We start from the raw sequence: 57,454 nt of genomic DNA on the forward strand, positions 1-57,454 counted from the left end.
CGCCGATCGTGAGGGCCGTGGCGGCCGTGCCGAGAGCGGTGACGAGGCCGAGGAGGGTGCGCATGTGCGGCATCGGAGTGGTCCTTTCCGGTGTTGGTTTCCGCACTCTGTGTAATACGAACCACTTGAAAGGGGGCGACGGCGGATTGCGACCCACTTGCCGGACGCTTTCCGCCGCCCCCGCTTGATCAGTGCAGACTCCCGGACGCCGTGCCCGCCAGCGGAGTGTCGTCGGTGTATCTGACCTCGTAGACGCGCTCCGCGAACCTCCAGCCGTCCGAGGTCCGCTGGTAACGGTCGTGGTAGATGGAGTAGTTCTGGTGCGAGCTTCCGTCGCGGAAGCGGCCGAATTCCGCGACGTACGCGCGGCCGATAGCAGTGTCGCCGTCAACCTGGATCGTGCCGGGGTGCGTGTTCTGCACGAAGTACTCCCAGAGGCTCTGCAGTCGCTCGATGCCGGCGCGGATCTCCTCCCGGCTGCCGAAGTCGACGCTGGCGTCGGGGATTCGCCACACTCCGTCCCTGGTGAACAGCGCCGCGAATCGGTCGTAGTCGCGCATCATCCCGGCGTCGGTGAACTCGCCGCGCAGCGCCTCGATCTCAACGCGATCAGCGATGTCCTGAAAATTGCTCATCACTTCTCCCTTGTCCCATCGAACATCTGGTCAGCCGGCCGGCGTTCGTCGCAGCAGTACGACGACGCAGCCCCTCGAAAGGTGAGGCCACGCGTCAGCGATTTCCCCATGGCGACGCGCCTCAGGGCCGGTAAGGTCGTGACCTTCGGCTGGCGTCGGCTGCCGGAGTTTCGCAAGGCGGACACTCATGAGTACCCCCGCACTGGACACCGCCCTGGCGGACCTGATCGCCACCTTCCGCGGGATGACCGCCCACCCCGATGAGCACTACTGCGAGTGCCGCTGGAGCAAGGGCGAAGGCCTGGCCCTCCTGAGGACCCCGGACACCTGGCTGCAACCTCGCCTACTGTGGCGCATGTGGTGGAGTCCCGACTGGGACGACCACGCGGCAGTGCTGCGCCGGATCTTGCCTCAGCTTGCGTACTCCCTGGTCAAGGGCTGGGTGGAGCCGATTGGCGACATGAGCGAGGTGGGTCGCTCGCTCGCTTTCGGTGATTGGCAGCAGTGGCCTGCCGAGCAGGCCGCCGCCGTTCGGGGGTTTCTGCACTCATGGTGGGAGCACAGCCTCACCACGCCCGATATCGCCGTGCCCGCGTACGAAGTGCTCACGCTGTGCGTCGAGGCGTCCGGCACGTTCACGCCCTGGCTCGACGCCTGGGAGCCGCTGAGCGACCCGGTGGCCGACCGGCGGCTGGCCGAGATCGTCGCTCGCTGGGGGCCCGACCTGCTGGAGAACCAGTTTCCCTGGCACACCCGGAATGACGAGCAAGCCCAGCACGCGGAGCTGACCACCTGGCTGGTACGCCACGCTCCCGCCCGCTTGCGTGCCGCCGACACGCCGGACCAACTGCTCCAATGGGTACGGCTACTGGGCCTCCCCGAGCCCGCCCGCTGGGACGACCCGTACTGGGACGACCACAGCTGATGGTCGCCGAGCGGCAAGGAAATGGACCCGTCGCACATCGACGAGGTGGTTCCCGCCGGGACCGTCGAGAGCAGAATGCACGGACAACGGCACACCGGCGGCGACGAGCCGGCGCCTCTTGCCAGCGCGGGCTACATCGTGATAGCCGATCCGGAGGGAAACGAGCTCTGCTTGGACTGAACGACGGGGAACTTCACCCCGGTGAGGTCTTCGGAGACGGCCCACAGCCGCTGCTGGACGGCTATCTCGTACGACTCCGGGCTGGAGGTGACCAGCCGGGGGTGGCCCATGACCTCGTTGCGTCCGCCGGGACCGTAGTACTGGCCGCCGAGCGCGGCGGGGTCGGTGGCGGCGCGCAGGGTCGGCAGCGCGCCCATCGCCGGCGTCTGGGTGATCAGCGGCGCGAGCCAGGTGAGCGGAAGCCGGAGGGCCGCGGGGGTGTTGCGGGCGAGCTCGGTGCTGGACATGCCGGGGTGCGCGGCCACCGCGACGGTGGTGCCGTGCGTGGCGAGCCGGCGCTGCAGCTCGTACGTGAACATCAGGTTGGCCAGCTTGGACTGACCATAGGCGGCGACCCGGCTGTACGACCGCTCCCACTGCAGGTCGTCGAAGTGGATCGCGGCCCGGATGCGGTGGCCGGTGCTGCTGACCGTCACCACGCGCGAGCCGGGCACCGGCAGCATCAGGTCCAGCAGCAGCCCGGTGAGCGCGAAGTGGCCGAGGTGGTTGGTGCCGAACTGCATCTCGAAGCCGTCCCGGGTGGTCTGCTTCGGGGTGTACATCACGCCGGCGTTGTTGATCAGCAGGTCGATCCGGTCGAGCCGGGACCGCAGCGCCGCCGCCGCGGTCCGGACGGAGTCGAGCGAGGTCAGGTCCAGCGCCTGCACGGTCACGTCGCCGGTCATGCGGGCCGCGGCCTGCTCGCCCTTCTCGACGTTGCGCACGGCGAGTACCACGGACGCCCCGCGCTCGGCGAGCGCCTTGGCGGTCTCGTACCCCAGTCCGGTGTTGGCCCCGGTCACCACGGCCACCCGCCCGCGCTGGTCCGGGATGTTCGCCGTCGTCCACTTCTCGCTCATGTCAGGCTCCCCACTAGCTAACGTACCGAAGGTATCTTGTGCTGACGACGTTAAAGTACTTCCGGTACGTTGTCAACGTACCGCAGGTACTTAAGTTAGGCTGGCGATCGTGACGTTCCAGCGGGCGCGAACCGAAGAGCAGCGGGAGATCCGCCGACGGGCGATCCTCGACATGGCGTCGGCGATGCTCGACGAGATGCCTGTGGCCGCGGTCACCCTGAACGAGCTCAGCCGCCGGGTAGGCCTGGCGAAGCCGAACGTGCTGCGCTACTTCGAGTCTCGCGAGGCGGTGCTGCTCGAACTGCTGGACCACTTCCTGCAGGAGTGGCTGACGGAACTGGCAGGCGAGTTGGCCGCCGGCATCGACGAGAATCTCCCCATGGCCGAGCGAGCGGCAGCGGTGGCCGAGATCCTCAGCCGCTCACTCTCCGGCCGAGTGGTGCTGTGCGACCTCTTCGGCGCCCAGGGCAGCGTCCTGGAGCACAACGTCTCCGTCGAGGTCGTAGCACGCTACAAGCGCGCCTCCCTGGACCGTCTGACAACCATGACCGCCCTGATCCAGAAGTACCTGCCGGAGCTGGGCGAGAACGCAACACTGTTCAGCCTGCAAACCATGGTCATGGCCGGCGCGCTGTCGGCGTACAGCACACCCCCACCCAGCCTGCAGGCGGCCTACCAGGCCGAGCCCGACCTGGCCCGCTTCCACTTGGAGCTGAAGGACTCCTTGGAGCAGGCCCTGACCGCAACCCTCCTGGGCGTGCTACCCCGCCGCTGACCTGCGTTGCACTGGACAGGCCCGAACCTCTGTACTTCTCGCGCCCGGACGGTGGACCATGGGACTCCACAAGCCTCACTTGACGGGATACTCGTCCACCGCGCCGGTGTGAATCTGTCAGAGGCCGAATCGATACAGGAACGGTCCATATCCAGCGCGGCAATATGGTCCATTCTCATCATGCCTTCCACTCCTGGAGTTACTCCGCGTGTTCGATCTCTCCTGACAGCCGCCGTGCTGGCCGCCGGCGTGGTCGTCGCCGTCTCCCCGCCGGCCCACGCGGCAGCCCCCGCCGTCCAGATCACCAAGATCTACTACGACTCCCCCGGCTCGCCCGACAGCGGGCAGAACAGCAGCCTGAACGGCGAGTACGTCCAGCTCAAGAACATGACCAAGAAGGCCGTCAGCCTCAGGGGCTGGACCATGCGCGACAAGACGAGCCGATCTGATCACGTCTACATGTTCGGCGCGTTCACCCTCAAGGCCGGGAAGACGGTCACCTTACGGACCGGCAGGGGCAAGAACACCACCACCGTTCGCTACTGGGGCAGGAGTGGCGGCGGGACCTTCGCCTACATCTGGAACCAGAGCTCGGACACCGCGTACCTGCGGAACGTGTCCGGCAAGCTGGTGGACTCCTGCTCGTACAACTCGTCGCGGGACGACTACAAGATCTGCTGACCTCGGCCCCACGCACATCCGGCCCCCGGTGCTCGCCGAGGGCCGGACGGACAGCGGCTGGCCGGCTGCGCATGCACCCCGGCCCTCGCGGCTGCTTGACCCGGGCCGGTACCGATCGACTTCGCACGCTCACCCCATCTTCTCGGCCAACTCTCCGATACGCATGTACCCGCCCTTCCAGTGACCCTGCTCACAGGCCTTGCCTCTCACATCAATGTCAGGATTTAGCGTTGCGGCAGGGCCTACCAGGGAGAAAACATGAAGATTTCCGGTTCTGTCGCACTCGTCACCGGCGCCAACCGCGGCATCGGGCGGCACTTCGCCCGGCTGCTGCTGGAGCAGGGCGCGAGCAAGGTGTACGCGACCGCGCGTACCCCCGAGTCCATCGACATCCCCGGCGTCGAGACACTGCGGCTCGACATCACCGACCCGGCGTCGATCGCCGCCGCGGCGGCGATCGCGACCGACGTCGACCTGCTGGTCAACAACGCCGGTATCTCGACCTTCACCAACCTCGTCACCGGCGACCTGGACAAGATCCGGCTGGAGATGGACACCCACTTCTACGGCACCCTCGGCATGATCCGGGCCTTCGCCCCGGTGCTCGGCGCCAACGGCGGCGGCGCGATCGTCAACATACTCTCCGCGCTGTCGTGGTTCTCCTACGACGGCGCCAACTCCTACGGCACCGCCAAGGCCGCCGAGTGGAGCCTCACCAACGGCGTGCGGCTCGAACTCGCCAAGCAGAAGACGCTGGTGACCGGTGTGCACCTGGGCCTGGCCGACACCGACATGGCGGCCGGCGCCGACGGCCCCAAGGCCGACCCGGCCGACGTGGTCCGCGCGACGCTCGACGCTGTCGAGGCCGGCAAGCTGGAGGTCGTCATCGACGACTGGAGCGCCCACGTCAAGGCGTCCCTGTCCCGCGATCCGCTCGAGTTCTACGGCCAGTCCCTGGCGAGCTGACGACGGGATGCCGGTGGGGAGGACGCAGACCCTCCCCACCGGATGTCTGACTCGATCCCGAGGCCGGCTTCGGCATCGCCGGCTTGGCCTGCGGCGGATAGTCGGATCGTCCAGTCAGTCCACCGGTTCCACCATTCTCACCGCCTCCGGGCTGGGCTCATAGTTACTTCACCTGAGCGGATCCCCCCTCGTGAAGTCCAGCCCTCGTTCTCACCGGAGGCGCAATGCCGCATCGAACCGGTCCCTTGGCCGCCGTGCTGACCCTGTCCGCGTTACTCCTCAGCCTTCTCACCGCTCCCCCCGCGCTGGCGCTGACGACCCGCGCCGTGAGCTCGCCGAACGGGCAGCTCGCCGTCACCGTCACCGAGCAGCCCCAGGGAGCGCTGACCTTCGCGGTGACGGCGGGAAGCACCTCGATCTTCGGGGATTCGCCCCTGGGCATCGCCACCTCGGCAGTCGACCTGCGCTCCGGGCTGGACTTCGTGACGGAGTCCCGCAGGGAGATCGACACGACGTACGAACTGCCCGCCGGCACCAAGCCGTCCTACCGCGACCACGCGCACGAGCTGGTGCTGACGTACGCCAAAGCAGGACAACAGCTGGAGCTGGTGATCCGGGCCTACGACGACGGCGTCGCCTACCGCTACCGCCTGCCGGGCAGCGGCGCGGTGTCGATCACGGACGAGGTCGGCGGGTGGCGCCTACCGGCGACCACCGGCGGCTGGGCCGCCCCCTGGAACGGGAACTACGAGCAGGACTACACCTACCGCGACGCCGCCCAGCTGAACTCCGCCACCGACCTCACCATGCCGCTGCTGGCGTCGATCGACGACAACGCCTACTTCACCGTGCTCACCGAGGCCGAGGTGGTGAACGCGAACGCCTCCTACGTGCCGTCCCTGCTGGCGGGCAGCGGCGCCGGCGACGGGCTGCTGAGCCTCAGGCGGACGCCGGACCAGGCGTTCCCGGTCTCGGCGACGTACCCGTTCCAGACGCCGTGGCGGGTGGCGATCATCGCGAAGGGCGTGGACCCGCTCTACAACTCGGACCTGGTGCAACACCTGAACCCGCCCGCGACGACCGACGCCTCCTGGGTGCGCCCGGGGCGGGCCGCGTGGTCGTGGTACGCCGACGGGGACAGCGCCGCCGACCTCGACAAGCAGAAGGAGTACGTGGACTTCGCCGAGTCGATGGGCTTCGAGTACGTGACCATGGACTGCTGCTACGACCGGACGAAGGACCTGCCGGCCATCGCGGAGTACGCGAAACGGCACGGGGTGGACATGTTCGCCTGGGTGAACGCCGAGCCGTTCGCCGATCCGGCCGTCGCGGACGCGCTGATGGCCGAGCACAAGGGGTACGGCATCAAGGGTCTCAAGGTGGACTTCTTCCTCAAGGACTCGCTGGAGGCGATGGGCTGGTACCAGTCGATCGGCAAGGCCGCGGGTGACCACGAGATGATGATCACCTTCCATGGCAACACCAAGCCGGGCGGGGAGAACCGTACCTGGCCGTGGCTGGTGACCACGGAGGCGGTGGCCGGGACCGAGCACTACCTGTACCCGCCGCCCACGACCGCGCGCCAGGACGTCACCTACCCGTTCATCCGGAACATGCTCGGCGGCATGGACTACACGCCGGCGATGATCTCGGAGAACGCGTCGATCCTCACGCAGGGGCACACGCTGGCGCAGGCCGTCGTGTACACCTCCGCGATGGTCAACTACGCGGACTCGGCGGCGGCGTACGAGCAGTGGGACGGCCGTCACCTGATGCGCGCGCTGCCGACGACGTGGGACGAGACGAAGGTCGTCGAAGGGTTCCCGGGAGATCACATCACGGTCGCCCGGCGCTCCGGCGGTGACTGGTTCGTCGGCGCGATGACGTCGCCGGCCAGGACCGCGACGGTTCCGCTGACGTTCCTCGACGCGGGCACGTACACCGCGACGATCTTCGCCGACGACGGCTCGGGACGGCTGACCACCTCCACCCAGAGCGTCACGAAGGCGACCACGCTCTCGCTGCCGATGATCGCCACCGGTGGGGTCTCAGTGCACCTGTCGAAGACCCCGCTGCCGGCGATCGGGTCCGGGGACACGCGGTACGAGGCGGAGAGCGCGTCCAACACGTTCAGCGGATCGGCGGTGATCCACGACTGCAAGGGATGCTCCGGCGGGAAGAAGGCCGGCGGGCTCGGGTTCAGCGGTTCGGTACGGTTCAACGACGTGCTGGCCGCGACCGCGGGCGAGCACCGGCTGACCTTCACCTACACCTCGGGCGACCCGCGGTCGTTCGAGATACGGGTCAACGGCGCCACCGTCTCGACGGAGAACCCAAAGGACTCCGGCGGCTGGGAGCACGTCGGCAAGTGGTCGCTCGACGTGCCGCTCAACGCGGGCGCGAACACCATCACCTTCCTGAACGAAGATGACTACGCCCCCGACGTCGACGCGCTGACGATCGCGCGCACGGTGCAGGCCGAGGGGCCGGCCAGCACCCGCCGGGGCGGCGCCCACGTGGAGCGGTGCTCGGGGTGCGAAGGCGGCGCCGGGGTGTCCGGGGGATCGCTCAAGGTGCCCGTCGACGCCGTCTCGGCCGGCAACAAGACGGTGCGGATCAACTACGCGTCCGCGACCGCCGGCTCGATCAAGGTGGCGGTGAACGGCGGATCGGCCGTCACCGTCCCGCTGCACGCGACGGGCGGCGCCGACACACCCGCGACCGTGACCGTCGGGCTGCCGCTGAAGTCCGGCGCGAACACGATCGTCCTCGAAAAGACCTCCGACGTAACCGTCGATTCGGTCGACCTGGTGCTGTGATCCGAGCGGTGTGGGCGGCGGGACGCGGTGCCGCCCACACCGTCGGATCGTCCATCCCCTCCCTGTGAAAGCCCATGTCAAAGAGGATTAACCGGCCGATAGCGTCATCGATGTGGAGAACGTGGTGACCGACAGAGAAATCGACGCCCAGGTCGAGAACACCGGCACGGGAGTGCGGCTGACCGTCACCCGGCAGGGTGCGGACGTCCTGGTGGTCCCGCTCGGGCTGGAGCTCGACGGCCGGCGACTGGGGACGGGCGCGGAGCTCGTACGCGTGTCGGAGCGGACGATCCGGGACCGGTTCCGCGCCCGCTCGGGCAAGGCGGTCGGCGAGCACGACTACGAGCATCGCGAGATCGTGTACGACTTCCGCGAGGCCGGCGTCGCCTGGCAGGTGATCCTCCGGGTGGCGCGGGACGGCGTGGCGATCCGCTACGCGCTGCCCGCGCTGGACGGGACCGCCCGCGTCACCGGCGACCGGACCGCCGTCGCGCTGCCCGCCGGGGCGCGGAGCTGGGTGCTCGACTACCAGACCTGGTACGAGACGCCCCGCTTCGGGGCCGTCAGCGGCGAGCTGCCGAGCGGCGCGTACGGGCTGCCGTACCTGGCCCGGCTGGACGCGACCACGCACCTGCTGATCACCGAATCGGGGATCGACGGCCGGTTCGCCGGGGCACACGTCGAGACGGGCGAACCCGACGCGGACGGCACGGACGGCGGGCTGACGTTGCGGTTCGTCCTCGCCGACGACAGCGTGGAGGTCACTCGCGGTGTCGTCACCCCATGGCGGGTCCTCCTCGTCGGGACATTGGCGGAGCTGGTGTCGTCGCTGCTCGTGGACGAGCTCGCGCCCGCCGCCTCCCCGGAGCTGGAGGAGGCGGACTGGGTCCGGCCCGGGCGGGGCGCCTGGTCCTGGTGGTCGGACTTCTACTCGGGCGCGCAGCTCGCCAAGCAGCGGCACTTCGTCGACGTGGCCGCCGACCTGGGGTGGGAGCACCTGCTCATCGACTGCGGGTGGGAGGAGACCTGGGTGCCGGAGATCGTCTCCTACGCCAGCAGCCGTGGCATCCAGGTACATCTGTGGACGATCTGGCGCGACCTGAACAGCCCGGAAGCCCTCCGCAAGCTGGCGCTCTGGCGGTCCTGGGGCGTCGCCGGGATCAAGGTCGACTTTATGGAGTCGGAGTCGAAGGACCGGTACCGCTGGTACGACACGATCCTCATGGAGACGGCCCGGCTCCGGCTCATGGTCAACTTCCACGGCTCGGTCATCCCGCGCGGGTGGGGGCGGACGTTCCCGCAGGTGATCGGGTACGAAGCGATCCGGGGCGCCGAGTACTACGTGTTCTTCGAGGACCAGGCGCTCACCGCCGCGCACAACGTCATCCAGCCGTTCACCCGCAACATCGTCGGGGGCATGGACGCCACCCCGGTCGCGTTCGGCGCCCCGAACCGTACGACCAGCGACGGGCACGAGCTGGGGCTGTCGGTGGCGTTCGAATGCGGGATCACCCACTTCGCCGACCACGTGGACGCGTACGTGAGCCGCCCGCTCGCGGCCCGGTTCCTGGCGGAGCTGGCACCGAGCTGGGAGGAGACGGTCCTGCTGACGGGCGACCCCGACAGCCACGCGGTCCTGGCTCGCCGCGCCGGCGACCGCTGGTTCGTGGGCGGCATCGCCACCGGTGCCCGCCGCACGATCCACGTACCACTCGACGCCCTTGGACTGTCACCGGACGCCCAGGTGTGGATCGTCGGCGACCAGCCGGAATCCGCGGCGACCGACGAGTTCCCCGCGACCCACGTCGCGCAGACGACCACGACGGGCGAGACAGCCGCGACCGGACTCGCGGAGACCGCCACGACCGCCGGGGAGGCGATCGACGTCGAGGTTGCGCGCGACGGCGGTTTCGTCGCCATCGTGGCGCCGGCCGGCACCGACCTGTTCCGGGCCACGCCCCGGCCGCGTCATACCGCGCCGACCGTACACCCGGCCGTCGCCGAGGTCGGCGCTGACGGTACCGCGACGATCACGACCGACGCCGATGCCCAGCTGCGCCTTCCCCCCGGCTGGTCAGCCGACCGCATCGACCCAACCGACCGCGCGGCCGAGACCGACCGTCCAGGCGCACCCGACCGCGCGGGCGAGACCGACCGTCCAGGCGCACCCGGCCGCGCGGGCGAAACCGACCGCTCGGGCGAGGTCCGCTGGGCCGTACGGCCCGCCCCCTCGCTGGGGACCGGGCGGCTGGGGGTGGTGACGGTCGAGCGGGACGGCGATGGGCGGGTGCCCGTCGTGGCGCATGCGCGCGTCGTGCGACCGTTGGAGCCCGGCCGCCACGCCCTGTCGGACCTGCCGATGGTCGCCTTCGTCAACGAGGACGGCCCCGTCGAGCGCGACCAGTCGAACGGCGCGGGCAACCCCAGCGACGGCCGCCCCATGCGGGTGGCGGGCCAGGGCTACGACCGCGGCCTCGGTACGGCGCCGTACTCGGAAGCACACTTCCACCTCGGCGGGCACGCGGAGACGTTCACCGGCGCGGTGGGTGTGGACGACGAGTCGACCGGCAGCGCCAGGGTCGGCGTCGTCTGCGACGGCCGCGAGCTGTTCACCGCCGTCGTCGAGGCGGGCAAGCCCGTCACGGACTTCACGGTGAACGTCCGGGATGTCCAGACCCTGTGCCTGCGCAGCGAGGCGGCCACCCCGGACGACCACGGCGTGCACGTCGACTGGGTCGGCCCGGCCCTACACGTCACATCCACCAGCCGATGACAACGCACAGCACGACCAGAGGAACACCATGAAAAGCACGTGGAAGGCGGCCGTGGCGATGGCCACGGCGGCGACGCTGCTCACGGCCTGCGCCGGCGAGACAGGGTCCGGCCCGAACGAGAAGGTCACGCTCACCTACGCCAACTGGAGCGAGGACCAGACTCCCGCGATGGAGCAGATCGCGGCGGAGTTCCAGAAGGCGAACCCGAACATCACCGTCAAGGTCCAGACGCTGCCCTGGACGGAGTACTGGTCGACGCTGCAGGTCGGCGCTGCGGGCGGCACCGCGCCGGACGCGTTCTGGATGCTCGCCGACCACTTCCGCGAGTACGCCAAGGGCGGCCAGCTGCTGGACCTGTCGGACACCGGCCTGGACATGAGCGTCTACCCCAAGGCCGTCACCGACGCCTACACCTACGAGGGCAAGACCTTCGCCCTGCCGAAGGACTTCGACACCAACGGCATCTGGTACAACAAGGCGCTGTTCGACGCCGCGAAGGTCCCCTACCCGGACGACACCTGGACCTGGCAGGACGCGCAGGACGCCGCCGAGAAGCTGACCGACAAGGCCAAGGGCGTGTGGGGCATCGCCGCGCCGATCGACCCGCAGGGCGGCTACTACAACACGATCCTGCAGGCCGGCGGCCAGATCATCAAAGCCGACGGCACCGCCTCGGACTTCGCGAGCCCGGCGAGCGTCGCAGGCCTGAAGTTCTGGACCGACCTGCAGGCGGCCGGCTCGTCGCCGACGCTGAAGCAGCTGTCGGACACCGAGGCCGTCTCGATGTTCGAGAACCAGAAGGTCGCCATGTACTTCTCCGGCGCGTACTGGGCCTTCCGCTTCCACAACAGCCCCGCGCTGAAGGGCAAGGTCGACGTCGCGCCGCTGCCGCAGGGCGTCAAGCGCGCGACCGTCACCAGCGGCATCGGCAACGCCGGGTACGCGGGCACCAAGCATCCCGAGGAGCTGAAGAAGTTCCTGGCCTTCCTGGGCGGGACCAAGGCCGCCGAGATCCAGGCCGCCACCGGCACGGTGCTGCCCGCGTACCAGGGGACGCAGCAGCCGTGGCTGGACGCGATGCCCGAGTTCAAGCTGCAGGTGTTCATCGACGCCATCGAGTACGGCGTGCCGCTGCCGATCGCCGGGAACACGGCGGAGTGGCAGGGCCTGGCCGCCGAGCACCTGGCTCCCGCCTGGGACGGCAAGAAGCCCGTACAGGAGGCGGCCCAGGAGTATCAGGCGGCCGTCGACAAGGTTCTCGCGAAGCAATGACGGTCACGACCACGAAGCCCGTGCGGGCGCGGCGGCCGGCCGGCCGCCGCGCCGGTGTCAGCGAGCCGGGCGGCTGGTGGGCGGCCGCGTTCATCGCCCCCGCGCTGATCGGGCTGGCGGCCCTCTACCTGTGGCCGTTCCTGTCCACCATGATCAAGAGCTTCCAGGACGTGCCGGCGTTCGGCCCCGCCACCTTCGTGGGCCTGGACAACTACGCGACCCTGATCGGTGATGCGGACGTCTGGAAGGCGTTCGGCAACTCCGCCCTCTACACGGCGATCATCCTGCTCGGCATCCCCCTGTCCATCATGCTGGCGGCGCTGATCGAGCAGGTCGGCCGGGGGCGCACGGTCTACCGGGTGCTGTTCTTCCTGCCGGTGGTCACCTTGCCGGTGGCCATCGGCATGGTCTGGCGGTTCATCTACAACGGCGACTTCGGGCTGCTGAACACGGTGCTGTCATGGTTCGGCGTCTCCGGCCAGTATTGGGTGGCCGACGCCCGCTTCACGATCTACGCCTTCGGCGTGGCCGGCATCTGGATGGGCCTCGGCATCAACCTGATCATCCTCGGCGCCGGCCTCCAGGCCATCCCGAAGGAGCTGTACGAGGCCTCCGCCCTCGACGGCGCGGGCCGCGTACGGCAGTTCTGGCACATCACCGTGCCGCTGCTCAGCCCGAGCATCTTCTTCGTGACGATCCTGAACGTGATCGCCGCCCTGCAGATGTTCGACCTGATCTTCGTCATGCTGCGCGGGGTGAACAACACGGCCCTCGCCGACTCCAAGACGATCGTGTACCTGTTCTACGAGAAGGCGTTCGTGCAGTTCGACCAGGGTTACGGGGCCGCGATCGCGATCGTGCTGCTCATGGTGATCATGGTCGCCACGGCTCTGCAGTTCCGCCTTCAGAAATCGTGGGTGTTCTATGGCTGAGACCGCCGCCCGTCCCCGCCCGCGCCGTGGGCGGCGTGGGCGTACGACCTGGCCGATCCACGTCATTCTCATCGTCGCGGTCGTCATCATGGTGGTGCCGTTCGTCTGGCAGATCCTCACCCTGTTCAAGTCGACGGCCGAGGCGACCAGGGTTCCGCCGACGTTCCTTCCGGAGGGCTTCGACCTGAGCTCGTTCACCACGTTCTTCACGACCGTGCCGTTCTGGTCGATGTTCGGGGTGTCGGTCGGCGCGCTGGTGCTGCGGGTCGGGGGCCAGCTCGCGGTGGCGGCGCTCGCCGGATACGCCTTCGCCCGTATTCGGTTCCGGGGGCGTGACGCGCTGTTCGGGGTGTTCATCGTCATGCTGATGGTGCCGAGTCAGCTGTTCCTGATCGGGCAGTACGGGCTGATCCGCGACCTGGGGCTGCTCGACACCCTGCCGGCGCTCGCCATCCCCGGCCTGTTCTCGGCGTTCGGCACCTTCCTGATGCGTCAGGCCTTCATGACCATGCCGAAGGGGTACGAGGAGGCCGCGCGGCTCGACGGCGCCAACACCTTCCAGGTGTTCTGGTACGTCATGCTGCCGATGGCCAGGCCGATGCTCGCCGCGCTCGCCGTGCTGACCGGCCTCTACTCGTGGAACGACCTGCTCTGGCCGCTGATCGTCTCGCCTTCAGGGGAGAACCGGCCGCTGCCGGTCGGCCTCGCGGGGCTGCAGGGACAATTCGGTACGGACTACCCGACGTTGATGGCAGGGGCGTTCGTCTGCTCCATCCCGCTGGTGATCGTCTTTCTGCTGCTGCAGCGGCAGTTCTTCGCGGGCATCGCCAACAGCGGGCTCAAGGGATGAGGGGAAGACAGTGACGGACAAAATCGACGAAGCGGTGGAACTGCGTACACCGGTTCATCTGCGCGCGGGAGGCACCAGCGTCGTCGTGGCCGTCGACGGCGGCCGGCTCCCGCGCATCCTGCACTGGGGCGCGGACCTCGGCCCGCTGGGGGATGACGCCCTGGCGGACCTGCACCGGGCCGCGCTCCCCGCCATCGGCGACAGCACGGTCACCTACCCGCAGCCCGTCCCCGTCCTCCCGCAGCTGGCCGAGGGCTGGCTCGGGCGGCCCGGACTGGTCGGCGACAGCGACGGCCGCCGCTGGGCGCCGAAATTCCGGCACGCGACGTACCGGCTCGACGACGGGCCCGCTCTGCGCTGTACGGCGCGCGACCCGGAGTACGGCCTGACCGCCGACATCGAGATCCAGGTCCTCGCCGCCGGCGGGCTGGTACGCCAGCGGGCCCGGATCACCAACGACGGCGCTTCGCCGTACCGGGTCGGCGGTCTTGAACTGGCCCTGCCGGTGCCGCAGGAGGCGTCGGAGATCCTCGACCTGACCGGGCGGTGGGCGCTCGAACGGGTGCCGCAGCGGCGGCCGTTCCACGTCGGGGAGTGGGTACGGGCCTCGCGCGGCGGCAAGCCGGGCCTGGAGCACACGCTGCTGCTGGTGGCCGGTGAGGAAGGGTTCGGGTTCCGGGAGGGGGCGGTGTGGGCCACCCATCTGGCCTGGAGCGGGAACCAGGTGCTCGCCGCCGAGCGGACCCCCGCCGGGACCAGGCATCTGGCGGCGGGAGAGGTGTTACTCGCGGACGAGGTGGTGCTGGGGCAGGGCGAGTCGTACCAGAGCCCGTGGCAGTACGGGTCCTGGGGAGTGGGGCTGGACGAGCTCGCCGCGCGGTTCCACCGGTGGCTTCGGTCGAGGCCCTCGCATCCTCGCTCGCCCCGGCCCGTCGTGCTGAACACCTGGGAGGCCGTCTACTTCCGGCACGACCTGGCGACTCTGGTCGCGCTCGCCGAGCGGGGGGCGGAGGCCGGGGCGGAGCGGTTCGTGCTGGACGACGGGTGGTTCCTGGGGCGGCGGGATGACACCAGCTCGCTGGGTGACTGGAGCGTTGACCCGGCTGTGTGGCCGGACGGGCTTGAGCCGCTGGTCGCTCGGGTGCGGGAGCTCGGGATGGAGTTCGGGCTGTGGTTCGAGCCGGAGATGGTGAACCTGGACTCCGAGCTGGCTCGCGTACACCCTGAGTGGGTTTTCGACGCCGGGCACGGGCCTGGGCCGTCCTCCCGCTACCAGCATGTGCTCGACCTCGGGCATCCCGGTGCTTATCGCTATCTGCTGGAACGGATGAGCGGGCTGGTCGGTTCGCTGGGGATCGACTACATCAAGTGGGATCACAACCGGTACCTGACCGACGCCGGGCATGGGGCCGAGGGGCGGGCGGGGGTGCGTCGGCAGGTTCTGCAGGTGTACCGGCTGATGGCGGAGCTCAAGGCGGCGCATCCGGGGCTGGAGATCGAGTCGTGTGCCAGTGGTGGCGGGCGGATCGACCTGGGGGTGCTGGAGTACGCCGACCGGGTGTGGCCGAGTGACTGCAACGATCCGCATGAGCGGCTGGAGATCCAGCGGTGGACCGGGCTGCTGGTGCCGCCCGAGATGCAGGGCACGCACATCGGAGCCGAGGAGACGCACACCACCCATCGGACACATCCGCTCGACTACCACGCGGAGAAGGCGTTGTGGGGACACCTCGGCGTCGAGGTGAACCTGCTGACCATGGATGACGAGGCCCGGGGCGCGGTCGCGCGGTGGATCGCGTTCCACAAGGAGCATCGGGCGTTGCTGCACTCGGGTGCGGTGGTGCACGCCGACCTCGCCGACGCCGGGCTGCGGCTTGAGGGGGTCGTGGCGGATGATCGGAGCGAGGCGCTGTACGCGTTCAGCGTCGTGGAGCGGTCGGCGACCTGGCCGCCGGGGCGGATTCGGCTGCCTGGGCTGGACGACGACCTGGTGTACACCGTTTCAGCTGTGTATCCGGGGTCGCCGCTCGGCATGGTGCTGCCGCCGTGGCAGCGCGACGGCGTCACCCTGCCTGGGCGGGTGCTGCGACTCGTCGGGGTTGAGGCACCGTCGCTGGACGTCGACCGGTCGGTGCTGATCCGCGTCGTCAGCCCACCCGCTTCGTGACCGACCTCAACCCTTGGCGCGGTTGCGGTACTCGGTGGGGCTGGCCTCGTGCATGCGCTTGAAGTGGCGGGAGAAGTAGAACGGGTCGGGGTAGCCGACCTCGCGGGCGATGGTGGCGACGGTCGCGTCCGTCGTGTCGAGCAGGTGACGGGCCTGGGCCATCCGCAGCGCCGTGTGGTGCGCGAGCACCCCTCCCCCGGTCGCGCGGCGGAACATCGCGCTCAGATGGGACGGGGAGACGCCGACCAGCGCCGCCAGATCGGCGACCCGGACCGTGCTGTCCAGGCGCTTGGCGAGGTAGGCCATCGCCCGCTGCAACGGGTCGCCGGGGGCCGGCATGGCGCGGTCGACGACGATCTGCGTGAGCAGCTTCCAGGCTGCGCCGGCCGCCCCCATCAGGCTGGCGGGTGAGTGGTCGCGTTCGAGGATGGCGACGATCTCGTCCAGCAGCGCGACCGCCCGGTCCAGACGCCGGATGGGGATCACTGGCCTGGACGCGCTCGCGCCGATCTCCTCGACCAGCTCGGCCAGGTCGCTGCCGCGTAGGTGGCACCACCAGATCGTCCAGGGGGTGTCGGCGGACGCGCCATAGGAGTGTGGGTGGCCGCGCGGGATCACCAGGGCCGAGTTGGACCCTACGCGGTGCTGGACGCCGCCGATGCTCGCCCAGCCGGTGCCGGCCGCGCAGAGGATGAGAATGGTCTCCTCGGTGCCGTTCGGCCTTGTCATCAGATGGTCCGCCGCATTCGGATAGTAGCCGCAGTCGGTGACCATGAGGCGTCTGGTCACCGGACGGGCGTGCGCCTCGGCGACGACCCGGCGTGGCACGACGGTCAGGCGCTGGTTGCGGAAGCCTTCCTGGATCGGCATCGGGTCATTATGGCAGATGCCGTCGGATCGTCCAGGTGGTGCCGCGCAATGGACATTCCTCGTGGCCGGTCCTCGCCTGTTGACTGTGAACGACGACTTAGCGGCATTTTGGGGGATGTAGATCATGGGACGGGGATTGCTGGCCGGGAAGGTGGCCGTGGTGACCGGCACCGCCTCCGGCATCGGCGCCGCGGTGGTGGACCGGTTTCTCGCTGAGGGCGCACGGGTGATCGCGGTCGATCTGGCCGAGCAGGTGGCCGAGCGGCCCGGGATGCTGGCGATCACCGGGGATGTGGCCGACGCCCGGACCTGGCGGCGGATCGCGGAGGTGGCGCAGGCCGAGTTCGGGCGGCTGGACGTGCTGCACAGCAACGCCAGCGTGGTGACCCGGGCTCCCGCGCACGAGCTGGCCGAGGCCGACTGGGACCGGCAGCTCGCGGTCAACCTCACGGCGACGTACCTGGCTGTTCATGCCTGTGTCGGGCTGCTGCGGGACAGCTCGGGGGCCATCGTGCTCAGCTCCTCCGTGCACGCCCTGGCCGGACTGCCCGCGCATCCCGCGTATGCCGCGGCCAAGGGTGGGCTGGTGTCGCTCGGGCGGCAGCTCGCCGTGGAGTACGGGCCCGAGGTGCGGGTGAACACCGTGCTGCCTGGGCCGATTCTCACGCCGGCCTGGGACGGCATCGGGGAGGAGGACCGGCGGCGCAGTGTGGCCGGCACTGCCGCCGCGCGGTTCGGGCGGCCTGAGGAGGTGGCGGCCGCGGTGACCTTTCTCGCCTGCGCGGAGAGCTCGTACGTCACCGGGGCCTGTCTGGTTGTTGATGGTGGGTGGAGTGCTGTGAAGGATTCGGCATGAGGATCGCCAGGATTGAGACGTTTCTGGTGGCTCCGCGGTGGTTGTTCTGCCGGGTGGAGACCGATGACGGGGTCGTCGGGTGGGGCGAGCCGGTCGTGGAGGGGCGGGCGGAGGTCGTACGGACTGCTGTGCAGGTTCTCGGTGAGTACCTCATCGGGCGGGATCCGCTGCGCATCGAGGATCACTGGCAGGTGATGGCCAAGGGTGGGTTCTACCGTGGCGGGCCGGTGCTCTCCAGCGCGCTCGCGGGGCTGGATCAGGCGCTTTGGGACATCGCGGGCAAGGTGTACGGGGCTCCGGTGCATGTGCTGCTCGGGGGGCCGGTGCGGGATCGGGCTCGGATGTATGCGTGGGTCGGCGGGGACGAGCCTGGGGAGCTTGGGGAGCAGATCAGGGCTCGGGTCGAGGCCGGGTTCACGGCCGTCAAGATGAACGCCGGGGGGCGGATGGCGGCTCTTGGCAGTGCTGCCGATGTGGCTCAGGTTGTTGAGCGGGTGGCGTTGGCCAGGGAGTTGCTCGGGGCGGGACGGGATGTGGCCGTCGACTTTCATGGGCGGGTCACGGCTGCTGGGGCTCGGCGGATTCTGCCGCTCATCGCCGAGTTTCAGCCGATGTTCGCGGAGGAGCCTGTGCTGCCTGATCGGCCGCAGGTGTTGCGGGACGTGGTGACCTGTAGCAGCGTGCCGGTCGCCACTGGGGAGCGGTTGTACTCGCGGTGGGACTTTCGGCCGGTGCTGGAGGCGGGGGTCGCGGTGGTGCAGCCCGATCTGTCGCATGCGGGTGGAATTTCGGAGACTCGGCGGATCGCGGCGCTGGCCGAGGTGTGGGATGCGCAGCTCGCGCCGCACTGTCCGCTCGGGCCTATCGCGCTCGCGGCCAGCCTGCAGGTGGCTTTCGCTACGCCGAACTTTTTGATTCAGGAGCATTCGATCGGCATTCATTACCACCAGGGGGACGATCTGCTCGACTATCTGATCGATCCTGAGGTGTTCCGGTTCACCGATGGGCACGCCGCTCGGCCGCTTGGCGCGGGGCTCGGGGTGGAAGTCGATGAGGCGGCTGTGCGGCGGGCGGACCAGGCCGGGCATGCCTGGCGGAACCCGGTGTGGCGGCATGCCGACGGGGGGTTCGCCGAATGGTGACGGTTCCGCTGCGTGCCCGTTTCGACCTGGAGTGCGGCGGTAGGTGGACCTCGCTGGCCGGCGGCGGGCGGGAGTGGCTGTGGTCGCGGCCCGATCCTGCGCGGGCTGCCGTGGTGCCCGGCGTGGAGTTCGTTGACGTGGGTGGAGTGGAGGAGTGCCTGCCCACGGTGCGTGGCCTGCCGGACCACGGCGACGTATGGAGTCGCCCCTGGAAGGGCTCGGCGGGCGAGAGCTTCGTACAGGGCGAGGACTTCTCGCTGCGGCGCAGGATCACTGAGGAGGGCGGGGCGGTGGTGGGCGAGTACCGCCTTTCCGCCGATCCTGGGTATTCGTTCGTGTGGGCCGCGCATGCGTTGCTCGACCTTGGCGACGATGCCCGGCTCATCGCTCCCCCGGCGACTCCGACGAGGGTGTTTCCCGAGGCCGCAGGGCTGCTCGGCTACCCCTGGCCGACCGGTGCCCGCTATCTGGAGGGGCGCTGGCCCGACCCGCTGGGCCTGCCGCTCGACCGGTTCGGCCCGTGCGACGGCAGTGCGGTCGGGGCCGTGCTCCGGTGTGGTGCAGTCCAGGTGGTGGACGGTCCCGACGTCCTGCGGTTGCGGGTGGAGGCGCCCGAGGGAGTGCCGGTGTCCACCGCCCTGTGGCGCAACCTCGGCGGTTTCCCGGCGGAGGCGCCGTACCGCAGTATCGGGGTGGAGCCTATGCTGGGCGCGGTATTCGACCTGGTAGAGGCGGGGTCGGGAGACGCGGCGGTGGTCCCGGCCTCTGGTGAGTTGATGTGGCGGCTGGTAGTGGCCGCGGAACGGATGAGCGATGACTGAACACCCCTTGGACGAAGCGCGAACCGTCCATTCCGCCGAAGCGCAAGACACGCGCGCTGCGCGAGATGCCCGTTTCGTGGAGATGCTGGCCGAGCGGCGCGTCGTCGCCATCGTGCGTGGCCAGGACGCGGACGCCGCCCTCCGTACGGTGATCACTCTGTTCGAGGAGGGCATCGACCTGGTGGAAGTGTCACTGGTCACCGCGAACGCGCTGGACGTCATACGGCAGGCCCGCGCGGCCCTCGGCGACTCGGCGGAGCTCGGCGCGGGGACCGTACTCACCACCGACGACGCCACCGCAGCGGAGGAGGCGGGGGCCTCCTACCTGGTCACCCCCGCCGTCACCGAGGCCGTGTCGTACGGCCGGCTGCCCGTACTCGCGGGCGCCTTCACCCCCACCGAGGTCGTCGCCGCGCTCAACGCGGGAGCCACGGCCATCAAGCTGTTCCCCGCCTTCCAGGGCGGAGAGAAGTACCTGCGCGCGCTCCGCGACCCCTTCCCCAACGTGCCGTTCGTCCCGGTCGGCGGAGTCAGCACCGACGCGGCGGTCGAGTACCTGCGAGCCGGGGCGGTCGCGGTCGGCGTGGGCTCGCCGCTGGTGGGCGACGCCGCCGACGGCGGCAGCCTCGCCGCGCTCAAGGAGCGCATCCGAGCCTTCAAGGGCCTGCTGTGACCTCCCCGATGATCGACGTCGCCACCTTCGGGGAGACGATGGCGGCCCTGCGAGCGGACGGCCCGGTCAGGCTCGGCGGGGCGATGCGGCTCTCGGCCGCCGGCGCCGAGTCCACCGTCGCGATCGGCCTGGCCCGGCTGGGTCACCGGTCCCGCTGGACCGGGCTCGTCGGCGACGACGAGACCGGGGAGCTCGTGCTGCGTACCCTTCGCGCCGAAGGCATCGACGTGGCCCACGCCCGTACCGACTCTCGTGGGCCCACCGGGCTGATGCTCCTCGAACAGCGGATCGGTGACCTGACCAGGGTGATCTACCACCGGGCCGGGTCGGCCGCCTCCTTCCTCGGGCCTGACGACGTGCTGCCTGCGCTCGACCCGCCGCCGAAGATTCTGCACGTCACCGGCATCACGCCCGCTCTTGGACCCGGTCCCGCGAAGGCCGTACGGGCGGCGGTGGAGTGTGGGGCGCAGGTCTGCCTCGACGTCAACTACCGTTCGCGGCTCTGGGGGCGGGAGCAGGCGGCGCAGACGCTCCGGGCGCTGGTGCCGTACGTCACGGTGGCCGTCGCGTCCGACGACGAGCTCGACCTTCTCGCGCCGGCCTCGGCCACGACTGAGGAGGACAGAGTGGCGGCGCTGCTCGCGGCGGGGGTGGCGGAGGTCGTGGTCAAGCGCGGCTCGGCCGGGGCCAGCGCGTACACCGCTGAGGAAACGGCGCACCGCCCCGCACGGTCGGTACGTGTCGCGGACGTCGTCGGAGCCGGGGACGCCTTCGTCGCCGGCTATCTGTCTGGGCTGCTCGACGACCTCGACCTCACCGGCCGCCTCGACCGGGCCACCGCCACCGGGGCCTTCGCCGTCGCCTCGTCCGGGGACTGGGAAGGGCTTCCCACGCGGCGGGAGCTGGCACTTCTCGACTCCCTGCCGGGCTCCACCCTGCGCTGACCGGGGTTCACCGGGCTTGACCGCTCAGGATCCGCCACCACAGGTCTTCGGCGGCGCGGACAGGCAGCCAACTGCTCTCGTCGGTGACGACGGGGGATTCGCCGGTGCTGCGGCGGACGAATCCCAGGCCGCCTGCCGCGCACAGCTCGTAGATCGGGCTTGCGCAGACGCAGGTGTGCGCTCGGACTCGCACTCTGTCTGTACGGGGAAGGCTGGGTTCCCATTCGACCAGTTCGGTCTGGGGCTGGGCGGCAGCCACGTGGAGTCCCCGGTAGTCGCCACGAGAGCGCGGGCAGGTCACGCCATCACCGCCGTACGCGCCTGGTCCTGGAGCACCGCCGCGATGGTCGCGGGGTCGTCGCCGCTGACCGTCTGGTGCAGTCCTCCGGCTATCTCGGCGTAACTGAGCTGGGCACCGCGCCGGGTGGCGTAGAACACGCCCTCGTCACTGACGAAGAACGACCAGCCGGGGAACATGACGCGCAGCGCGTCGAGGTCGTAACCAAGCATCACCATGCCTTCAAGATAGCCAGCCTGTTCAGCCCTGTCCATGCCATTCCAAGACATGGGCTGCAACGAGGTGTATGCGCAAGTATTTCTATGGTTAGACAGTGATTGAGTTCGAGCCAGATCGCTTCAGGTGGGAGCAGATCACCGACACGCTCCGCCAGCGGATCACCGACGGCACCTACCCGCCCAAGCACCTACTGTCCGAAGTGCAGCTCATGCAGGAGTTCGGCGTAGCCCGAGGCACCCTCCGCAAGGCCATGCAGCGCCTCCGCGACGAGAAGCTCATCTACACCATCCCCAACCTGGGCAGCTTCGTCGGCCAACGCACCGAACCCAGCACCACCACCGACAAGCCATCCAGCGACTGACCCAGCCGAGATCCTCGCGTGCCGGGCGGTATGAACCGGTTGCATGGATGACCGCGATGGCGATGATGAGGTCATGGCGAACAGGCGGCACGTCATGTCCTGGGCCGGCGCGCTTACTTCCGGTGTGACGCTCTTCGCTCTGGGAGCGCTGTTCATCCGCACGGGGCTGGACAACGCTGACAAGCTGGCCAGCGTAATCGGCGCATTCGTCGGTGTGGCCGGTTTGGGCGGCTCCTTGTACGGGCTTGTCCTGGCTCGCCGCTCCCTCGATTCCCCACCTCGACCAGCCGGTGAGGTCGATTCTGCGGCGGGTCGGCCGCTGCCCGAGGCCATGCGGCTGCAGGTGCCGTTCGGGCTGGCGGCCATGCCTCGTCCCGCGTCGCGTGTGTTCGTTGGACGTGAGAAGGAGCTCGCCCGGCTGCAGGACGAGTTCGGCGACCCGGTTCGGTTGACCGTCCAGGTCGTGTGCGGGCTCGGCGGGGTCGGCAAGAGCGAACTGGCACTCCAATACGCCGACAGGAACCGCGGCCGTTACCCCCTGATCTGGTGGATCGACGCCGCGGCTCCCGAGAGGCTGCTGAACGGCCTGGCCGACCTGGGACGGGGCATCGCGTCCGGCAGCGCTTCGTCGGCTGCCAGCCGGGTCACCAACGAAGAGGCGGTCACCTGGGTCATGGCCTGGCTGGCCGCCCACCCTGGTTGGCTGCTCGTCTTCGACAACGTCACTGAGGTGGCCTCACTGCGGCCCTATCTGGGACGGCTGCACGGAGGGCACATTCTGATCACCTCCCGGCGGGCCGTCGGCTGGAACGACCTGTGTACCCCGATCATCCTCGAGGTCCTGTCCCGAAAAGCGGCCGTCCGCCTGTTGATAGAGCTCACAAGTTCTCCCGAAGAAAAGGCGCTGGACGCCCTGGCCAGCGAGCTGGGGGATTTGCCGCTCGCGCTGGGCCAGGCCGGCGCCTACATCGCACACACTCCCGGCATCGGAGTACGGCGATATTGCGAGCTGTTGCGTGCCTCGCCCAACCGCATGTACGCCTCTGCCTCGCCTGGCGATGACCCCGAACGGATGGTGGCCAGGGCGTGGGCGGTCACCAGGACCCGCATCGAAGAGATCAGCCCGCTGGCCATCGACCTGCTCAACCTACTGGCCTGCTATGCCCCGGACGACCTGCCCCGGGACGTGCTGGGCCGCGCGGTCGACGCCGACGAGGTCGACGCGGCTGAGGCGATGGGCGTACTGGCCTCGTACAGCATGATCGGGGTTGTCGGCGACGGCATCTCGGTTCACCGGCTCGTGCAGGCTGTGACGCTGCACGGCCTCGACAACCGTCTGCGTGCGGCGCTGCGTGCAAGAGCGGCGAGGGCGCTGGAGGAGTCCCTGCCTGGTCGGCCGGCGGAGCCGTCACAGTGGCCCATCTACGCCCGCCTGCTCCCGCACGTGATGGTCCTCTTGCAGGCGGGATCTCCTGCCCTGAGCCGAACCGTCGATTACCTCGACGCGACCGCTGACTACGCCACCGCCGTACGACTCCAGCAGCGCGTGGTCGATGCCGCGTGCGAGCGTGTGGGCGCCGAGCATCTGGAGACGCTTACCGCGAGGGCCAGGCTGGCCAGGTTCACGGGCATGGCAGGGGACGCTGTCGCCGCCCGCGACCAGTACGTCCAGTTGCTACCGCTGTTCACGCGACACCTCGGCCCCGAGCACGAGCAGACTCTCACCCTCCGCGTGCGTCTCGCCGAATGGACCGGCGAGGCCGGGGCGAGGTCCGACGCTCACAGCGAGTACAAGCGTCTTCTCCCGCTCCTCGACAAAGTCCTAGGCCCGGAACATCCACAAACGCTGTACGCGCGCATGGACTTCGCGAACTGGATCGGTCACCTGGGCGACGCTGCGACCGCCCTTGACATGAGCACACCTCTACTGCCCGCAGCCGAACGGGTGTGGGGACCGGAGCATCCCGACACACTGACCCTGCGCGGTTGCCTGGCCCATTTCACCGGCCATACCGGAGACGCTGCTGGCGCGCGTGACCAGTACGCCGCCCTGTTGGTGCTTCGCAGGCGATGTAACGGCCCCGATCACCCCGAAACACTGGCCACATCTCGCGACCTCGCCACCTGGATCGGAGAGGCGGGCGACCCACAGCAGGCGCGCGACATCCTCGCCGAGCTGATCCCGCTCTTCGAGCGCGCCTGGGGCAAGGAACATCCCAACGAGACCCTGCTCGCCAGGGACCTGCACGCCGAATTCACCGGACGCGCGGGCGACTCAGCCACCGCCCGTCGGCTCCTGACCGAGTTGCTTCTGCTCCGCGAGCGCATCTCGGGCACTGACCACCCTCTTACCCGGACCACCCGCACCAATCTCGCCCGCTGGGTACGTCACAGCGCTTGACCCCCTCAGGATCCGCCACCGCAGGTCTTCGGCGGCGCGGACGGACAACCAGGTCCTCTCGTCGGTGACGGCGGAGGGATTCACCGGTGCGGCCGGTACGCGCCGTACCGTCACCCCCTCGTCGGCCGTGTCGAGCCTGAGGCGTGCGCCGTGGAGGACGGCGCTGACGCGGTCGCGTTTCATCGTAGGGTCGGACAGGGCGGCCGCCTGCTAGACCGAGCACTGGTTTGGCAGCCCGATCGCTACAGAGCTGCGCGGTCAGCCTGCCAGTTTGGCGCGGAGGAGTTCGGCATCCGGCTGCGCCAGCTCTTCAAGAATGGACAGGGCCTGCTGCCACGCCTCGCGGGCGGCCTCCTGGTCGCCCGACGCGGCGTATGAGTCACCGATCCTGGTCAGGACGTCTGCTTCGTCATAGCGGTTGCCCATGTCCCGCCATAGGCTCAGCGCTGCCTCGTAGTGGGTGAGCGCCTGATCATGTTGCCCGAGTTCGGCGTAGGTGTAGCCAAGGCTGTCAAGGGTGTCCGCCTCGCCGTCGTGGTCGTTGAGATCTTGGAAGAGTCTCAGCGCGGCCTTGCAGGTCTCCAGCGCAGCTGGATATTCGCCGAGGTGAGCGTGACACCAGCCGAGGTTCTCCAAGGCGTGGGCTTGGCCGGCCGGTTCGTGATGACGCCTATGCAGGCGGAGCGCGCGTTCGAGGTGTTCCTTGGCCTCTCTATAACGGTCCTGCTCCTCGTAAACGATGGCCAATGCGATGAGAGTGTTGGCCTCATGAATCTCCGAGGCGAGCTGCCGGAGGATGGCCAACGCCTCGTGCAGCTGTTCCTGGGCTTCGGCGAAGTCTCCGATGCGCGCGTGTGCATACCCCATGCTGGTACGAATCAGCGCTTCAGCTTCGCGGTCACCGAGTCGCGTGGTGGCTTGCAGCGCAGCCTCGCTGGTGTGTAGCCGGTCGGACGCGTGGCCCCGGCGGTCGAAGTAGACGCCGAGCGTCCAGGCGAGGCACCAGGCGTGCGTGTCCAGCCCGTGGTGCAGGGCGTGATGGACGCTCTCCACCAGGTTGGCGTGCTCGGTCTCCAGCCAGTTAAGTGCCTCTATGGGGGTGGAGAACATTGGCATGGGGAGGCTGTCGGCGGAAGCCGGGAGATCGATGCGGGTACGGTTGGGGGTGATCCTGCGGTCGGCCGCATCAGCTGTCAGTAGAAGGAAGTCGTGGTATCGCCGCATGGCCGCCCTACGAAATTCTGCGGGCTCGTCGCGCTCCACCTGGTCTGCGGCGAAGGTACGCAGCAGGTCGTGGACACGATAGCGATCGCGGGTCAACTCGCCGACGAGGTTGGCCTCCACGAGCACACTGAGCAACTGGCGGGTCAGGGGTAGCGGCATATCGGCCAGCGACACCACGCCGGCGAGGCTGATCTCAGGGCCCGGGGCCAGCCCGAGCACCCGGAAAAGCCTGGCGGGATCAGGTGCAAGGCTCCGGTAGGACGAGGAGAAGACGGAGGTGACGTTTGTCGTTTCGCTATCGTGCAGATCCAAAGCGTAGAGCCGATCTCTCTCGGAGCGCAGGTCCTCGGCGAGCGATGCCAGTGACCAATTGTAAATCGCCGCTCGTGCTCCGACTATGCTCAACGCGAGTGGTAATCTTCCACAGAGTTCCACAAGTGTAGCCGCTGCGCTGATTTCTCTTTCAACGCGCTCGGTGTTCAAGTAGCGGATCAGTAGTTCAAGACCTTCTCGCCCGTCCAGCAGCTTCATCGCCAAGGGTGCGGCGCCGTGATCTGCCACCAGAGCGCCCAGCTTGTTTCGGCTGGTGACGATGGTCATACAGGTGGGCGAACCAGGAAGAAGAGGACGCACCTGGTCGGTACTGGACGCATTATCCAGTATGACTAGGATTTGTCGCCCATCTAGCAGAGAACGGTAGAGTGAGATCTGATCATCCAGCTCGAATGGAATATTATCTGATCTGATTCCTAACGCCGTGATAAAGCCCTTCAAAGCCTGACCTGGCGTTACTGGAATACCACTGGGATCGAAGCCTCGAAGATTCACATAAAGGTGTCCATGGGAAAAACGGTCGGCCACGGCATGGGCCCAGCGCAAGGCAAGCGTCGTCTTGCCGATTCCCGCCATACCGCTGATGGCGTAGATGGCACCAAGGCCGGGCCCGCGTTCATCCAGCCCCCTGTCGAGAGCGGCAAGCTCGCCATCTCTGCCGATGAAGCGACTTGTCGCCGGCGGGAGCTGGCGCGGCACCACGGGAGCCGAGGGGGCCTGCCAATGAATCTGCACGCCCCCACTGATTGATCCTGCCTGGATCGCCGGACCATGGACCGTACCCGACAACACATTGGCCGACTCGTCCTCTGACGACGTGGAAGGCGACTCCTGCGAAATCACGACCCGGATGGTTCCCTGCCGACGACACCGGCTTGCTGTCGATTCCAGGATTGCATGGCGTCTCGTATCATGTCATCAAGCCAAAGAGGTCAATCCGTATGAGACGAATGCGATTTACCGGGATAAAGAGGTCAATATGGACGAGACTGCCTTGGCTCTTGTGACCGCGGCCATTACCAGCATCATCACTGGGGCAACCGGCGAGGCTGGCAAAGGGGCATGGACGTCGCTCATAGCCATGGTGAAAAAGACATTCGGCAAGAAGGGGGGACAGGAGGCGGCCTTGGAGCTCGTCGGAGCCGTCAAGATGGAGGAGCGGGATGTCATCGAACTGTCCGAGATCCTGGTGGAGCGGGCAGGACAGGACCCCGAGTTCGCCCGCGAGTTGTCCGCCTGGCTCAAGGACATCGAAGGCCCGGCGAAGACCGATGGGCCTACCAATGTGGTGGCAGGAAGCGCGCGGATCACTGGCCCTGTGATCCAGGGGCGGGACTTCTCGGGTCCGATCAGCTTCGGCACCCCTACTCAAGACCCCAGCTGAGGTGCATAGCGAGCCGATTGAGCATACGGCCGTGGGCGCGGCGGGTGATCGGCCAGGGTGCCGCCCGGTACGCGCCGTACCGTCACTCTCTCGTCGGCCGTGTCCAGGCAGGACATCTCATGGGATCCCGAAGTGACGGCAAGCTTCAATGGGCATGAAGACGAGCGGAGGTAGGGCGGTGAATCTAGACTTTTTAATCAAGCGAGGGCTTCCTCCTTGGCGCCCGCGACCCGAAGCGTCCGATCTAGACGTGTGGCATGAGTACGAGATCCCGCTAACGGGCACCTTCCATCTCAACGAAGATCTCATCCTCTTTACGCAAGCAGCTGCTGCGACCGAAGAGCGAAGCGCGTGGGCATACGTGTGCATCGCCCCGGATAATGCCGAGTCGGTAGAAAATGCCGTTTTCCCCTCCCTGGACGAGATGGATGCGTTCGTTGAGGACAGGTTCGTTGGCCGCGAGGTAGTTCTCGCCCTTGCGGTCGGGGACAAACTCCTAGGCCTCTGGACACGAGAGAGCATCGATTCCGGCGGCCTGCCGCAGGCGCTTGAGAGCGCACTCAACAAAGTGATCCAGAGCGTCAACCATGTGGACGAGCAGGAGCGCCGCATCCGGGCGAAGCTGGCAGGGGTTGAGGCGGCGACGGCGGAGCTCGACCTGCTGTCGGCCTGAGCTCGAGAAGCTCGATTCCGCCCTCCCTAAGCGGGACTCCCCTGCTCAGCGTTGCTCGACTTGCCGCCGCCAGATGCGACTGAGCCGCGACTTCTTCCCGGTGTCCAACGCCCCGCAGCGACTCGCCAGGTGGCAGAGGGGCCGGGTCAGCGCAAGGTGGCGGTGAAGGTGCGGCCGTGGCCGTGGCGGGTAGTCGCCTGGACCAGGGTTCCGCCTGGTACGCGCCGTACCGTGATGCCCTCGTCGGCCGTGTCGAGCCTGAGGCGTGCGCCGTGGAGGACGACGCTTACGCGGTCGCGGTTCATCGTGGGATCGGACAGGGCGACGACGGTACGCGGACCGTACCGGACGATCACCGAGGCGGGGCCGTCGATGAGTAGGCGGTCGGCGTGGCGGGGACCAGCGGTGAAGACGTTGGCGGCGACGATCCGGAGCGTGCGGTGCTTGATCGCTTGTACATGCTGATCGTTGGCCAGGACGACCAGCGGTCCGTTCGCGTAGCCGCGCATACGGCTCTCGGTCGCGTTCGGGACCAGGGCGTAAGCGAGCGCAGAGGTGCGGTGGGTGACCGAGGCGGTGAAGACGTTCTTGGTCACGTTGGTGTCGGGGTTGGACGTACGGACGAGTCTGCGGTTGCGGGTCACCAGTTCCAGCCCAGCCTGGACGGTCTGTCTGGTGAGGAAGACGTAGCCGACCGAGGTGCCGCGGGTGCCGTTGGCGTAGCGGAGCCAGCGCGGCGGCGCGGTGTCCCCTGCCTGCCACCCCCTGCCGTTCCAGCCCTCCCCGGTGAGCGTGACCGCGTCGCCGGGGGCGGCGATGCGGCTGTCCACGGTGGTCACCGCGTCGCGCCCGCCCTGGCCGGAGACGTCCGCGGCCAGCACCACGATCTCATCGTCGAGCATGAACCACGACTTCGTCGCGCGAGCATTCCGGTAAGCGACAAAATCATCAGGCAGGATGCCGGCCTGCTTGGCGGTGTAGGCCGCGTCGTCCGACTGCACCATGCCGGCCGCGCCGTACGCGCCGAGCGTCGCGCCGCCGGAGAACACGTTCCCCGCGCGAGGAAAGTACACGTAGGTGTTCTGGGACTCGGACGAGGAGGTGAACTGAAGCGGATGCCCCGGATTCTCGTACCAGGCCCGCCCGTACAACTCGGGCACCGTCCGCCGCTCCTCCACCGGCGCGGTGACCCCCGCCAGCCGGTACGGCGACACGGCGGTGAAGTAGTCGACGCCGAAGACCTCGCGCTGGTCCTCCCCCGCCAGGTAGAGGTAGTACGCCCCGTCACCCTGGAACCAGGGCATCAGGTTCTCGCCGTTCATGTACTCGTATTTGCTGATCCGCTCAGAGCTACGCGCCAGCGCGAAGGCATAACCGGGACGCCGGTGCACAGTCCTGTCCATGGCGTTGAACGCCACACTGCGAGAAGCCGGGTTCAGGTCAGCGGCCGGAATGCCGGCGTCGGCCCGGATGGCCGCATACCGGGCGATGCTGACCGGGGACACGAAGGCCCCCGTATCAGCCTCAGGCAGGTGCTTGACGTACTTCTTCAAGGCGAGAGCCGCAGTGTCATCGACATGGTCGGCCAGGTCAGCGATGGCCTCCACGATCACCCCGACGTCCGCGTACCCGGTGTTCGTGCGTGAGACCGCCCGCCCCTTGACGATCTCCATCATCCAGCCCTCGAAGATCAACGGGGCGAAGCCGTCAGTGATCCACCGGTGCACCACCCCGCCCAGCTCGGACACACCACCGAGCATCTTGAGCGTCTGCACGACCCGGGTCAGCAGGGCACGCCCGTACGACCCGGTATAGGCGACCGAGTGATGCTGGATGAACGAGCCGTCACGGTAGTACCCGTCGGTGACCCCATGCTGGAGGTCGTACGGGTCGATCACGGCGAACACGGTGGCCTGGTCGGCGATGGCCTTGGTAACCCGGGCGTCGTCCCCGGTGAGCGCACCCTGCAGGATCCGGTTGGCGGTGATGTCCGCCAGGTTCGCCCCGGTATGGAAGCGCGAGTCAAGGTCGACGTCGCCGTCCTTGCCGTTACGCAGGTAGGCGTCCATCGAGGCGATGTACGTAGCCGTCAGGTCCCCGGGCGCGGCCAGCAGCACCAGCGTCCTGCTGACATGCGTGGGAATACCGATCTCCCAGCTGTGCCAGTTCCCGTAGTACCCCGCCGCCTGGTCCCCGAAGTACCGCTCGTGCAACCACCGCAGCCCGTCCACAACCCGCCCCTGAACAGCAGCGTCACCGACGAGCTCACCACCAGGCGTGCGAGTCGCGAGCGCGATCTCGTACAGATATTGGTACGCCAGCCGCAGGTTGGCGTCGTTGACCCCGAGACTCAGCCCGGCGAACAGCTCGCCGTCGCCCGCCTGATCCATCGCCGCCAGCCGCTGACGGGCGGTGCGGACGATCGCCGCGAGCTTGCCGGCGACCTCAGGCCGCGCGTTGACCTCCGGAGTCCCGGCGAAGATCGCCACGGTGTTGGCCAGCAGTCGCCCCGGATCGATCCCGGCAGCGGCAGGCGTGGGGAAGGCCGTGGCGAGCAGGCCGGCGGCGGGGAGCAGGGAGAGAACCTGGCGACGGGACATGTGCGGCACGGCGGCGGCTCCAGGCCGTTGAGGGGTACGCCGCGCTCACGATACATGATCTACTTCTGCCCGCCCAGGATCAGTCTTCCGACGTGGACGCGCCCTCCTCCACGTAGCCCTCGGCGGTGAGGTCGAAGCTGCGGTCGTTCACATAGGCATCGATGTCCCGCATGCTGGCACCCGTGTCGGTGCGGGTCCGGGTGGTGCCGTTCACGGTGGACGTCTCGGTGATGTCGAGCCCCTTGACGGTGAAGACGACGGTGTCCTGTTCGCCCTGCTCGTTGGTGCGGGTGAACCTGACGACCTGGCCGAGCTGCGCGTAGAGGAGCTCGGCGGCGTCGCCGTCCATGGACACCAGCTCACCGTCGTCACTGACCTCGATCAGCTCGTCATCGTCGTGATCCTTGATGCGACCGATGACGGCGCGTACGTCCTCGGCACTCGCACCGGTCTGCTCCGCGATGATGGCCACACTGGTCAGGGTGATGGCGACGTCCGGCGGGGTCTCGACGCGATCCAGCGGGACGACGGCCGCGACGCGCCGGCCGTTCCGGGTCAGGTACGTGATGTCGCCGTCGCGCTCGGCCCGGTCGACCAGATCGGTCAACTGGACGCGGGCTTCGTCGAGACCGACCTCGTCACCGCTCGGCTCATTCAAGCCGTACTTGAATCTCACATGATCCATGGTTACCCAAAATGAGCGCCGGTGCGTTGCCCGCTACCCGCTGTTCTCTTGCCAGCGGGTAGAGGACCACCATGACGACCGAACGCCTGTCCCCGTCGGAGCGGGCGACCATACAAGAGCTGCTCGACGCCGACCGGAAGCAGACCACGGCCCGCGTCGCGATGCTGCGCCGCGACCTGGACGAGATCGCCGCCTCCACGACGCTGACCGGCGCCGACGACGAGCACGACCCCGAGGGATCGTCCACCGCCTTCGAGCGGGCCCATGCCCAATCCCTCCTGGACCAGGCGCTGAACCATCTCGCCGAACTGGACATGGCCGTCGAGCGGTTGCGCGACGGCGACTACGGGATCTGCGTGAAATGCGGGCGGCGCATCCCCATCGAACGCCTGATGATCCTGCCCGCCGCCAGAACCTGCGTCACCTGCGCCTCCCGCCGCCGATGACTTTCGCCGCGTCCGCTGGTCTACTTCACCATCATGGAGAAAGGAAGCGACCCGATGACCCACACCCTTGAGGTGCCCGGCGGCATCCTGCACTACGACGTACGCGAGGCCGAGGGGACCACCGAGCCGCCCCTGCTGCTGATCGGCTCCCCCATGGACGCCACCGGATTCACCGGCCTGGCCGCGCGCTTCGCCGATCGTACGGTGGTCACCTACGACCCGCGCGGGATCGGCCGGAGCGAGCGCACCGACGGTGCGAGCGAGTCCACGCCCGAGCTACACGCCGACGACCTGCACCGGCTGATCGACGCACTCGGCGGCGGACCGGTGGACATCTTCGCCAGCAGCGGAGGCGCCGTCAACGGTCTCGCGCTGGTGGCCGTACATCCTGAGCAGGTGCGTACGCTCGTCGCTCACGAGCCGCCGGCCGCCAAGACGCTGCCGGACCGGGAGCAGGCGCTGGCCGCGATAGCGGACATCCGCCGGACGTACGAGCGGGACGGTTTCGGGCCGGCGATGGTGAAGTTCATCGCGGTCACCAGCATGCGCGGCGACATTCCCGCCGATTTCGCCGAGCTGCCCATGCAGAGCCCGGCCGAGATGGGCATGCCGGCGGAGGACGACGGCTCCCGCAACGACCCGCTGTTCGCGCAGAACCTCATCACCTGCACCCACTACGAGCCCGACTTCGAAGCGCTGCGCGCGGCCTCGACCCGTGTCGTCATCGCCGTCGGCGCCGAATCGGAGGGGGAGATGGCCCACCGCTCAGGCGAGGCGGTCGCCGGACGACTCGGCGTCGCGCCGGTCACCTTCCCCAGTCATCACGGCGGTTTCATGGACGGCGAGTTCGGCATGAAGGGCGACCCGGACGGCTTCGCCGCCGCCTTGCGCCAGGTCCTGGCCGCGTAGACCTGGATGCCGCGCGGGCCCCTGGTTCGGAGGTTAGCCTGGTCGTGGCGCCGCTACGGCAGCCGACTGGGGGCCTGGCGCCTGCGGTCACCGCAGGCTTCGTTCCGGGGGAGGGAAGAAGCCGTGCCATCCGTCTCAGTTCTGCAGCTCGACGACGTGCCGGCGCGGGAGCGATTCGACTTCTGGTGGCAGGCCGTCGCCGAATCCGTGGTGTCGGTGGACGCCACCAGCGATCGAGCCGGGGACTTCTGGGCTGAGATGCGTACCCTCGATCTCGGCATGGTTCAGCTCTCACAGGTCCGCTGCGTATCCTTCGACGCGCGCAGAGGCGCGAGTCACATCCGGCGTTCCGATGCGGACCTCTATCAATTGGCTGTGACCGTCCGAGGCCGATCAGGCCTGTGCCAGAACCAACGGGACACCCGCCTGGAGCCCAGCGATCTGGTGCTCTACGACACCGCTCGCAGCTTCCTCGCCTGGACGGTGAGCGAAGGGCCGAACGCCGCCCCTTCGCATGGACGTCGCGGCGAGGTAGCCGAGGGGATGATTCTCCGGTTTCCCCACCAGGCTCTGCCGCTTCCCGTCGCCATGGTCGAACCTCTGCTCGCGGTACCGTTACCGGGACGCGACGGTGTCGGCTCGTTACTCGCCGGGCTGCTCCATCGCCTCATCGCTCAGCCCGAGTGGTCGGCCTGTGACCTCACGCGGCTGTCCACCATCCTTCTGGACCTGGTCGCGGCTCTGCTGGGCCAGCGGCTTGACGAGGACGCCTCTGCCTTCCAAGCCGATCCCCACCATGTGCTGATCCTTCGCATCAAGGCCTTCATCGAGGAACGGCTGGGCGATCCGGAGCTGACGCCCTCGATCATCGCCGCCGGCCACTACATATCCGTACGCCAACTGCACAAGCTCTTCCAGAACGCCGGGCTCACTGTCGGAGGATGGATTCGCGAACGCCGGCTCGAACGCTGCCGCCGCGACCTGGCCAACCCCCTCATGGCTCACCTTCCTGTCGGGACCATCGCCACTCATTGGGGATTCACCAGCCAATCTCATTTCAACCGCGTTTTCCAGCAGGCTTACGACGCCTCCCCCGCGATGTACAGGCGTCTGGTTCGTGAACACGGGAGCTCGGCGCCCTGACCCTTGCGCTGAGGGGCAATGCTCCTGCGCTCGCAGGCGACCGCCGCGCACGCGTATCCCTCTGGTTGCAGCGACCTTTATCGAGACAACGCCTACTGGTACAACTGCACCAAGGGAACGGGATCATTCCGCGCCGTCGTGCGCTGCTACAGAATCGGCCATTCGACATACGCGACCAGGTACGGCGTCTGGGAGCGGATCGGCGAGGGCCCGTCCAGAGCCCAGTGCCTGTCCAGCGAAGAGACCTCGTCCGGTTACGGAGAACGCAGAGACTAGAAGTTTGCGCATGAGGCCGACCCAGACGCCTTCGCCACTGCCCTGCGCCAGGTGCCGGCCGATTGGGGCGCATCACCACGGTCGCGACAGCGGGCCCGTGGCCGTCATGGTCTGACGGTCACGGGCCCGCTGGTCGGTCGGTCAGCGCCAGTTGCCGGCGAGGGGGATGTCGTCGGTGTTGCCGAAGGCGAAGCCGATCTCGGCGTCGCCGGGGGTGTTGTCGTTGCGCAGCAGGAAGAACCTGGTCTCCGGCCGGTACACGCCGATCGTGGTGTACCGATCGCTGTTCCAATTGCCGGTCAGCGGCAGATCGTCATGGTTACCGAACTGCACCGCGCGGGGATTCGACGTCGAAACATCCGAGTTCACCAGATAGAACGTGGCGTTGCCGGGCCGGTAAACGCTCACCGAATCGTCGCCGTCACCATCCCAGTCACCCACCACCGGCAGGTCCTCGTCGTTGTTACCGAAATGCACCACCCGGTCAGCCGGACCCGCCCAGTTGCTGTTACGCAGATAGAACGTCGAATTACTCGGCCGATACACCCCGACCGTGTCAACACCGTCCCCGTCCCAGTCACCCGCGATCGGCACATCACCCGGATTACCGAACACGAACCCGATCTCCGCATCACCCCGCGTATTCGAGTTCCGCATGTAGAAGAACCGCGTCTCCGGACGATAAACACCGATCGTCGTCGTCCCATTACCGTCCCAGTCACCCACCAGCGGCTTGTCTCCAAGATTGCCGAACTGCACCGTGATATCCGCCGGACCCGCCCAGTTGTTGTCCCGCAGATAGAACGTCCCGTTCTCCGGCCGGTACACGCCCGCGGTGGCGGAGGTGACGGAGAGCGCGCCGGGCGGCGACACGTAGCCGGAGATCAGCACGTCGCGGGCGCCTGCCCGGGCAGTGGCGGGGTTGATGGACCGCTTCGCCACGCGGTTGTTGTAGTTGCCGTCGATCGTGGTGATCGTGCCGTCGCCGTGGACCGTGTGGACGATGGACACGTGGCCGCCGGTGCCGGAGCCGGGCTCGCCGTACACCACGATGTCGCCCGGTAGTGGCTTGCCGCCGCTGGAGCGGCGTTTGAACAGGCCTCGGTCGGCTCCCCAGGAGCCGATCGCGGTCGCCACGTACGTGGTGCGCGGTCCGCCGGCCACGCCGGCGCGCTCCCAGACCCAGGTGGCGAACATCGCGCACCAGTCAGCACATAACGGGCCGTACTTCTGGCACTGGTTGCCATCGCCGGTGGTGCCCACCTCGGCGTTCGCGGTGGCCGCGATGACGCCGCGACTCGGTGCGGCGTTCGCCGCCGCCGCCTGCGGAACGGCCAGTTCGTATGCGGCGGTGCCACCCAGGGCCACGGCCACACTGAGCATGAGGGCGGCGATGCGGCTCGCCGGCCTTCGGTACGTCGTCAACATGTTGGACTCCATTTCAGGTACGTCAGCGCCAGTCGCCGACGAGGGGGATGTCGTTGGAGTTGCCGAAGGCGAAGCCGATCGTGGCATCGCCGGGGGTGTTGTCGTTGCGCAGCAGGAAGAACCTGGTCTCCGGCCGGTACACGCCGATCGTGGTGTACCGATCGCTGTTCCAATTGCCGGTCAGCGGCAGATCGTCATGGTTACCGAACTGCACCGCGCGGGGATTCGACGTCGAAACATCCGAGTTCACCAGATAGAACGTGGCGTTGCCGGGCCGGTAAACGCTCACCGAATCGTCGCCGTCACCATCCCAGTCACCCACCACCGGCAGGTCCTCGTCGTTGTTACCGAAATGCACCACCCGGTCAGCCGGACCCGCCCAGTTGCTGTTACGCAGATAGAACGTCGAATTACTCGGCCGATACACCCCGACCGTGTCAACACCGTCCCCGTCCCAGTCACCCGCGATCGGCACATCACCCGGATTACCGAACACGAACCCGATCTCCGCATCACCCCGCGTATTCGAGTTCCGCATGTAGAAGAACCGCGTCTCCGGACGATAAACACCGATCGTCGTCGTCCCATTACCGTCCCAGTCACCCACCAGCGGCTTGTCTCCAAGATTGCCGAACTGCACCGTGATATCCGCCGGACCCGCCCAGTTGTTGTCCCGCAGATAGAACGTCCCGTTCTCCGGCCGATAGACCCCGGCCGTGTCCACGCCGGCCCTGGACCACATCCGGTTGGCGATGATGACCGCGTCACTGGCCTGTTCGGCGTAGCGGTCCCGGTACTCCGCCGCGGGCCGCTGCACGTCCGCCGCGACCGTGCCGATCGGGGCGGTGTTCCAGGAGCCGTTGGGGTAGAGGCGCTGCATCTCGTTGAGGAAGATGCCGGTCGCGGTCGCGGGGTTGGTCCGTGCGGCGTAACTGCCCCATATGTCGCGTTGCTGGTACAGGCCGACCGAGTCACGGTCACCGCCGTCGAGGTTGGCGATGCTCGTCTCGACGATCACCGTGGCGATGGCGATCGCGGCGGCCCGCTGGTTGAAGCCCCGGTTGCGGACCTCCTGCACCACGGCCCGCGCGCAGGAGGTGTTGTACGCGGTCATGTGGCCGCGCATCTTCTTGGTCAGGAGCGGATTGAGCGCGGCGGCCATGGCGCCGTCGGCGGCCGTCGGGCCGCCGGACACACACGGCAGCGCGGCGAGTGCGGCGACAGCCTGAGGTGATAAATCTGCCGGGTCCGTCGGTTCCTTCGGATCCGCCATCGCGACCCCCGCCGACATGAGCGCGGCAGTGGCGGCGGCGGTGAAGACGATGACGGCCTTGCGAAACGTCGGTTGGAAATTCCACGTGCACTTGCCCATGAGTTCCTCCGTGGTCTGGACCGGCGCCTGTCGCGCCATGCCGACCACGGTTCATCCGGCCTCTTCAGCTTCGCTGCACCGCGCCTGTAGGGGTGGGTAGTCCGGCTGTAGACGTGCTGCTTTCACGCGCCAGGCTGCGTGGCCAGTTCCAGCTGTTCGCGGCTGCCGTATCGCTGGAAGGTCGCGACCGCCGACGCGTGGAGCTCGGCAGCCGTGTCGAGGTCGCCGTGTCGGCGACAGACCTCGGCCCGGTCCCGGTCGGTGCGGGCGCAGAACAGATCCAGGCCCATCGCTGCCCACTGCTCGCGCGCGGCGTCGAGGTGGGTCGCGGCCTGGTCCAGCTCCCCCGCGGCCAGGTGCAGCTCACCGATGGTGCGGGTGGTCAGCGCCGTGCCGAAGCGGTCGCCGAGAGCCACGCACACCGCGAGCGCCTGCCGCAGGGTCTCGGTCGCGAGTGCGTACTCGCCCTGCCGGATCTGGACCTTCGCCAGGCACTGCAGGCCGTACGCGGTGAGCAGTTGATCATTGCTCTCCCGCAGCACGGCGATCGCCTCCAGGGCGAGACGCTCGGCCGGTCCGAGGTCGCCTCGCGCCCGGTGCACCATCGCCATCGAGCGCAGGGTGAGACCCTCGCCGCGGCGGTCGCCGATCCGGCGATAGGCCGCCAGTGCCTGGTCCAGCGCCGCGTCCGCGCGAGCGAAGTCGCCCACTTCGCGGTTCACGTACCCGATGCCGTACGAGCACTCGGCCAGGCCGGCCTGGTCGTCCAGCTCGGCGCACAGGTGGCCGGCCTGTTCGAAGAGCTCGAGCGCGTCCCGGAACCGGCCTCGCTCACGGTGGGCGGTGGCGATCCCGATCAGGCAGTCAGCCTGTCCCCGCAGGTCGCCCTGTTCGCGGAACATCGCCAGCGCCTGGCCGTAGAACACGGCGGCGTCGTCGAGACGGTCCTGTTCGTAGCGGAGCAGGCCGAGCCCGCGAAGCAGGCTCGCCTCGCTCGCTCGGTCGCCCGCCGACCGCGCCGCCTCAAGGGCGGCGTCATGGGTACGCCACCACGCGTCGAAGGCGTTGCGCAGCCGAAACGACGACAGCAGCAGCATGCTCAGCCGGCACGCGAGCCGATGCAGACCGAATCGACTGGCCAGCTCCACGGTCTGGACGAGCAGCCACCGCTCCTGCTCCAGCCAGGTCTGCACGTCGGCCGGCGATCCGGCGGCGTCGCCCGGTGCTCGGGTGCCCAGGTCGGTGAGGAGGTTCAGCAGGTATCGCGCCAGCCGCTCGATCGCCTGGCACTGGTCCGCCGGCCCCTCCTCCGCGTCGGCGCGTTCCCTGGCGAAGAGCCGGATGAGATCGTGCATGCCATAGCGCACCTGCCCGTCGAGGTCCACCCCGATCGCGTCCACGAGCTGCGCGTCGGCCAGCCGCTCGACGATGTGCTCGGCCCTGGCCTCGGTGTGGTCGAGCAACGGGGCGAGCAGCCAGGGCGGGAACTCCCCGACGGCGACCACGCCGAGCCGGCGAAATGCCAGTCGAAGCGGATCGGGCAGGCTGGCATAGCTCAGGTGCAGGCTGGCCCGGACCTCCAGATCACCGGCCACCAGCTCATCCAGGCGGCGATGCTCGTCACGCAGCCGGGCCGCCAGCACGCTCAGCGGCCACCGCTGCCGCACCGCCAGCCGGGCGCCGACCGTGCGGACCGCCAGGGGCAGCCCGCCGGACAGCCGCGCGATCTCCGCGGCGGCCTCGGGCTCGGCGGCCACCCGTGCCGCCCCGACGAGCTGGGCCAGCAGCCGTAGCGCGTCGTCGGGCTCGAGTACGTCCAGGCCGAGGCTGCCGTCGAGGTCCAGGCCCGCCAGCGCCGCGCGGCTGGTCAGCAGCGTGGCGCTGCCGCCGTGCGCCGGTAACAGCGGCCGGATCTGGTCCTCCGGCCCGGCGTTGTCGAGCACGATCAGGATGCGCCGTCCTGCGATCCGGCTGCGGAACAGGCCACTGAGCTCCTCGACAGGGTCGGGCAGCCGGGATGCCGGTTCGCCCAGCGCACGCAGGAACGCGCCGAGGATCTCCTTGGTCTCCTCGGGCCCGGTGCCGCGGAAGGCCGCGTACAACTGACCGTCCACGAAGACGTCGCGAACCGCGTGCGCGGCCGCGATCGCCAGGGCGGTCTTGCCGCTGCCGGCCTTCCCGGAGATCGCGCAGCAGACCTGCCGCTCGGCCGTCATCGCGCTCAGCAGGATGGTTCGCAACTCCGTCAGCTCGTCGTCGCGCCCCACCAGGTCGCCACCCGCCGGAGGCAACTGGCGTGGCACCTGGGGCACCTGCAGCGGCACACTGGTCGTCGTCGCTCGGTCGAGCTGCGGGCTTTCCACCGACGCGGCGGCGAGCCCGGCCGACGGCTCGGGACGGGTGATAGCCAGGTCCTCAGCCAACGGGGCTTCCAGGGCGGGGTCGGCGGTCAGGATGGCCTGGTGCATCCGGCGCAGCTCCTGGCCGGGGTCGATGCCCAGCTCGGCCTGGAGCACGTCGCGCGCCTCGCGATAGGCCTCCAGCGCGTCGGCCTGCCGGCCAAGCCGGAACAGGGCCAGCATCTGCTGGGCGCGCAAACCCTCCCGCAAGGGGTATCTCTTGACGAGCGTGGCCAGTTCGGCCGCCAGCGGCCCCGAACGGCCGAGCCGTAACTCCGCGCTGATGCGTTCCTCGAGAACATAGAGCCGCAGCTCCTCCAGGCCGTCGGCGGCCTGTCTCAGCACGGGCGTCAGCAGGCCGTTCAGCGCTGGTCCCCGCCAGATCGCCAGCGCGTCCCTCAGCAGTTGCGCCGCCTCGTGGTGGCGCCCAGCGGCGGCGGCCGCCCGGCCCTTGGCCGCCAGCGCCTCGAACCGGTTGATGTCGATGTGCTCGTGATCCACCTCGAACAGGTAGCCGGGTGCACGGGTGACGATGGTCTCGCGGTCGCCGACGTGGAGCACTCTGCGCAGGTTCGACACATATGTCTGTACGAGAGCCGCCGCGGTCGCCGGTGGGGCATCGCCCCACACCGCGTCGACCAGACTCGATATCGACACGACCCGGTTGGCGTGCAGCAACCCAGCCGCGAGAAGGGCTGTCGGCTTGCCGGCGGTCAATTCGAGTTGCCGGCCATCGAGCCACACTTCGGGCGAGCCCAGCAGGCGGAACTCCACCCAATTCCTCCGCATTCATATCAGGATATCCGCATGAGCAGCAGTTTGCCCGGATAGCGCTCGGTTATCAACGCCTTAAAAATACCGATGTAAGCGGCATAACGGTTGAATGCGGCCATGAGTTCGCCGGTGCGTCAAGGATCCTGGCGGACTTCGGCGCGCTGCACGGGGGCGGCGCCGATGCAGGGAAACTAGAGCGATTCTCCAGGATCCCAGGTCACGCTCTTGCTGGTGTCCGAATTGAGCTGGTTGGAGGATCTGGTGGCTGACCTTGTGCTGCTCGCTGATGAGCGGATTTCCTCGGTGCGCGTGCGTGAATGCGATGAGCCGCTGGTAGACCTGCGAGAGGTCGGCGAGATCGAGATGGACGGTCGACAGGCCGACCTCGACGGAGCGTATGCCCGGGTGCGACTCGGCGCGCTGCAGCGGTTGCGGCTCGCTCAAGCCTCCTTGCCCGGCGGGTACCGGCTGGTTGTGGTGGAGGGATATCGGCCGCCTGCGCTGCAGGAGAGGTACTTCGCGGACCGGGTCGCCTTCCTGCGCGAGCGGCACCCGGATTGGTCGGCGGCGGAGGCACACCGTCAGGCGAGCCGCTATATATCGCCGCCGGCGGTGGCTCCCCATACGACGGGAGGCGCGGTCGATCTGACGCTACGCGGTCCGGACGGCCGGCTGTGCTGGATGGGCACGGAGGTCAATGACTCGCCGGAGGAGAGCCAGGACGCTTGCTATACCGACGCGGAGAATATCTCCGCCGAGGCTGCCGCCAACCGGGCGATACTACGCGGCGTACTGGCCGGAGCGGGGTTCGTCAACTACCCCACCGAGTGGTGGCACTGGTCAACTGGAGACAGATACTGGGCGTTCACCGTCGGCGCGACACACGCCCACTATGGCCCGCTGGTCCAAATGCGCAGTGACCTCGATCCATGACGGACGCCACCCGGCTCCCGGCGGCCCGGTGACGACGGAGGCGCCCACCCCTTCCGGCCACGACCCGATCCACGGCGTCAGTTACCTTGCGAGGGGATTTGAAAGGCGGGAGACTTCATCTCACGGGACCATGGGAAGAGACATGAGCAGAGAGCGCTTACTGCGCACGCTGGGCATCGCCGCGACCATCGTGGGGCTCTTCATCGGCTTCTCCCCCATTCCGCACAATGGCGACAATACATGCGGAAGCGCGTTCGCCCCTGACGGCTACTTCCAGTGTCCCGGTGAACAGAACGCACGGTTCATGCTCGCCTTCATCTTCCTCATTCCGGGCCTGATCATGATCATCGCTGGGAGACGTAGCGCGGGCAAGAAGCATGGGGGCGGCAACCCCGCTCCTGGGGGTACGAGTGTCCCCGCACCCGTCGTCCCGGGCGTGGTCGCCGCTTGGCCGGAGCAGTGGCAGCCAGGGGACCTCGTCATCGACATCCGCGGCCGGATGTTCGTCCGGGCGTCCGGCGAAGATGAGGGGTTCGGTCGGCCCTGGGGTTATCCGAGGCACGACACCCTCGACATGTCCGGCCGGCCTGTGGTCCCGGAGGGGGCCGTCGAGGAGCATGAGCCCATCCGGCCGCTGACACTGTTGGTGCGCCACGGTCGTCCGCTTCCGCCCCTCCATCCCTAGGGTGAGGGGCGGCCGTCGACCGTCCGACACGTGCCGTTCCGACGACCAGTAGAAGTCAGCGGCGGTGATTTCCGCGCGTCACCTGAAGTCTCAGTCCTACGACGATGACGAGCATCACTTCGGCCAGCAGGTTAGGAGCCAGATCGCCGAAGGAATGGCCGGGCGTATTGAGCCACTCGATGAGAGATCCCGTCGCGACAGCGACGAGGGCCATATAGGTGAGCACTCCGAAGAGCTGGCTTGAGAAGACTCGGGTCGCACCCGCGACAGTGCGAACGAAGACGCGCGGAAGGGGATCTTTGAAATTGAAGGACAAGATCTCCTCGATCGCCTGCCAGACACAAGCATAGGTGCGGGTGGAAAGATACCTCCCCGAAGCCTCATACTTGAACCCGCCAGGGGCGGAGATCTGCTGGGCGATACTTGCCATCTTCCGCTGGACAGCGAATCCGATGAACCTTGTCAGCGGGAAAAGCTTGGCGCACGATTGGATCAGATAGATCTGCCACGGCACTCGGACGTAGTCCTGTGCACCGTATCGAGTGTACTCGTGGTTCGCCTCCGACTGACCGCCGAACTCACTGGAAAGGGCCGAGAATAAATCCTTCCAGCAGGACTGCAACTGTCTCCGCTCAAGCTCGGCATCATAGGTCGCGAGGACCAGTAGCACGAAGCATCGGACGTAGATGTCGCTCCCGCTGCTCACATACTCCCGGAGGTACCGCCAATCCTCAGGCCGGGTGGGCAGGTTGTTCGCCGCCAGGCAACGCAGCGCATGAGCCGTGGCCAGCGGGTTCGGGCTCCCTCCTTCGCTGCCGACCGCGTACCCTGATGGATCCGTCCTCGCACCCTCGAGAGCCTTCTGCACCAGCGTCAACGTCTCGGACCTGAGCGCGATGACCGGACTCACATGCGAAATGGCAAAACCTATGTCAGCCATTCTGAAGACATCTGACTTCTGCAGCCGAATCCTGCGCGCAACCAAGTCTCTGTAGACGGCGCCACTCACCGAGGCCTTCTCGGCCTGGCTACGGTTGACGACATAGTAGATCAGCTTCGACACCTTGTCATTGACCGCAGGGTCCGTCGTGGCGCGACGGGCAAGGATGTGAATGGTAGCCGCAGTGCCGTAAAGCCCGCGCTGTTCGTAGTCAGGATGGTCGAGATACTGCCCCGAAGCCAGGGCGTTGCCCGGGAGCCGACCGACCTCTTCTCCCAGACGCAACTCGATCCGCCGCTCGATCTCGGACTGAGCATCCCTCAGGATCTGGCGCGTCAGCAACTGTCTCATCCTTGATTCGCACACGCCCGAACACAGACCGCTCTCCGAAGCCGACTTCTAGAGATTCTCGAGAACCGTCGCGATGGGACCTCTGGCACTGGGAATAAGGTCTAGATCGAGGACCTCATGTTTTTCGAACCAACCGTACCGTTCGATGAAATCGTCCTCGACATGTCGGCTCATGTCCACATCAGCATTGTTCGCCATACAAAGCCTGGCGACAGCGATGACCGTCGTGGCATCCCATTCGCCGCCCAGCCGCCATGACCACAGGGCCAGCGGACGTCCGGGATGCACCTTCAGTCCCACCTCTTCGTGGACCTCTCGGACAAGCGCCTCATCGGGTGACTCGTCCTGCTGCATCCGGCCGCCTGGCAACTCCCATTTCCCAGGCTGGTACGGATCATCGCGACTCTTCCTGACGAGGAGCAGCCTGCCCTGCCACTCGATGACGGCCTTCTGCGCAAACTGCACGAACATCAGGTCCTCCCGGTGTCCCTGAGGCTGCGAGGCGACTGGATCAGGTCCGACACCGCTTTTCGGGGGGACTTGTCCTCTGAGGTCTTCCAGGAAGCGGAATCGTCTGAGATGAACGGCCTCCGCCTCCGGGTCGCGAGCAGCCGCAAGCTGTGTACGTAATTCGCGATCACGGGCACGAACAATTTTTCTTTCGTCAACGCTGACTCTCGTCGGCACAGCGACATGCTCAGAAACATAGCCAAATTCGGGCATGAGACCGCATGTAATACTCTCGACAGTGGTCGTCAGATCAGTGTCGGCAGAGTTCTTGTACACGGCCACGCGATCCTGCCGGATCGGCCGGTCGAGATTGTTCCACAGCGAAGAGAGGGACGCTGCCGATCGGGCCTGGTCCTGGCGATAGAATTCCAGAGCGGCTGACGTCCACTTCAACCCGGTGCGCTCGCACACCGGGGCCATGGCGCCCTCTGGATCCGCGACGAGATCTTCATATCGCAGAGTCAGCCAATTGTCATCCTCGACTGTTTTCCGCCCTTTTAGGGCGGCCTCCTGGTCTTCCAGCCAGCGCAGTGCTATCGCTTTCGGATCCTTCGGACCGATGGGTGCGCGAGAGAATGAGGCGGCCACGTCGCGTGGGTCGCGGACGAGGTGCAAATACAGGATCGGTAAGTCGGTGGCGTTCAGCTGATCGATGAAGTGGACGTTCTCCAGACACTTGCTGACCCATAAGTCCTTGTGCAAACAGCGGGCGTGGGCATCGTAGAAAGCCAGAACAGCGTGGGCCAGCGTTGATCCGTCCATCTCGGCGATGACCGCCGGCAGGCGGCCGGGGATACGAGGCCAGGTGAGAGCGTTGAGATCGGCGAGGTGGCTCATGTCCGCGGCCAGGCGCCTCTTGTTCCAGGGCTCACGTAACGAGCCGTATCGCGAGGCCAGGTCCTGGAGATCTCTCAACTTGTGCGCCGAAGGAGGTGCGAACACTCCGGGAAGCGAGCCCAGCAGAAGCCGAAGCAGATTCGAACCGGAGCGCTGAGTGCCGACGATCTGGACACGCCTCACGTCCAGCACCTCCGCACACCTGGCAGGGCTTCGCGGAGTATGCCGGCGGCCACTTCTGGAGGGAGCGGGTTCAGGTAGACGCCCAGCCCCAACTCCATGCCACCAGGCCTCTTGAGGGTCTTCATATCCTTGTGGAGCGGAACGAGCTCTATTCTCAAGTGATGCGAGGAATCGCCCCTGGGCGCCTGCATGACATTGATCAGATATGGCGGCATCGCACCTCCATAGGTCGAACGACATAGTTGCAGGCCTGTGTGCAGACAGTCGGCCAAGGAGGCGGCCTCATCGAGCGACAGCGATGCCAGGTCCGGGCGATGGGCCTTTGGTGCAATGATCATCTCGAAGGGCAGTCTCGCCCATGGAGGCACCTGGATCAGAGCGTGGCCTGGCATCGCGACCGTTAATTCTTGCTCCACAGCAGAATCACAGACGGCACAAGAACCGGCATCAGAGGTGAGAGTCAGTCGCCTTGGAACAAAGGGTAATCCAACGAGCTGACCATGCGGATGGGCAACCGTTGGTCCAAAATGGCCGCCCACGGACTCGAAGGCGAAAACCGCCTTGACCGAAGGATTGCCGAAAAGATCGGACGTCTTATGCGAGACCATTTCCAGGAACTGCCGGGTGACCTCAGCCGGAAGCTCACCCAGCCTCTGAGAGTGGGAGCTGCCGTACACAAGAACCCAGTGCAGCTGCCCTTGGGGGCGTGCGACCCCCTGGTCCAGCGCGATCATGGGGTGTTTACTCGGCACCAGTCGAACCCCACTGCCGCCGACACCAGGACAGAATGGACATTCGGCGATTAAGGCGGCATCAGGTTGGATATCCACCTGCGCTGCCAGATCACGGCGGCCCGGAACGCGAAGGAGCCACTCATGCTCAACAGGACTCCACGTCACTGTTGGTTCGCTTGGCATGTGTCGTCCCGTGCGGCCGGTGCTGGCGTTACCTGGTGACTGCCCATTCAAGCTCGAGTGTAGCAGCGAGTGGATAAGTGCAAAGGAATTCGGGAAAACAACGGGGGATGTCGCTGGGGATCGACCCGCCTTGGTATGGTCAGCTATGGCATCTCTGTTCAAAGGCGAAGCGATATCAGGCCTGGACATTCGCGACGTCAGCGCAGCCGACAGGACACCACTCCCCCCTGTCGCCGCAGCCGAGGACGATGTCGATCAGTTGCAACTCTGGAACGAATATCATCGTAAATACTGGAACAGCGAGGAGCGGATAAAACCGACTCCCCCGGCCCTGCTCCTTGCCGACAGTTTGAGCCGTGGTCAGCGAATTCTCGAACTGGGGTGCGGAAGCGGGAGGGATGCCGTCTTCCTCCAGGGAAGGGGGCACTCGGTCACGGCCACGGACTTCTCAGAGTTCGCCATCGAGGCGAACATCAGCTTTCATGAAGCCTCTGGAGTGGTCTTTTCCGTCCAGGATCTGCGGACACCGCTGACCTTCTCCGATGCGGACTTCGACGCAGTCTACGCGCGCCTTTGCTTACACTACTTCCCGGACGGTATCACCCGGGAAATCTTCCGTGAGATACATCGCGTCCTGCGCCCTGCCGGAAAGTTCCTGTTCACCTGCCGGTCCACTGACGACCATCTTTACGGTCAAGGAGACGAGATCGGCCCCGAGCTCTTCCGCAGCGGAGGTCAGATTCGACACTTCTTCAGCCAGGAGTACACCAAAGACGTTCTCTCCGGTGAAGGGCTCTTCGCCATTGACAGCCTCACGGTCCGCGACGAGCTGATCTACAACAGTCACGCCAATGTCGTGCAGTGCCTCGCGGTACGCTCCTGAGACTAGCCGGCCAGCTTGTTCCTGGCATTGATCAACTGATCTCGGATGGAGAGGGCGTCAGCCCAGCGCACGCAGTCACGCCAGCTCCACAGGGTTCTGGATCCGGTCGCATGCGACACCACGCGCCTGAGATATTGGGTGGCACAGGCCGGGGCATGGACTCCGAAAACCTGATCCGGCTCCCGCCCGAACATGAGATAGGGCCTGCCGGCGAAACTCTCCAGCACTCCTTCATACGACGCGAATGACTCGACCTCAGGGTAATCGCGCGCAACATAGGGCAGAATATCGAAGTCCCCTGGGACCAGGTGTAGGTGAGCATGGTCAATGCATGCTCCCGCGTGCCTGGCGAATCTTTCGGCCCCGTGCTCGAAATAAGAAATCGGACCGTAGGCTTTCCTCAGCAAGGATTCGGCGTCGCGCTTGACCGAATCCAGCTCATCTCGCTCAGACTTCGACAGGGCGGCGAGTGAGGAGACATGGCTTTCGGTGATGATGAGCATGTGCCCTTCCGCGAGCGGGGCGGTGTCCAGAACCACCAGGAAGGACCTGCTACGGAGGATTACCTCATCGGCGCCACTGTCCGCGCGGAAAAGATGCTCCCACACAGGTGATCGTCCGTCTGATATCAAAACGCAGAAGGGACATTCGAGAGCTCCGTCGAGCATGACCACTCCACACCGTCTCGATGAAGATTCCGATCATCTGGCCCTATCTTCACCCGACATGACGAAGCGGAAAGTTCTGAAGTTGCTACCTTGAGATGGCGTGACGGCCACATTTGTGATCACCCGTGCGCCCTGTCGCTGAGCGCCCTCTCAGAAGGGCCAGAAGATCAGCAGCAGGGTGAGGCCGAGGCTCAATGCCATGAAGGCCGGTGTCCTGGGGTCGCGGGCGGCCTCGCGGCGTGCGGAGATCACCAGTGCGGCCAGCATGGCCAGCGCGCCCAGCAGGTGCAGGCCGTACCAGACGGGAATCGGGACCGTGTCCGGGAAGTTGTCGGCGGAGCCGTGGCCGGTGAGGTTGCCGAGCAGGCCCAGGCCCAGGCCGAGCAGCGCGAACGCGTACCGGAACCGGCCGAGCAGGGCCCAGACGACGGTTCCCACCACGAGCAGGGAGGAGAGCTGGGTGTGCAGTTGCCGGAAGAGCAGGCCATGGGGCGCGTCGAAGCTCATCGTCAGCAGGGAGTCGTAGGCCCTGGTCATCATGGTGCCGCGGAGCGGCTCGTAGGAACCGGTGTAGGGCACGAGTTCGCCGCTGGGCGTGTAGTGGAAGGCCAGGAAGCCGCCGGTGAGCAGGACCAGCAGGAAGCAGTAGATCAGCATCTCGCCCACCAACTGCCTCGCCCGTTCCATTCGGCATATTTCACCATAAGTACGTGCCTGTCAGGGGGTCGTGCAGTCGGGGTAGTCCTGATCCGGCACACACCTCAGGTGCGGGGTGATGTCGTCCCTCCCCGGCGTCACCGACATCAGCCACAGCGGGCGCCGCAACGCGTCGTGGTCGACGGCGTCCTCGGAGAAGGCGATCGTCCCGGTCGCGCCTTCGATGTCGAGGCCGCGCAGGTTGTAGTGAACGCCTGACCGCAGGATGCTGCCGCCCCCCTGTGCCTGGAATTTCGCGAAAGCCTCGGTCACGGCCAGCGTCATGTCGTAGGCGAGTCGCGCGCGGTCCAGCGCGAGCGGTATGGACCCGCCCACCTTGCTTCTGTACTCCTTCTCGAAGGTCTGCCCATGAGGGGTCCGCCTCGCGGACGTGCTGCTGCTCCGCCGGAGATCCATGAGGGCCACGAATCGCACGTTGAGGCCGTGCTCCGACCCGTTCTCCCTGGCTCGCTGGATTTTCTCGGACAGTATGTTGGTGACGTCGTCGCCCGTGAGAAGGACCACGTCGTTCTTCACGCAGTGGCTGCTCCAGGAATCATTGAGGGTCAGAAAGTCGGCCGCGCGTCCGGTGAAGTACAGGACCTTCTCGTCTCCTTCACAGGCTTTCCGCACCGCAACCTGCAGGCTCTGCCCGTCATGGAAGTCGTACATCTTGTAACGGCCCGTATAGACACTGCTGAAGCGGTCGGCCAGGTCATTGCTGTACAACTCCTTGGCGTCCTTCTGCCAGATCACCGCCACCGGCGGGTCAGGGGGCAGTTCGGTGCCGTCGTGGCCCGGCAGGCCCAGCCTGAGCCAGTGCGCGGTGACCATGGCCTGGACGGCGTTGCTGGGCGGCAGGCGGAAGAAGTAGGGGGATCGGCTTTCGCCGAGCATCGCCACCCTGTCCGCGGTGGCCGTCGAGCTGATCATGGGGATCTGCGCCGCGCCCATCAGCTCGATCGCTCTCTGCACCTCCACCCGGCTCCAGCCGAGTCCGACCACGGCGGCGATGGAGTCATCCCGCTCCGCCCGGCGCACGATCTGGCCGGCCGCGATCTCCGCGTGCGCGTGGTCCTGCCCCGAATTGGCGAACTCGACGTACATCTTCCACGCATGGTTCTGCTCGTTGTGGGCGCTCTGCCGGGCGAGGACGCCGACGAGCTCCGCGGCGGCGCCCACGAGCTGCCTGCCGTGGTCGGGGCCTCCTTTGACGGTGAGCGCGCCGAAGTAGACGACGCGGAAGACCTTGTCGCCGGGCCTGACCTCCTGGTTGAGCTCGACGATCCGCTCCAGGATGGGCCGCAGCGCCGGGTCGAAGTCGTCGTAGGAGTCGGTCAGCCCGATGCACTGGTCGTCCGTGCTGACCAGCGGCGTTTCGCAGGCACTGAAGGCGGCCCAGCCCGGCACCGCGAAGGGCGCCAGGGCCACCAGCCCCGTGACCACCCAGTGGGCGAGGGCGGGCCTCCGGGACGTCACCAGCGGCTTCGGCCGGGGCTGATCGGCGGGCCCGTCGTCCCTGACGGAGAAGTAGGGGCAGAAGGGGGTGTGTCCGGCCTGGTCCCGCCACCTGCCGTAGACGTCCTCCAGGCTCTCCTCGCCGGCGGCGAACCGTACCGGAGAGTGCGCGTGAGCGTCGAGTTCGGCCGACAGTTCGGGGGCGGCGGCCACGACCAGCAGCGGGGCCTTCTCGCCGGTCCGCACGACGATGTCGTGCATGGCCGTGATCAGTTCCCAGCCTGCGGTGCCGGGCCGCACGTCATGGAGGATGAGCACGCTGTACGAGCTCCGCGCCCAGCCGGGCCAGAACGGCCTGCGGCGATAGGCGATGCGCAGGTCCTGGAGAAAGGCGTGCACGAGCAGCCGGTTGGTCAGGTCAGGCTTCGTGTTGACCTGCTCGCTGATTTTCCGCATGTAACCGGCGAGATGATCCCGGGGTCCGCGCCGGATATAAGGCTGCTTGCGGAACCAGCTGTATTTGAAGGTTCCGCTCGACCACCAGCGGGACAGGATGGTGGCCGACATGTAGGCGATGACGACGCTCCCGACGAGCACCCCCAGCATCGGAAGTCCGGCCGTGTCGGCGAGCGCGGTCAGGACCGCCGTCATGAAGGCGGTGCCGATGGCGGAGGCGACGACGAAGCGCATCTTGTATTCGAGTCGCGCCTGCCAAGAGTGCCATGGCGTCCGTTTCTTGAGCCAGCTTTTCAGCTGCTCGTCGAAGGCGTCATCCCGTTCCCGGACAGAACCGTCTCTGGCGGCGCCCGCGTTCCCTTTCTTGATGGCCCACAGCACGATCTGCGTGAGGGGGAAGCGTGGCGCGGGAAGACGGGACCCGGGGACTCTTCGCCCCAGGTCGCCGGCTGCTCCCGCCACCAGGCCGATCAATTCATGGAGGTCCCCGGGGTCTTTCTTGATGTCGGCATGCGGGACACGCGTGTCGAATAAATCGCTGAGGGCCTGCGCCTCGCCGGCGGCATCCCTACCACCAAGAACCACAATAGGCGGAAATTTCTCCCGCTGCCAGATATGTGGCCTTCTAACCATTTTAGGAGCAAGAGTCCGGAATTGGGAACTCATCGCTTCTCCCTGGGTCCCGGGCGATATGATCTTTCATGAGGTTGATATCGCCCTGCGCACTCTGGCTGGGAATTATAAGACGCCTTGTCGCGCCCAATAATGGATTTACCGTGAAGACCCCTCTGCCGCGTGGCGATGACAGTGATGTTCCAATCGCGTTATCGTTGCTACCATGGAGCGAGATCTCACGCGTGAGCGGATCATCAAGGCGGCCTCCGACCTGCTCACCAAGGGCGGACGCGACGCGGTGTCGACCCGGGCGGTGTGCGCCGCGGCGGGGGTGCAGTCGCCGACGCTCTATCGGCTCTTCGGCGACAAGCACGGACTGCTCGACGCGGTGGCCAGCCATGAGTTCGAGAGCTACCTGGCCGGCAAGACGGCCCTGGCCGAGACCGACGACCCGGTCGAGGACCTGCGGCACGGCTGGGACCTGCACGTCAGCTTCGGCGTCGCCAACCCGGCCTGCTACTCGCTGGTCTTCGGCGAGGCGCGGCCGGGCACCGAATCGCCGGCCGCCCGGAAGGCCGCCGCCGTGCTGGCGGCGAGGATCCGGCGCATCGCCGAGGCGGGCCGGTTGCGGGTCAGTGAGGAGCGCGCGGCGCATCTGGTCCACGCCACGGGCAGCGGCATGACGTTCACCCTGATCTCGCTGCCGGAGGAGCGGCGCGACCCGGCGCTGTCCGTCATGGCGCGCGAGGCGATCATCGCCACGATCACCACCGGCGAGTCCCCCACCGCCGAGGACGGCCCGACCGGCATAGCGGTGGCCCTGCGCGCGATCGCCCCCCAGCTGACCATGCTCTCCCCCGCCGAGCGCGCCCTGCTCACCGAGTGGATGGACCGCGTCGCCGCATCCGGGGGGTGACACCCCCCGCTTTAGCAATGACAACAACTAGGTGTTGCCAACGCCACCATGACGCCGTTACTGTCGTGGTGTTGTCACTGCTACCACCGAAGAGGTGGAACCATGAGCCTGAAAGCGCATACCGTGGCCGCCCTCGCCACGTTGACCCTCATCACCGGCTGCTCGGCCACGGCGTCCAGCGCCCCCGCACAGCCGGTGCTCGGGCGGATCACCGAGCTGGCGTCCGGGCTGGACATGCCGTGGGGGCTGGCGTTCCTGCCTGACGGTTCGGCCCTGGTCTCCGGTCGCGCCTCCGGCCGGATTCATCGCATCCCCGCCGAGGGCGGCACCCCGGTGCTGGTCGGCGAGGTGCCCGAGGTCGCCCAGAGCGCCGAGGGCGGGCTGCTCGGGCTCGCCGCCTCACCCCGCTTCGCCGACGATCGCACCGTCTACGCGTACGTGTCGTCGTCGCCGACGAACCGGGTCGTGGCCCTGCGCATCGCCGAGGACCTGGGATCGCTGCGCCAGGAGCGGATCGTGCTGGACGGCATCGGCACGGCGAACCGGCACCACGGCGGTCGCCTGCGCTTCGGCCCCGACGGGAACCTGTGGATCGCGACCGGCGACGCCTTCGACCCACCGGTCGCGCCCAGGCGCGACAACCTCAACGGCAAGGTGCTGCGGATCAGGCCGGACGGATCCATCCCTGAGGACAACCCCTTCGACACCCCGGTCTACTCCTACGGCCACCGCAACGTCCAGGGCCTGACCGTGGGCCCCGACGGCACGATGTACGCCTCCGAGCTGGGTCTCAACGACTGGGACGAGGTCAACGTCATCCGCGTCGGCGAGGACTACGGCTGGCCGGAGGCCGAGGGCCCGGACGGCGAAGGGGGCACCCGGCCGCTGTTCTGGCTGCCGCCGGCCGAGGCGTCACCGTCCGGCATCGCCTACGCCGACGGCGCGCTGTGGATGGCCGGGCTGCGCGGGCAGCGGCTGTGGCGGTTGCCGGTCGAGGGCGGAGAACGTACCGGAGAGCCCGTCGCGTTCCTCACCGAGCAGTACGGACGCCTGCGCACCGTGGAGGTCGCGCCCGATGGGGCGCTCTGGGTGACCACGTCCAACACCGATCAGGCGACGCTCGGCGGCACCCCCTCCGGCGAGGGTGACGACCGCATCCTGCGCATCGAACCCCTTCCCGTGAGGTGAACATCATGCAGAACTCCGACCCCACGCGGCGTACCGTGATCAAGGTGGGCGCGGCCGTCGCCGCCGTCGCGGCGGCACCGGCCTTGCCGGGCGCGGCAGAGGCCGAGCCCGTCACCAGCGTCACGGACACGGCGCCGGTATCCCTGAAGGTCAACGGCACGGCACACAAGCTGGAGCTCGAACCCCGCGTCACCCTGCTCGACGCGCTGCGCGAGCGGATCGGCCTGACCGGCACCAAGAAGGGCTGCGACCGCGGCGAATGCGGCGCCTGCACGGTCCTGGTGGACGGGCGGCGGATCAAGTCGTGCCTGACCCTGGCCGTCATGCAGCAGGGCCGCGAGATCACCACCGTGGAGGGCCTGGCCCGTGGCGACGCGCTGCATCCGATGCAGGCGGCCTTCATCAGGAACGACGGGTTCCAGTGCGGCTTCTGCACCCCCGGCCAGATCATGTCGGCCGTCGCCTGCGTCAACGAGGGGCACGCCGGGTCCGACGACGAGATCCGCGAATGGATGAGCGGCAACATCTGCCGGTGCAGCTGCTACCCGAACATCGTCGCCTCCGTCCGCCAAGCAGCCAAGGAGATGACCTGATATGGACGCGTTCGCCTACACTCGCGCCGACCGGTCCGAGCGCGCGGTCCGCCTCGCCGCGGACCCCGGAGCGCGTTACATCGCCGGGGGCACCGACCTGCTCAACCTGATGAAGGACGGCGTGCAACGGCACGACCACCTGATCGACATCAACGCGCTGCCGCTGGCGGGCGTCCGCGAAACCAACAGCAGGATCGAGCTCGGGGCGATGAGCCGGATGAGCGACGTCGCCCTGCACCAGGCCGTACGCCGCAGGCTGCCGGTCCTGTCACAGGCGCTGCTCGCCGGCGCCTCACCGCAGGTGCGGAACATGGCCACACTCGGCGGCAACCTGCTGCAACGAACACGATGCTGGTACTTCCGGGACCCCACCATGCCGTGCAACAAGCGCGAGCCCGGCAGTGGCTGCCCGGCCCTGGCAGGCCAGAACCGCTGGCACGCCATCGTCGGCGGCAGCGGCCAGTGCATCGCCGTGCACCCCTCCGACCTGGCCGTCGCCCTGACCGCCCTGGACGCCACCGTGCGTACGCTCAGCGCCGAAGGCCCCCGCGCCATCCCCATGGCCGACTTCTACCTGTCCCCGGGAGACACCCCCCATCTGGAGACCGCCCTGCGCCAGGGCGAGCTCATCACGGGCATCGACGTACCCGTCACCGACCTGGCCGCCGGCTCGCGTTACCTCAAGGTGCGCGACCGGGCCACGTTCGAGTTCGCCGTCGTCTCCGTCGCCGCCCTGATCCGGCTGCGCGGCGACGAGGTCCGCGAGGCCCGCCTGGCCTTCGGCGGCATCGCCCCTCGCCCCTGGCGCTCGGCCGAGGCCGAGCAGGCGCTGGTCGGCCGCCCGCTGAACGCCGCCACGATCAAGGCCGCCGGCGAGGCCCTGGTCGTCGACGCCCAGCCGCGCGAGCACAACGCCTTCAAGGTCCCCCTGGTCCAGCGGGCCCTGTCCGACATTCTTGACCAGTTCAGGAGGAACCGATGATCGGCCGACCGGTCAGCCGCGTGGACGGCGTCGCCAAGGTCACCGGCGAGGCCCGGTACGCCGCCGACGCCGAGGTGCGCGGGGTGACCCACGCGGTCCTGGTCATGAGCGCTGTCGCGCGGGGCCGGATCACCGCCGTCGACACCGCCAGGGCGACCGCCGCGCCGGGGGTGCTGGGCGTCTTCACCCACCAGAACCTGGACCGCCTCGCCCTCCCCAGCCCGGCCGTCGCGTTTTTGAAGCGGTTCCTGCCCGTACAGGACGACCAGATCCGGCACGCGGGCCAGCCCGTGGCGATCGTCGTGGCGGAGACCCTGGAGCAGGCCCAGCAGGCGTCCGGCCTGGTCGGCGTCACCTACCAGGACGAGCCGCCCCGGGTCGTGCTCGCCGAGAACATGGGCGAGGCGTACGTGCCGCCGGACACCAACGACGGCCACAACGACTATGTACGCGGTGACGTCGCCGCCGGCCTGGCCGCCGCGCACACCGTGACCGAGGCCACGTACACGACTCCGATGCAGCACCACAACGCCCTCGAACCGTCGGTCACGGTCGCGGCCTGGGACGGCGACCGGCTGACCGTGCACGAGTCCACACAGAGCATCTCCAACACCCAGAAAGCGCTCATGCAGGCTTTCGACCTCCCCGACACGAACGTACGCGTCCTCTCGCCGTACCTGGGCGGAGGTTTCGGGGCGAAAGGCCCGGTATGGCCGCACACCGTGCTCACGGCGGCGGTCGCACGCCAGGTCGGGCGGCCGGTCAAGCTGGTGCTGACGCGGGCGCACGCGTACACCTCCAACGGGCACCGCGCCGAGACGCACCAGGTGCTCCGCGTGGGCGCCGCCCGCGACGGGCGGCTCACCGCGATCCAGCACACGGTCACACAGCAGGTGTCGCGCACCGAGGACGCGCTGCTCAACAGCTCGGAGCCGACCCGGATCCTGTACGCCTGCCCGAATGTGCGCTCAACCCAGCAGGCCGTACGGCTCGACCTGCCGATGGGCAGCTTCGCCCGGTCGCCGGAGACCGCGACCAGCCACGCCCTGGAGTCGACGCTGGACGAGCTGAGCTACGCGCTCGACCTGGACCCGATCGAGCTCAGGGTGCGCAACTGGTCGGCGATCAACCAGGAAAGCAAGGTCGCCCACGGCAGCAACCACCTGCGCGAATGCTACGAGCGGGGCGCGGAGCGCTTCGGCTGGTCGCGGCGTGACCCCCGGCCGGGTTCCATGCGCGACCGCGACGGGCTGATCGGCTGGGGCATGGCCACCGCCGCGCACACCGCCGGCGGCCGGCCGGGCTCGTCGGCCACCGTGACGATCGGCGTCAACGGCACCGCGCAGATCCGGTCGGGCACGCAGGAACTGGGGACGGGCACGTACACGGTGATGCGCCAGCTCGGCGCCGAGGTGCTGGGCATGCGGCTGCGCGAGGTCCGCTTCGACCTCGGCGACTCGGCCTACCCGGCGGCGTTCGCGTCGGCGGCGTCGGCGACCGTGCCGAGCGTCGGCGGCGGGGTCGTCCGGGCCGCGACCGCCGCGCGCGACCAGGTGATCGCGCTCGCGGTGGCCGATCCGGACAGTCCGCTGCACGGCGTCGCCCCCGATCAGGTCAGCGTCGGCGACGGGTACCTGTTCCTCACCGAGCGGCCGTCGCGGCGGGTCGGGTACCGGCAGGTGCTGCGCCGCCACGGCAGGCCGATCGAGGCGACCAGCGAGGCGGTCTTCGCGCCGCTCGGGTACTCGGTCGGCGCGACCTTCGTCGAGGTGCACGTGGACCCCGTGCTGGGGCGGGTCCGGGTACGCCGCATCGTGGGGGTGTTCGACTGCGGCCGGGTTCTCAACCATCGCACCGCCCGCAGCCAGGCGATCGGCGGCGCCATCTGGGCGATCGGGATCACGCTCAGCGAGCACACCCTGGTCGACCCGAGCCTGGGGCGCATCGTCACCCCCAACCTGTCCGGCTACCTCGTCCCGGTCAACGCCGACGTACCGGACATCGACGTCAGCTTCATCGACAAGCCCGACCCGTCCAGTCCGGCGCTCGGCGCGCGGGGCTTCGGTGAGACGCCCGCGACCGGGGTGACCGCGGCCATCGGCAACGCCGTGTACCACGCGATCGGCCACCGCATCCGGGACCTGCCGATCACTCAGGACAAAATCATCGCCGCGCTGTCCTGACCACCTCTGGACAACATGCTGTAGATCTGACAGAAGGGGTACGCGCACCGAAGATCACGAACAGGAGCAACCCCCGATATGTCATCACTGAACACCGCCGGCACCACGACCCTGCTGGACCGAGCTCGCGCCCTGCGCCCGCTGATCGAGCGGGAGGCGGCCACGGCGGAGGCCCAGGGCAAGCTCACCGCCCCCGTCGTGGACGCCCTACACGAAGCAGGACTTTTCGGCGTATGGGCGCCCACCGCGCTCGGCGGCGCCGAGCTCTCCCCCCGGGAGCTGATCGCCGTCTTCGAGGAGCTCGCGTACGCCGACGCCTCGACCGGCTGGGTGACCATGATCACCACTCTGGAGAACGGCACCGCCGGCGCCTACCTGGGCGACGACGCCGTCGAACGGATCTTCGCCGGCCCGCGCATGCCGCTCTTCGCGGGCCAGGGCACCCGGCCGGGCACCGCCGTCCGCGAGGCCGGCGGCTTCCGCCTCAGCGGCCAGTGGAGCTTCGCGTCCGGCATGCCGCTCGCGGGCTACGTGCACAGCCTGGCCGCCGTGGAGGGCACCGACGAGCTCCGGATCTGCATCACCCCGATCGACGACGTCAAGATGCTCGGCAACTGGGACGTCCTGGGCCTGCGCGCGACCGGCAGCATCGACTACGCCATCAACGGCGCGTTCGTCCCCGAGTCGCAGACCCATCTGTTCGCGTGCGACGAGCCGCTGCGCGGCGGCGCGATCTACCGGCTCGGCCTGCTCGACCAGGCGCTGATCTGCCACTCCGCGTGGGCGCTCGGCGTCGGCCGCCGGCTCCTGGACGAGCTCGCCGGCTACGCCCAGGCCAAGGCCGGGCGGCCCGGCCAGATCGCCGGCAGCGCCGCCTTCCACACCGACTTCGCCCGCGCCGAGGCCCAGCTCCGCGCCGCCAAGGCGCTGGTGCAGGAGACGTGGGGCGACGTGGAGGCCACCCTGGACGCGGGCGGCCGGCTGAACGTGCGGCAGGAGACGATGGTACGGCTGGCGCTCAACCACGCCACGTCGACGGCCGTCGAAGTATCCCGGTTCGTGCACATGACGGGCGGCACCTCGGCGGTGCGCGACGGGCTGATCCAGCGACTCTTCCGGGACGTCCACACCGGCTGCGCGCACATCACCTCGGGGCCGCAGGCGCTGCAGGAGTGTGGCCGTGAGCTGGCGGGCCTGGCTCCTGGCCAGTCCTGGGCGGTCTTCACCCTGGAGGGGTGACCTCGGACGGCCCGGGTCTCAGGCCCTGGGCCATGTCCACTAGTAGATGCGGTACTTCTTGCCGCAGTTGTCGAACTTGCCGGCCCAGCAGGTGTAGGTGTAGACCTTGCCGATC

49 protein-coding genes (1 of these 49 cut by a window edge) are annotated in these 57,454 nt (G+C 67.9%); 31 read left to right on the forward strand and 18 right to left on the reverse strand.

Annotated elements, in window-relative coordinates; translation table 11 throughout:
- Both ACTMTF_RS36180 and ACTMTF_RS36185 read right to left on the reverse strand, forming a co-directional pair.
- On the reverse strand, window positions 1-73 hold the 5' end (the start) of the coding sequence (locus tag ACTMTF_RS36180; protein WP_441114696.1) for an LGFP repeat-containing protein. 521 nt of this gene lie to the left of the window's left edge; the window shows 73 of its 594 coding nt (coding positions 1-73); its start codon is at window positions 71-73; its stop codon lies beyond the left edge, outside the window.
- A gap of 115 nt (window positions 74-188) precedes the next feature.
- Window positions 189-635, reverse strand: a complete 447-nt coding sequence (locus tag ACTMTF_RS36185; RefSeq protein ID WP_441114697.1) for a YybH family protein — start codon at window positions 633-635, stop codon at window positions 189-191.
- 187 nt (window positions 636-822) lie between these two features.
- On the opposite strand from ACTMTF_RS36185, the gene ACTMTF_RS36190 reads away from it, so the two are divergent.
- Window positions 823-1,560 (forward strand): hypothetical protein, encoded by a 738-nt coding sequence (locus ACTMTF_RS36190; RefSeq protein WP_441114698.1) that lies wholly within the window; start codon window positions 823-825, stop codon window positions 1,558-1,560.
- A 131-nt stretch (window positions 1,561-1,691) separates the two neighbouring features.
- Here ACTMTF_RS36190 and ACTMTF_RS36195 read toward each other — a convergent pair whose 3' ends face one another.
- Entirely contained in the window at window positions 1,692-2,639 is a 948-nt protein-coding gene (locus tag ACTMTF_RS36195) for an SDR family NAD(P)-dependent oxidoreductase (RefSeq protein WP_441114699.1), read from the reverse strand.
- A 109-nt stretch (window positions 2,640-2,748) separates the two neighbouring features.
- On the opposite strand from ACTMTF_RS36195, the gene ACTMTF_RS36200 reads away from it, so the two are divergent.
- The 9 genes from ACTMTF_RS36200 to ACTMTF_RS36240 all read left to right on the forward strand — a co-directional run bounded on the left by ACTMTF_RS36200 (window position 2,749) and on the right by ACTMTF_RS36240 (window position 15,875).
- On the forward strand, window positions 2,749-3,414 hold the full coding sequence (locus tag ACTMTF_RS36200; protein WP_441114700.1) for a TetR/AcrR family transcriptional regulator: 666 nt from the start codon (window positions 2,749-2,751) through the stop codon (window positions 3,412-3,414).
- Between the two features lie 180 nt (window positions 3,415-3,594).
- Window positions 3,595-4,095, forward strand: a complete 501-nt coding sequence (locus ACTMTF_RS36205) for a lamin tail domain-containing protein (protein ID WP_441114701.1) — start codon at window positions 3,595-3,597, stop codon at window positions 4,093-4,095.
- A gap of 258 nt (window positions 4,096-4,353) precedes the next feature.
- Window positions 4,354-5,061, forward strand: coding sequence for an SDR family oxidoreductase (locus ACTMTF_RS36210; RefSeq protein WP_441114702.1), 708 nt, complete (start codon window positions 4,354-4,356; stop codon window positions 5,059-5,061).
- 224 nt (window positions 5,062-5,285) lie between these two features.
- Complete coding sequence (locus ACTMTF_RS36215; protein WP_441114703.1) at window positions 5,286-7,880, forward strand: glycoside hydrolase family 97 catalytic domain-containing protein; 2,595 nt, start codon at window positions 5,286-5,288, stop codon at window positions 7,878-7,880.
- 124 nt (window positions 7,881-8,004) lie between these two features.
- Window positions 8,005-10,653, forward strand: a complete 2,649-nt coding sequence (locus ACTMTF_RS36220) for a glycoside hydrolase family 97 catalytic domain-containing protein (protein ID WP_441114704.1) — start codon at window positions 8,005-8,007, stop codon at window positions 10,651-10,653.
- Window positions 10,654-10,681: 28 nt separating this feature from the next.
- Window positions 10,682-11,926 carry an ABC transporter substrate-binding protein gene (locus ACTMTF_RS36225; protein ID WP_441114705.1) on the forward strand — a complete coding sequence of 415 codons (1,245 nt, stop codon included), beginning with the start codon at window positions 10,682-10,684 and terminating at the stop codon, window positions 11,924-11,926.
- Window positions 11,923-12,858 (forward strand): carbohydrate ABC transporter permease, encoded by a 936-nt coding sequence (locus tag ACTMTF_RS36230; protein WP_441114706.1) that lies wholly within the window; start codon window positions 11,923-11,925, stop codon window positions 12,856-12,858. The genes ACTMTF_RS36225 and ACTMTF_RS36230 overlap by 4 nt, the downstream gene beginning before the upstream one ends.
- Window positions 12,851-13,708 (forward strand): carbohydrate ABC transporter permease, encoded by an 858-nt coding sequence (locus tag ACTMTF_RS36235; protein ID WP_441114707.1) that lies wholly within the window; start codon window positions 12,851-12,853, stop codon window positions 13,706-13,708. The genes ACTMTF_RS36230 and ACTMTF_RS36235 overlap by 8 nt, the downstream gene beginning before the upstream one ends.
- Window positions 13,709-13,718: 10 nt before the next feature.
- Window positions 13,719-15,875: an alpha-galactosidase gene (locus tag ACTMTF_RS36240; protein WP_441114708.1), complete on the forward strand. Its 2,157-nt coding sequence runs from the start codon at window positions 13,719-13,721 to the stop codon at window positions 15,873-15,875.
- A gap of 6 nt (window positions 15,876-15,881) precedes the next feature.
- On the opposite strand, the gene ACTMTF_RS36245 is transcribed toward ACTMTF_RS36240, so the two are convergent.
- Complete coding sequence (locus ACTMTF_RS36245) at window positions 15,882-16,745, reverse strand: helix-turn-helix domain-containing protein (RefSeq protein ID WP_441114709.1); 864 nt, start codon at window positions 16,743-16,745, stop codon at window positions 15,882-15,884.
- Between the two features lie 124 nt (window positions 16,746-16,869).
- Between ACTMTF_RS36245 and ACTMTF_RS36250 the strand changes: the two genes are divergently transcribed.
- The 5 genes from ACTMTF_RS36250 (at window position 16,870) to ACTMTF_RS36270 (ending at window position 21,181) form a co-directional block, all read left to right on the forward strand.
- Window positions 16,870-17,601 carry an SDR family NAD(P)-dependent oxidoreductase gene (locus ACTMTF_RS36250; protein WP_441114710.1) on the forward strand — a complete coding sequence of 244 codons (732 nt, stop codon included), beginning with the start codon at window positions 16,870-16,872 and terminating at the stop codon, window positions 17,599-17,601.
- A complete protein-coding gene (dgoD, locus tag ACTMTF_RS36255; RefSeq protein WP_441114711.1) occupies window positions 17,598-18,743 on the forward strand; it encodes a galactonate dehydratase in 1,146 nt (381 codons plus the stop codon). The genes ACTMTF_RS36250 and dgoD overlap by 4 nt, the downstream gene beginning before the upstream one ends.
- Complete coding sequence (locus ACTMTF_RS36260) at window positions 18,737-19,564, forward strand: hypothetical protein (RefSeq protein ID WP_441114712.1); 828 nt, start codon at window positions 18,737-18,739, stop codon at window positions 19,562-19,564. The genes dgoD and ACTMTF_RS36260 overlap by 7 nt, the downstream gene beginning before the upstream one ends.
- Before the next feature lie 82 nt (window positions 19,565-19,646).
- Entirely contained in the window at window positions 19,647-20,237 is a 591-nt protein-coding gene (locus ACTMTF_RS36265; protein ID WP_441114744.1) for a bifunctional 4-hydroxy-2-oxoglutarate aldolase/2-dehydro-3-deoxy-phosphogluconate aldolase, read from the forward strand.
- Window positions 20,234-21,181 carry a sugar kinase gene (locus ACTMTF_RS36270; RefSeq protein ID WP_441114713.1) on the forward strand — a complete coding sequence of 316 codons (948 nt, stop codon included), beginning with the start codon at window positions 20,234-20,236 and terminating at the stop codon, window positions 21,179-21,181. The genes ACTMTF_RS36265 and ACTMTF_RS36270 overlap by 4 nt, the downstream gene beginning before the upstream one ends.
- 7 nt (window positions 21,182-21,188) lie before the next feature.
- Here the strand turns inward: ACTMTF_RS36270 and ACTMTF_RS36275 are convergent, their stop codons facing one another.
- Together ACTMTF_RS36275 and ACTMTF_RS36280 are read right to left on the reverse strand one after the other, a co-directional pair.
- Window positions 21,189-21,440, reverse strand: coding sequence for a hypothetical protein (locus ACTMTF_RS36275; RefSeq protein ID WP_441114714.1), 252 nt, complete (start codon window positions 21,438-21,440; stop codon window positions 21,189-21,191).
- Between the two features lie 38 nt (window positions 21,441-21,478).
- Complete coding sequence (locus ACTMTF_RS36280; protein WP_441114715.1) at window positions 21,479-21,697, reverse strand: hypothetical protein; 219 nt, start codon at window positions 21,695-21,697, stop codon at window positions 21,479-21,481.
- Between the two features lie 95 nt (window positions 21,698-21,792).
- On the opposite strand from ACTMTF_RS36280, the gene ACTMTF_RS36285 reads away from it, so the two are divergent.
- Window positions 21,793-22,059 carry a winged helix-turn-helix domain-containing protein gene (locus tag ACTMTF_RS36285; RefSeq protein ID WP_441114716.1) on the forward strand — a complete coding sequence of 89 codons (267 nt, stop codon included), beginning with the start codon at window positions 21,793-21,795 and terminating at the stop codon, window positions 22,057-22,059.
- Window positions 22,060-22,132: 73 nt separating this feature from the next.
- Window positions 22,133-24,460 (forward strand): FxSxx-COOH system tetratricopeptide repeat protein, encoded by a 2,328-nt coding sequence (gene fxsT / locus ACTMTF_RS36290; protein WP_441114717.1) that lies wholly within the window; start codon window positions 22,133-22,135, stop codon window positions 24,458-24,460.
- A 258-nt stretch (window positions 24,461-24,718) separates the two neighbouring features.
- On the opposite strand, the gene ACTMTF_RS36295 is transcribed toward fxsT, so the two are convergent.
- Entirely contained in the window at window positions 24,719-26,860 is a 2,142-nt protein-coding gene (locus ACTMTF_RS36295; RefSeq protein WP_441114718.1) for an ATP-binding protein, read from the reverse strand.
- A gap of 136 nt (window positions 26,861-26,996) precedes the next feature.
- Here ACTMTF_RS36295 and ACTMTF_RS36300 point away from each other — a divergent pair, with 136 nt between their 5' ends.
- Together ACTMTF_RS36300 and ACTMTF_RS36305 are read left to right on the forward strand one after the other, a co-directional pair.
- A complete protein-coding gene (locus tag ACTMTF_RS36300) occupies window positions 26,997-27,401 on the forward strand; it encodes a hypothetical protein (protein ID WP_441114719.1) in 405 nt (134 codons plus the stop codon).
- A 250-nt stretch (window positions 27,402-27,651) separates the two neighbouring features.
- Window positions 27,652-28,074, forward strand: coding sequence for a hypothetical protein (locus ACTMTF_RS36305; RefSeq protein WP_441114720.1), 423 nt, complete (start codon window positions 27,652-27,654; stop codon window positions 28,072-28,074).
- Window positions 28,075-28,220: 146 nt separating this feature from the next.
- Here the strand turns inward: ACTMTF_RS36305 and ACTMTF_RS36310 are convergent, their stop codons facing one another.
- Complete coding sequence (locus ACTMTF_RS36310; protein WP_441114721.1) at window positions 28,221-30,674, reverse strand: polysaccharide lyase family 8 super-sandwich domain-containing protein; 2,454 nt, start codon at window positions 30,672-30,674, stop codon at window positions 28,221-28,223.
- Window positions 30,675-30,753: 79 nt separating this feature from the next.
- On the reverse strand, window positions 30,754-31,359 hold the full coding sequence (locus tag ACTMTF_RS36315) for a type II toxin-antitoxin system Phd/YefM family antitoxin (protein WP_441114722.1): 606 nt from the start codon (window positions 31,357-31,359) through the stop codon (window positions 30,754-30,756).
- 71 nt (window positions 31,360-31,430) lie between these two features.
- On the opposite strand from ACTMTF_RS36315, the gene ACTMTF_RS36320 reads away from it, so the two are divergent.
- The 3 genes from ACTMTF_RS36320 to ACTMTF_RS36330 all read left to right on the forward strand — a co-directional run bounded on the left by ACTMTF_RS36320 (window position 31,431) and on the right by ACTMTF_RS36330 (window position 33,857).
- Window positions 31,431-31,805: a TraR/DksA family transcriptional regulator gene (locus tag ACTMTF_RS36320; protein ID WP_397014276.1), complete on the forward strand. Its 375-nt coding sequence runs from the start codon at window positions 31,431-31,433 to the stop codon at window positions 31,803-31,805.
- A gap of 54 nt (window positions 31,806-31,859) precedes the next feature.
- Window positions 31,860-32,714: an alpha/beta fold hydrolase gene (locus ACTMTF_RS36325; protein ID WP_441114723.1), complete on the forward strand. Its 855-nt coding sequence runs from the start codon at window positions 31,860-31,862 to the stop codon at window positions 32,712-32,714.
- A 123-nt stretch (window positions 32,715-32,837) separates the two neighbouring features.
- A complete protein-coding gene (locus ACTMTF_RS36330) occupies window positions 32,838-33,857 on the forward strand; it encodes a helix-turn-helix domain-containing protein (protein ID WP_441114724.1) in 1,020 nt (339 codons plus the stop codon).
- Between the two features lie 417 nt (window positions 33,858-34,274).
- On the opposite strand, the gene ACTMTF_RS36335 is transcribed toward ACTMTF_RS36330, so the two are convergent.
- From ACTMTF_RS36335 to ACTMTF_RS36345, 3 genes are all read right to left on the reverse strand, one after another.
- Entirely contained in the window at window positions 34,275-35,507 is a 1,233-nt protein-coding gene (locus tag ACTMTF_RS36335) for a CHAP domain-containing protein (RefSeq protein WP_441114725.1), read from the reverse strand.
- A gap of 76 nt (window positions 35,508-35,583) precedes the next feature.
- Window positions 35,584-36,981 (reverse strand): hypothetical protein, encoded by a 1,398-nt coding sequence (locus ACTMTF_RS36340; RefSeq protein ID WP_441114726.1) that lies wholly within the window; start codon window positions 36,979-36,981, stop codon window positions 35,584-35,586.
- 74 nt (window positions 36,982-37,055) lie between these two features.
- On the reverse strand, window positions 37,056-40,121 hold the full coding sequence (locus ACTMTF_RS36345) for a BTAD domain-containing putative transcriptional regulator (protein WP_441114727.1): 3,066 nt from the start codon (window positions 40,119-40,121) through the stop codon (window positions 37,056-37,058).
- A gap of 216 nt (window positions 40,122-40,337) precedes the next feature.
- On the opposite strand from ACTMTF_RS36345, the gene ACTMTF_RS36350 reads away from it, so the two are divergent.
- On the forward strand, window positions 40,338-41,039 hold the full coding sequence (locus tag ACTMTF_RS36350) for a M15 family metallopeptidase (protein WP_441114728.1): 702 nt from the start codon (window positions 40,338-40,340) through the stop codon (window positions 41,037-41,039).
- 142 nt (window positions 41,040-41,181) lie between these two features.
- Entirely contained in the window at window positions 41,182-41,724 is a 543-nt protein-coding gene (locus tag ACTMTF_RS36355; RefSeq protein WP_441114729.1) for a hypothetical protein, read from the forward strand.
- 55 nt (window positions 41,725-41,779) lie between these two features.
- Here ACTMTF_RS36355 and ACTMTF_RS36360 read toward each other — a convergent pair whose 3' ends face one another.
- Genes ACTMTF_RS36360 through ACTMTF_RS36370 form a run of 3 tightly spaced genes read right to left on the reverse strand, consistent with a single transcriptional unit; the run spans window position 41,780 to window position 45,279 of the window.
- Entirely contained in the window at window positions 41,780-43,006 is a 1,227-nt protein-coding gene (locus tag ACTMTF_RS36360; RefSeq protein ID WP_441114730.1) for a hypothetical protein, read from the reverse strand.
- A 57-nt stretch (window positions 43,007-43,063) separates the two neighbouring features.
- On the reverse strand, window positions 43,064-44,554 hold the full coding sequence (locus tag ACTMTF_RS36365; protein ID WP_441114731.1) for a sulfotransferase: 1,491 nt from the start codon (window positions 44,552-44,554) through the stop codon (window positions 43,064-43,066).
- Entirely contained in the window at window positions 44,542-45,279 is a 738-nt protein-coding gene (locus tag ACTMTF_RS36370; protein WP_441114732.1) for a hypothetical protein, read from the reverse strand. Before ACTMTF_RS36370 ends, ACTMTF_RS36365 begins: the two co-directional genes overlap by 13 nt.
- Before the next feature lie 328 nt (window positions 45,280-45,607).
- Here ACTMTF_RS36370 and ACTMTF_RS36375 point away from each other — a divergent pair, with 328 nt between their 5' ends.
- Window positions 45,608-46,345: a methyltransferase domain-containing protein gene (locus tag ACTMTF_RS36375; protein WP_441114733.1), complete on the forward strand. Its 738-nt coding sequence runs from the start codon at window positions 45,608-45,610 to the stop codon at window positions 46,343-46,345.
- 2 nt (window positions 46,346-46,347) lie between these two features.
- Here the strand turns inward: ACTMTF_RS36375 and ACTMTF_RS36380 are convergent, their stop codons facing one another.
- The 3 genes from ACTMTF_RS36380 to ACTMTF_RS36390 all read right to left on the reverse strand — a co-directional run bounded on the left by ACTMTF_RS36380 (window position 46,348) and on the right by ACTMTF_RS36390 (window position 49,857).
- Window positions 46,348-47,013: an HIT family protein gene (locus ACTMTF_RS36380; protein ID WP_441114734.1), complete on the reverse strand. Its 666-nt coding sequence runs from the start codon at window positions 47,011-47,013 to the stop codon at window positions 46,348-46,350.
- Between the two features lie 150 nt (window positions 47,014-47,163).
- Complete coding sequence (locus tag ACTMTF_RS36385) at window positions 47,164-47,700, reverse strand: hypothetical protein (RefSeq protein ID WP_441114735.1); 537 nt, start codon at window positions 47,698-47,700, stop codon at window positions 47,164-47,166.
- A 30-nt stretch (window positions 47,701-47,730) separates the two neighbouring features.
- Window positions 47,731-49,857, reverse strand: a complete 2,127-nt coding sequence (locus ACTMTF_RS36390) for an ABC transporter substrate-binding protein (RefSeq protein ID WP_441114736.1) — start codon at window positions 49,855-49,857, stop codon at window positions 47,731-47,733.
- A gap of 604 nt (window positions 49,858-50,461) precedes the next feature.
- Here ACTMTF_RS36390 and ACTMTF_RS36395 point away from each other — a divergent pair.
- From ACTMTF_RS36395 to ACTMTF_RS36420, 6 genes are all read left to right on the forward strand, one after another.
- Window positions 50,462-51,154, forward strand: coding sequence for a TetR/AcrR family transcriptional regulator (locus ACTMTF_RS36395; protein ID WP_441114737.1), 693 nt, complete (start codon window positions 50,462-50,464; stop codon window positions 51,152-51,154).
- Window positions 51,155-51,256: 102 nt separating this feature from the next.
- Complete coding sequence (locus tag ACTMTF_RS36400) at window positions 51,257-52,342, forward strand: PQQ-dependent sugar dehydrogenase (protein WP_441114738.1); 1,086 nt, start codon at window positions 51,257-51,259, stop codon at window positions 52,340-52,342.
- Window positions 52,343-52,347: 5 nt separating this feature from the next.
- On the forward strand, window positions 52,348-52,935 hold the full coding sequence (locus tag ACTMTF_RS36405) for a (2Fe-2S)-binding protein (protein ID WP_441114739.1): 588 nt from the start codon (window positions 52,348-52,350) through the stop codon (window positions 52,933-52,935).
- Between the two features lies 1 nt (window position 52,936).
- Entirely contained in the window at window positions 52,937-53,917 is a 981-nt protein-coding gene (locus tag ACTMTF_RS36410; protein ID WP_441114740.1) for an FAD binding domain-containing protein, read from the forward strand.
- A complete protein-coding gene (locus tag ACTMTF_RS36415) occupies window positions 53,914-56,100 on the forward strand; it encodes a xanthine dehydrogenase family protein molybdopterin-binding subunit (protein WP_441114741.1) in 2,187 nt (728 codons plus the stop codon). Before ACTMTF_RS36410 ends, ACTMTF_RS36415 begins: the two co-directional genes overlap by 4 nt.
- Window positions 56,101-56,178: 78 nt before the next feature.
- On the forward strand, window positions 56,179-57,339 hold the full coding sequence (locus ACTMTF_RS36420) for an acyl-CoA dehydrogenase family protein (protein WP_441114742.1): 1,161 nt from the start codon (window positions 56,179-56,181) through the stop codon (window positions 57,337-57,339).
- Window positions 57,340-57,454 lie beyond the last annotated feature (115 nt).

Source organism: Nonomuraea sp. ZG12 (assembly GCF_052068115.1).
GTDB lineage: Bacteria > Actinomycetota > Actinomycetes > Streptosporangiales > Streptosporangiaceae > Nonomuraea.

Excerpts from the sequence above, each read along its gene's own strand:
- ACTMTF_RS36215 (WP_441114703.1), top strand. The coding sequence starts at position 5,286 with ATGCCGCATCGAACCGGTCCCTTGGCCGCCGTGCTGACCCTGTCCGCG.
- dgoD (WP_441114711.1), top strand. The coding sequence starts at position 17,598 with ATGAGGATCGCCAGGATTGAGACGTTTCTGGTGGCTCCGCGGTGGTTG.
- ACTMTF_RS36410 (WP_441114740.1), top strand. The coding sequence starts at position 52,937 with ATGGACGCGTTCGCCTACACTCGCGCCGACCGGTCCGAGCGCGCGGTC.
- ACTMTF_RS36345 (WP_441114727.1), bottom strand. The coding sequence starts at position 40,121 with ATGCGGAGGAATTGGGTGGAGTTCCGCCTGCTGGGCTCGCCCGAAGTG.
- ACTMTF_RS36210 (WP_441114702.1), top strand. The coding sequence starts at position 4,354 with ATGAAGATTTCCGGTTCTGTCGCACTCGTCACCGGCGCCAACCGCGGC.
- ACTMTF_RS36235 (WP_441114707.1), top strand. The coding sequence starts at position 12,851 with ATGGCTGAGACCGCCGCCCGTCCCCGCCCGCGCCGTGGGCGGCGTGGG.
- ACTMTF_RS36395 (WP_441114737.1), top strand. The coding sequence starts at position 50,462 with ATGGAGCGAGATCTCACGCGTGAGCGGATCATCAAGGCGGCCTCCGAC.
- ACTMTF_RS36300 (WP_441114719.1), top strand. The coding sequence starts at position 26,997 with ATGGACGAGACTGCCTTGGCTCTTGTGACCGCGGCCATTACCAGCATC.
- ACTMTF_RS36230 (WP_441114706.1), top strand. The coding sequence starts at position 11,923 with ATGACGGTCACGACCACGAAGCCCGTGCGGGCGCGGCGGCCGGCCGGC.
- ACTMTF_RS36265 (WP_441114744.1), top strand. The coding sequence starts at position 19,647 with ATGCTGGCCGAGCGGCGCGTCGTCGCCATCGTGCGTGGCCAGGACGCG.
- ACTMTF_RS36320 (WP_397014276.1), top strand. The coding sequence starts at position 31,431 with ATGACGACCGAACGCCTGTCCCCGTCGGAGCGGGCGACCATACAAGAG.
- ACTMTF_RS36185 (WP_441114697.1), bottom strand. The coding sequence starts at position 635 with ATGAGCAATTTTCAGGACATCGCTGATCGCGTTGAGATCGAGGCGCTG.
- fxsT (WP_441114717.1), top strand. The coding sequence starts at position 22,133 with ATGGCGAACAGGCGGCACGTCATGTCCTGGGCCGGCGCGCTTACTTCC.
- ACTMTF_RS36405 (WP_441114739.1), top strand. The coding sequence starts at position 52,348 with ATGCAGAACTCCGACCCCACGCGGCGTACCGTGATCAAGGTGGGCGCG.
- ACTMTF_RS36310 (WP_441114721.1), bottom strand. The coding sequence starts at position 30,674 with ATGTCCCGTCGCCAGGTTCTCTCCCTGCTCCCCGCCGCCGGCCTGCTC.
- ACTMTF_RS36355 (WP_441114729.1), top strand. The coding sequence starts at position 41,182 with ATGAGCAGAGAGCGCTTACTGCGCACGCTGGGCATCGCCGCGACCATC.
- ACTMTF_RS36190 (WP_441114698.1), top strand. The coding sequence starts at position 823 with ATGAGTACCCCCGCACTGGACACCGCCCTGGCGGACCTGATCGCCACC.
- ACTMTF_RS36375 (WP_441114733.1), top strand. The coding sequence starts at position 45,608 with ATGGCATCTCTGTTCAAAGGCGAAGCGATATCAGGCCTGGACATTCGC.
- ACTMTF_RS36280 (WP_441114715.1), bottom strand. The coding sequence starts at position 21,697 with ATGGTGATGCTTGGTTACGACCTCGACGCGCTGCGCGTCATGTTCCCC.
- ACTMTF_RS36245 (WP_441114709.1), bottom strand. The coding sequence starts at position 16,745 with ATGCCGATCCAGGAAGGCTTCCGCAACCAGCGCCTGACCGTCGTGCCA.
- ACTMTF_RS36315 (WP_441114722.1), bottom strand. The coding sequence starts at position 31,359 with ATGGATCATGTGAGATTCAAGTACGGCTTGAATGAGCCGAGCGGTGAC.
- ACTMTF_RS36250 (WP_441114710.1), top strand. The coding sequence starts at position 16,870 with ATGGGACGGGGATTGCTGGCCGGGAAGGTGGCCGTGGTGACCGGCACC.
- ACTMTF_RS36195 (WP_441114699.1), bottom strand. The coding sequence starts at position 2,639 with ATGAGCGAGAAGTGGACGACGGCGAACATCCCGGACCAGCGCGGGCGG.
- ACTMTF_RS36380 (WP_441114734.1), bottom strand. The coding sequence starts at position 47,013 with ATGCTCGACGGAGCTCTCGAATGTCCCTTCTGCGTTTTGATATCAGAC.
- ACTMTF_RS36325 (WP_441114723.1), top strand. The coding sequence starts at position 31,860 with ATGACCCACACCCTTGAGGTGCCCGGCGGCATCCTGCACTACGACGTA.
- ACTMTF_RS36390 (WP_441114736.1), bottom strand. The coding sequence starts at position 49,857 with ATGCGCTTCGTCGTCGCCTCCGCCATCGGCACCGCCTTCATGACGGCG.
- ACTMTF_RS36205 (WP_441114701.1), top strand. The coding sequence starts at position 3,595 with ATGCCTTCCACTCCTGGAGTTACTCCGCGTGTTCGATCTCTCCTGACA.
- ACTMTF_RS36420 (WP_441114742.1), top strand. The coding sequence starts at position 56,179 with ATGTCATCACTGAACACCGCCGGCACCACGACCCTGCTGGACCGAGCT.
- ACTMTF_RS36260 (WP_441114712.1), top strand. The coding sequence starts at position 18,737 with ATGGTGACGGTTCCGCTGCGTGCCCGTTTCGACCTGGAGTGCGGCGGT.
- ACTMTF_RS36415 (WP_441114741.1), top strand. The coding sequence starts at position 53,914 with ATGATCGGCCGACCGGTCAGCCGCGTGGACGGCGTCGCCAAGGTCACC.
- ACTMTF_RS36225 (WP_441114705.1), top strand. The coding sequence starts at position 10,682 with ATGAAAAGCACGTGGAAGGCGGCCGTGGCGATGGCCACGGCGGCGACG.
- ACTMTF_RS36400 (WP_441114738.1), top strand. The coding sequence starts at position 51,257 with ATGAGCCTGAAAGCGCATACCGTGGCCGCCCTCGCCACGTTGACCCTC.
- ACTMTF_RS36370 (WP_441114732.1), bottom strand. The coding sequence starts at position 45,279 with ATGATCGCGCTGGACCAGGGGGTCGCACGCCCCCAAGGGCAGCTGCAC.
- ACTMTF_RS36385 (WP_441114735.1), bottom strand. The coding sequence starts at position 47,700 with ATGGAACGGGCGAGGCAGTTGGTGGGCGAGATGCTGATCTACTGCTTC.